35 protein-coding genes and 2 riboswitches are annotated in these 51,364 nt (G+C 61.7%); of the genes, 20 read left to right on the top strand and 15 right to left on the bottom strand.

Annotated features, from left to right (window positions below):
* Positions 1-79: 79 nt before the first annotated feature.
* From ORL50_RS24180 to ORL50_RS24135, 10 genes are all read left to right on the top strand, one after another.
* Entirely contained in the window at positions 80-961 is an 882-nt protein-coding gene (locus tag ORL50_RS24180) for an esterase/lipase family protein (protein WP_266018676.1), read from the top strand.
* An 82-nt stretch (positions 962-1,043) separates the two neighbouring features.
* Positions 1,044-1,325 carry a peptidylprolyl isomerase gene (locus ORL50_RS24175; RefSeq protein ID WP_266018674.1) on the top strand — a complete coding sequence of 94 codons (282 nt, stop codon included), beginning with the start codon at positions 1,044-1,046 and terminating at the stop codon, positions 1,323-1,325.
* Between the two features lie 135 nt (positions 1,326-1,460).
* Positions 1,461-3,329, top strand: a complete 1,869-nt coding sequence (locus ORL50_RS24170) for an extracellular solute-binding protein (RefSeq protein ID WP_266018673.1) — start codon at positions 1,461-1,463, stop codon at positions 3,327-3,329.
* Positions 3,329-4,390, top strand: a complete 1,062-nt coding sequence (locus ORL50_RS24165; RefSeq protein ID WP_266018671.1) for a microcin C ABC transporter permease YejB — start codon at positions 3,329-3,331, stop codon at positions 4,388-4,390. The genes ORL50_RS24170 and ORL50_RS24165 overlap by 1 nt, the downstream gene beginning before the upstream one ends.
* The gene (locus ORL50_RS24160) at positions 4,390-5,412 is read left to right on the top strand and encodes an ABC transporter permease (RefSeq protein ID WP_266018670.1); all 1,023 of its coding nucleotides are present in this window, start codon (positions 4,390-4,392) and stop codon (positions 5,410-5,412) included. Before ORL50_RS24165 ends, ORL50_RS24160 begins: the two co-directional genes overlap by 1 nt.
* Positions 5,413-5,454: 42 nt before the next feature.
* A complete protein-coding gene (locus tag ORL50_RS24155) occupies positions 5,455-7,032 on the top strand; it encodes an ABC transporter ATP-binding protein (RefSeq protein WP_266018668.1) in 1,578 nt (525 codons plus the stop codon).
* A 132-nt stretch (positions 7,033-7,164) separates the two neighbouring features.
* The gene (locus ORL50_RS24150; protein WP_266018667.1) at positions 7,165-8,583 is read left to right on the top strand and encodes a sigma-54 interaction domain-containing protein; all 1,419 of its coding nucleotides are present in this window, start codon (positions 7,165-7,167) and stop codon (positions 8,581-8,583) included.
* A 297-nt stretch (positions 8,584-8,880) separates the two neighbouring features.
* Positions 8,881-10,272: a GntP family permease gene (locus ORL50_RS24145; protein ID WP_266018666.1), complete on the top strand. Its 1,392-nt coding sequence runs from the start codon at positions 8,881-8,883 to the stop codon at positions 10,270-10,272.
* 7 nt (positions 10,273-10,279) lie between these two features.
* A complete protein-coding gene (gene hbdH / locus ORL50_RS24140) occupies positions 10,280-11,053 on the top strand; it encodes a 3-hydroxybutyrate dehydrogenase (protein ID WP_266018664.1) in 774 nt (257 codons plus the stop codon).
* Between the two features lie 201 nt (positions 11,054-11,254).
* Positions 11,255-13,210, top strand: a complete 1,956-nt coding sequence (locus ORL50_RS24135; protein ID WP_266018663.1) for an acetoacetate--CoA ligase — start codon at positions 11,255-11,257, stop codon at positions 13,208-13,210.
* 99 nt (positions 13,211-13,309) lie between these two features.
* Here the strand turns inward: ORL50_RS24135 and ORL50_RS24130 are convergent, their stop codons facing one another.
* Positions 13,310-14,419: a PilT/PilU family type 4a pilus ATPase gene (locus ORL50_RS24130; RefSeq protein ID WP_266018661.1), complete on the bottom strand. Its 1,110-nt coding sequence runs from the start codon at positions 14,417-14,419 to the stop codon at positions 13,310-13,312.
* Positions 14,420-14,537: 118 nt separating this feature from the next.
* Here ORL50_RS24130 and ORL50_RS24125 point away from each other — a divergent pair, with 118 nt between their 5' ends.
* Together ORL50_RS24125 and ORL50_RS24120 are read left to right on the top strand one after the other, a co-directional pair.
* The gene (locus ORL50_RS24125) at positions 14,538-17,075 is read left to right on the top strand and encodes a PAS domain-containing hybrid sensor histidine kinase/response regulator (RefSeq protein WP_266018659.1); all 2,538 of its coding nucleotides are present in this window, start codon (positions 14,538-14,540) and stop codon (positions 17,073-17,075) included.
* Positions 17,076-17,132: 57 nt separating this feature from the next.
* A complete protein-coding gene (locus ORL50_RS24120) occupies positions 17,133-17,408 on the top strand; it encodes a peptidylprolyl isomerase (protein ID WP_266018657.1) in 276 nt (91 codons plus the stop codon).
* A gap of 350 nt (positions 17,409-17,758) precedes the next feature.
* On the opposite strand, the gene ORL50_RS24115 is transcribed toward ORL50_RS24120, so the two are convergent.
* The 4 genes from ORL50_RS24115 to ORL50_RS24100 form a co-directional block, all read right to left on the bottom strand.
* Positions 17,759-18,976: an amino acid deaminase gene (locus ORL50_RS24115; RefSeq protein WP_266018655.1), complete on the bottom strand. Its 1,218-nt coding sequence runs from the start codon at positions 18,974-18,976 to the stop codon at positions 17,759-17,761.
* A 60-nt stretch (positions 18,977-19,036) separates the two neighbouring features.
* Positions 19,037-19,426: a RidA family protein gene (locus ORL50_RS24110; protein WP_266018653.1), complete on the bottom strand. Its 390-nt coding sequence runs from the start codon at positions 19,424-19,426 to the stop codon at positions 19,037-19,039.
* Positions 19,427-19,485: 59 nt separating this feature from the next.
* Positions 19,486-21,045, bottom strand: coding sequence for a TerC family protein (locus tag ORL50_RS24105; RefSeq protein WP_266018651.1), 1,560 nt, complete (start codon positions 21,043-21,045; stop codon positions 19,486-19,488).
* 389 nt (positions 21,046-21,434) lie between these two features.
* Positions 21,435-22,337: a LysR family transcriptional regulator gene (locus ORL50_RS24100; RefSeq protein ID WP_266018649.1), complete on the bottom strand. Its 903-nt coding sequence runs from the start codon at positions 22,335-22,337 to the stop codon at positions 21,435-21,437.
* 103 nt (positions 22,338-22,440) lie between these two features.
* On the opposite strand from ORL50_RS24100, the gene ORL50_RS24095 reads away from it, so the two are divergent.
* Positions 22,441-23,994, top strand: coding sequence for an MFS transporter (locus tag ORL50_RS24095; RefSeq protein WP_266018647.1), 1,554 nt, complete (start codon positions 22,441-22,443; stop codon positions 23,992-23,994).
* Positions 23,995-24,061: 67 nt separating this feature from the next.
* Positions 24,062-25,786 carry a ubiquinone-dependent pyruvate dehydrogenase gene (gene poxB / locus ORL50_RS24090; protein WP_266018646.1) on the top strand — a complete coding sequence of 575 codons (1,725 nt, stop codon included), beginning with the start codon at positions 24,062-24,064 and terminating at the stop codon, positions 25,784-25,786.
* Between the two features lie 53 nt (positions 25,787-25,839).
* Here poxB and ORL50_RS24085 read toward each other — a convergent pair whose 3' ends face one another.
* The 4 genes from ORL50_RS24085 to cobW are packed head-to-tail and all read right to left on the bottom strand — an operon-like array spanning position 25,840 to position 32,419.
* A complete protein-coding gene (locus tag ORL50_RS24085; RefSeq protein ID WP_266018644.1) occupies positions 25,840-26,580 on the bottom strand; it encodes a vWA domain-containing protein in 741 nt (246 codons plus the stop codon).
* Positions 26,505-27,503, bottom strand: a complete 999-nt coding sequence (locus ORL50_RS24080; RefSeq protein ID WP_266018684.1) for a magnesium chelatase ATPase subunit I — start codon at positions 27,501-27,503, stop codon at positions 26,505-26,507. Before ORL50_RS24080 ends, ORL50_RS24085 begins: the two co-directional genes overlap by 76 nt.
* A 2-nt stretch (positions 27,504-27,505) precedes the next feature.
* Positions 27,506-31,354 (bottom strand): cobaltochelatase subunit CobN, encoded by a 3,849-nt coding sequence (cobN, locus tag ORL50_RS24075; protein ID WP_266018643.1) that lies wholly within the window; start codon positions 31,352-31,354, stop codon positions 27,506-27,508.
* Between the two features lie 3 nt (positions 31,355-31,357).
* Positions 31,358-32,419, bottom strand: coding sequence for a cobalamin biosynthesis protein CobW (gene cobW / locus ORL50_RS24070; protein ID WP_323055255.1), 1,062 nt, complete (start codon positions 32,417-32,419; stop codon positions 31,358-31,360).
* A 100-nt stretch (positions 32,420-32,519) separates the two neighbouring features.
* Positions 32,520-32,732: riboswitch (cobalamin riboswitch) on the bottom strand.
* 186 nt (positions 32,733-32,918) lie between these two features.
* A riboswitch (cobalamin riboswitch) is annotated at positions 32,919-33,147 on the top strand.
* A gap of 120 nt (positions 33,148-33,267) precedes the next feature.
* Here cobW and ORL50_RS24065 point away from each other — a divergent pair.
* From ORL50_RS24065 to cobM, 4 genes are all read left to right on the top strand, one after another.
* Positions 33,268-33,459 carry a CbtB domain-containing protein gene (locus ORL50_RS24065; protein ID WP_266018641.1) on the top strand — a complete coding sequence of 64 codons (192 nt, stop codon included), beginning with the start codon at positions 33,268-33,270 and terminating at the stop codon, positions 33,457-33,459.
* 11 nt (positions 33,460-33,470) lie between these two features.
* Complete coding sequence (locus ORL50_RS24060; RefSeq protein WP_266018639.1) at positions 33,471-34,178, top strand: CbtA family protein; 708 nt, start codon at positions 33,471-33,473, stop codon at positions 34,176-34,178.
* Positions 34,175-34,588: a cobalamin biosynthesis protein gene (locus ORL50_RS24055; RefSeq protein ID WP_266018638.1), complete on the top strand. Its 414-nt coding sequence runs from the start codon at positions 34,175-34,177 to the stop codon at positions 34,586-34,588. Before ORL50_RS24060 ends, ORL50_RS24055 begins: the two co-directional genes overlap by 4 nt.
* Before the next feature lie 82 nt (positions 34,589-34,670).
* Positions 34,671-35,417: a precorrin-4 C(11)-methyltransferase gene (gene cobM, locus ORL50_RS24050; protein ID WP_266018637.1), complete on the top strand. Its 747-nt coding sequence runs from the start codon at positions 34,671-34,673 to the stop codon at positions 35,415-35,417.
* A gap of 143 nt (positions 35,418-35,560) precedes the next feature.
* Here the strand turns inward: cobM and nfuA are convergent, their stop codons facing one another.
* The 3 genes from nfuA to ORL50_RS24035 all read right to left on the bottom strand — a co-directional run bounded on the left by nfuA (position 35,561) and on the right by ORL50_RS24035 (position 39,692).
* On the bottom strand, positions 35,561-36,145 hold the full coding sequence (nfuA, locus tag ORL50_RS24045) for a Fe-S biogenesis protein NfuA (RefSeq protein ID WP_045057579.1): 585 nt from the start codon (positions 36,143-36,145) through the stop codon (positions 35,561-35,563).
* 57 nt (positions 36,146-36,202) lie between these two features.
* A complete protein-coding gene (locus ORL50_RS24040) occupies positions 36,203-37,237 on the bottom strand; it encodes an acyltransferase family protein (protein WP_266018635.1) in 1,035 nt (344 codons plus the stop codon).
* Positions 37,238-37,394: 157 nt separating this feature from the next.
* Positions 37,395-39,692 carry a fatty acid cis/trans isomerase gene (locus ORL50_RS24035; protein ID WP_266018633.1) on the bottom strand — a complete coding sequence of 766 codons (2,298 nt, stop codon included), beginning with the start codon at positions 39,690-39,692 and terminating at the stop codon, positions 37,395-37,397.
* Between the two features lie 155 nt (positions 39,693-39,847).
* Between ORL50_RS24035 and metH the strand changes: the two genes are divergently transcribed.
* Positions 39,848-43,558, top strand: a complete 3,711-nt coding sequence (gene metH / locus ORL50_RS24030) for a methionine synthase (RefSeq protein WP_266018632.1) — start codon at positions 39,848-39,850, stop codon at positions 43,556-43,558.
* Between the two features lie 57 nt (positions 43,559-43,615).
* On the opposite strand, the gene ORL50_RS24025 is transcribed toward metH, so the two are convergent.
* On the bottom strand, positions 43,616-45,955 hold the full coding sequence (locus ORL50_RS24025) for an NEL-type E3 ubiquitin ligase domain-containing protein (protein WP_266018631.1): 2,340 nt from the start codon (positions 45,953-45,955) through the stop codon (positions 43,616-43,618).
* Complete coding sequence (locus ORL50_RS24020; RefSeq protein ID WP_266018629.1) at positions 45,952-49,488, bottom strand: dermonecrotic toxin domain-containing protein; 3,537 nt, start codon at positions 49,486-49,488, stop codon at positions 45,952-45,954. Before ORL50_RS24020 ends, ORL50_RS24025 begins: the two co-directional genes overlap by 4 nt.
* Positions 49,489-49,636: 148 nt before the next feature.
* On the opposite strand from ORL50_RS24020, the gene ORL50_RS24015 reads away from it, so the two are divergent.
* Complete coding sequence (locus ORL50_RS24015) at positions 49,637-49,855, top strand: DUF2970 domain-containing protein (RefSeq protein ID WP_266018627.1); 219 nt, start codon at positions 49,637-49,639, stop codon at positions 49,853-49,855.
* A gap of 7 nt (positions 49,856-49,862) precedes the next feature.
* Here the strand turns inward: ORL50_RS24015 and ORL50_RS24010 are convergent, their stop codons facing one another.
* Positions 49,863-50,936, bottom strand: a complete 1,074-nt coding sequence (locus ORL50_RS24010) for an ABC transporter substrate-binding protein (RefSeq protein WP_266018626.1) — start codon at positions 50,934-50,936, stop codon at positions 49,863-49,865.
* Positions 50,937-51,364 lie beyond the last annotated feature (428 nt).

Genomic DNA, 51,364 nt, shown 5'->3' with positions numbered 1-51,364 from the left:
GACAGCCCACGTGGCAGGAGTGGATTAGAGTGGGCCGCAGAACACGCCCCGCAATGGCTGCACTAAAAGGAACGACCCCATGCAACGGAATGCACAAACCCACTACCCGATCCTGCTGGTCCATGGGCTTTTCGGCTTCGATCGAATCGGCCCGTTCGAACACTTCCACGATATTCGCCCCGCACTCATAGGCGCTGGCGCCAGAGTGTTCGTCCCGCACCTGTCTGCCACCCACTGCAATGAAACGCGAGGCGAACAGCTGTTGGCGCAAATTCAAAGGGTGCTCGATGGCACTGGCGCGCAAAAGGTCAACCTCATCGGCCACAGCCAAGGCGCACTTGCCGCGCGCTACGCCGGTGCAGTCAACCCTCAGGTCGTCGCGTCGGTTACATCGGTCAGTGGCCCCAATCACGGTTCCGAACTGGCGGACTGCCTGCGCCAGGCGCTGACGCCCGGGCGCCTGCCGGAGCAGGTGGCCGAAACTGTCGCAACCTTGTTCGCCGACTTCCTGTCAGTGCTGAGTGGCAAATCAGAGATGCCCCAGAACGCCGTCGCTGCGCTGAAGGCGCTCACCACCGAAGGCGTTGCTGCGTTCAACCGCAAATTCCCCCAGGGTTTACCTGATACCTGGGGCGGGATGGGCCGCGAAGTAGTGGCGGGGATTCGCTACTACTCCTGGAGCGGCACCGTGCAGGGCAATCTGGTCGACGAAGGCGGCAATGCGCTGGACCCGTTGCACATCTTTTCCCGGGCGTTCTCCCGCTACTTCGTCAAGGAAGTCGATCAAAACGACGGCATGGTCGGTCGCTACAGCTCCCACCTGGGCAAAGTGATACGTTCGGACTATCCGATGGATCACCTGGACGCCATCAACCAGACCGCCGGACGAGTGCGCAAAGGTCTCGACCCGGTCGACCTGTATGTGCAACATGCACAAAGGCTGTCCGAGGCCGGCTTGTAGGACCGATGGAACTTTGAGAAGAAATGGGCCACTGAATCCGGTAGGCTCACCACTTTACTGAACATTGATTGGAGTTTTACCCATGCCTAAAGCCACTGCCCGTCACATCCTCGTTGCCAGCGAAGCCAAGTGCAACGAACTGAAAACCCAGATCGAGGGCGGCGCAGACTTCGCCGAAGTCGCCAAAGCCAACTCCACCTGCCCTTCCAGCCGCCAGGGCGGCGACCTGGGTTCGTTCGGCCCGGGCCAGATGGTCAAGGAGTTCGACACCGTAGTATTCAGCGCACCGATCAACGTGGTGCAAGGCCCGGTCAAGACCCAGTTTGGCTACCACCTGCTGGAAGTGACCAGCCGCCAGGACTGATCAGTCCGCGCAGCTTTCGCCACGACGGCCCGCCTTTTGGTGGGCCGTTGTGTTTGGGACATTAATTCGGGTGGCGAGGGATGCGCCGCTAGCGTACAAATTGCGGTTATCGACCGCCCGGCTTTAAGGCTGACAATGCGACTGGTTTTCCCTACTGTGTTATTCACCGCCGTAGCCCTGTTGATCGGCGCTGCAGGTGTGAATGCAGCACCGCAACATGCGCTGACCGTGTACGGCGAACCGGCCAAATATCCTTCCGGCTTCAGTCATTTTGCCTACGCCAATCCCCAAGCCCCCAAAGGCGGCACCTTGCGGCGCTCGGCGATCGAGATCGGGCACTTCGATCACATATTGCCGTACATCGACAAAGGCATTGGCGTCTCGCAGATCGACGGCATGCTCTACTCGCCCTTGGCCCAGCGCTCGATGGACGAACCCTACACCGTGTATGGCCTGGTGGCGCAGCAGATGGAACGCTCCGATGACGGCCTGTTCCTGCGCTTCTACCTGAACCCCAAGGCGCGTTTCGCCGATGGCACACCCATCACCGCCGAAGACGTGCGCTACTCCTTCGATCTGCTGATGACCCAGGGCAGCCTGCGTTATCGCACCCAGTTTGCCGACGTCAAAAGCGTTGAGATCGAGTCGCCGCTGACGGTTCGGTTCGATTTCAAGAATAACGAGAACCGCACCCTGCCCCTGGACGTCGCCACCCTGCCGGTGTTTCCCGAGCACTGGTGGAAGACCCGGGATTTCGCCGGTGGCGGCGGCTACGAGGCACCACTGGGCAGCGGCCCGTACAAAGTCGGCAAGGTCGACTCCGGGCGCAGCATCACCTTCGAACGCAACCCTGACTGGTGGGGCAAGGATTTGCCGGTAAGTCGCGGCCTGTACAATTTCGACCATTTCAGCATCGAATACTTTGGTGATATCGACGTCGCGCGCCAGGTCTTGCGTGGCGGTGCCTATGACTACAACCGCGAATTTTCCGCCACGGGTTACTCCATCGGCTACGACAGCCCTGCCCTGCGCGACGGTCGCCTGCAAAAAGCGCACCTGGCCACCCAGGCTCCGCAACCGAGCCAGGGTTTCGTGTTCAATCTGCAAAACCCGATGTTCCAGGATCGGCGCACCCGCCAGGCGCTGGCCATGCTCTGGGATTTCGAATGGAGCAACCGGCAGATGATGCGCAACCTGTACATCCGCCAGCAGAGCTTCTTCTCCAATACCGAACTGGCCGCACGGCATCTGCCGGACGCTGCCGAACTGGCGATCCTCGAACCGTTGCGCGGGCAGATCCCCGACGAAGTGTTCACCCAGGTGTTCGAAGCGCCGAAAACCGATGGCAGCGGCGTGATCCGCGACAAACAGTTGCAGGCCCTGGAGCTGCTGGAACAGGCCGGCTGGAAACCCGAGGGCGATCAACTGGTGAACGCCGAAGGCAAGGCGCTTAGTTTCACCTTCCTGGTCAGCCAGAACGGCATGGACCGCCTGCTGCTGCCGTACAAGCGCACGCTGAAACAAATCGGCATCGACCTGAATATCCGTCGCATCGACGCCTCCCAGTACGTCAACCGCCTGATGAGCCGCGACTACGACATGATCGTCACCGGCTACCCGGTCACTACCGCGCCAGGTGGCGAGCTGCTGAATTATTTCGGCTCGACCTCGGCCAACGATCCGGGTGCCAACAACTACATGGTGCTGAAGAACCCGGCGGTCGACAGCCTGATCAACGGCCTGCTCCGCGCCTCGACCCAGGCGGACATGCTGCGCTACGCCCACGCGCTGGATCGGGTGCTGCAATGGAATTACTACTGGATTCCCAATTATTACCCGCCGGGGACTTCCACCGTGTGGTGGAATCGCTTCGGCATGCCTAACGAACAGGCGAGTAATGACGAAGCCATTGAAAGCTGGTGGGAGGTGAGCACCACGCCCCTGACCAACCAGCAGATGACCGCCGAGCGCATCAGTCGCAGCAAACCCGGAGGGCCGCATTGATGTGGGCTTATACGTTAAGGCGTTTGCTGCTGATCATTCCGACGCTGGTGATCATTCTTTTGGTCAACTTCGTCATCGTTCAGGCCGCTCCAGGGGGGCCGGTAGAACAGGCCATCGCGCACCTGCAAGGGATCGGCGGAGCCAGTGTCGGCGGCGGTTCCGGCGAGGCGCCTGCCGCCAGTTCGCGGGCCAGTCGCGGGCTAGATCCGCAACTGATCAAGGAGATCGAAAAACAGTACGGCTTTGACAAGCCGGCCCACGAGCGCCTGTGGCTGATGCTCACCAGTTATGCCCGCCTGGACTTCGGCAAAAGCTTTTTCCGCGGCGCCACGGTCACCGACCTGATCCTGGAAAAGATGCCGGTGACCATTTCCCTCGGCCTGTGGGCCACGCTGATCACCTACCTGGTATCGATCCCGCTGGGCATTCGCAAGGCGGTGCGCCACGGCAGTCATTTCGACATCTGGAGCAGCACCGCGATCATCATCGGCTATGCGATGCCGGCGTTCCTGTTCGCGATGTTCCTGATCGTCATGTTCGCCGGGGGCACTTCACTGAACTGGTTCCCGGTGCGTGGCCTGGTCTCGGACAACTTCGATTCGCTGTCGACCTTGGGCAAGATCGCCGACTACTTCTGGCATCTGGTGCTGCCGGTGACCTCGTTGGTCATTGGCGGGTTTGCGACCCTGACCATCCTCACCAAGAATTCCTTCCTCAATGAAATCACCCGCCAATACGTGGTCACGGCCCGCGCCAAAGGCATGAGCGAACGCCGGGTGCTGTACGGCCACGTGTTTCGCAACGCTATGCTGCTGGTGGTTTCGGGAATTCCCCAGGCGTTCATCAGCGTGTTCTTCGCCGGCTCGCTGCTGATCGAAGTGATTTTCTCCCTGGATGGCCTGGGGCGCATGAGTTACGAGGCGGCCGTCTCGCGGGACTACCCGGTAGTCTTCGGCTCACTGTTTATCTTCACCCTGTTCGGCCTGCTGATTAAGCTGATTGGCGACCTCTGCTACACCCTGGTCGACCCGCGTATCGACTTCGCCGCGAGGAACGCCTGATGTTCACGCTCTCGCCGCTGGGTCGCCGGCGCTTCGAACGTTTCCGCAAAAACCGTCGTGGCTGGTGGTCCTTGTGGCTGTTCATCGGCCTGTTCCTGCTGACCCTGGGGGGCGAACTCATCGCCAACGACAAGCCGCTGCTGGTCAGTTACCAGGGCGATCTGTATTTCCCCGCCTTCAAGCGCCACACCGAGCAGGAGTTCGGTGGACAGCTGCCGTTCCAGGCGGATTACCGCAGCGAATATGTGCAGAAGCTGATCGAGAAAGACGGCGGCTGGATGCTGTTCCCGCCCATCCCTTTCAGTGCTGACACGCCAAATTATGACCTGAGCAAACCCGCCCCCAGCCCGCCTTCGAGCGTGAACTGGCTGGGCACTGACGACCAGGCCCGCGATGTGCTGGCCCGGGTGATTTTCGGCGCGCGGGTGTCGATCCTGTTTGCACTGATGCTGACGGTGGTCAGCGCGTTGATCGGCATTGCCGCTGGCGCACTACAGGGCTATTACGGCGGCTGGGTGGACTTGCTTGGTCAACGCCTGCTGGAGGTGTGGTCGGGTTTGCCGGTGCTGTACCTGTTGATCATTCTCTCGGGTTTCGTCGAGCCGAACTTCTGGTGGCTGCTGGGGATCATGGCGCTGTTCTCCTGGCTCGCCCTGGTGGACGTGGTGCGTGCCGAGTTCCTGCGTGGGCGCAACCTGGAATACGTCAAGGCGGCGCGGGCACTCGGGCTGACGGATCGCAAGGTCATCGTGCGGCACATCCTGCCCAACGCCATGAATGCGACTTTGAGCTACCTTCCTTTTATTCTGACCGGGGCAATTTCAACCCTGACGGCCCTGGACTTCCTCGGCTTCGGCATGCCCGCCGGCAGTGCCTCCCTGGGTGAGCTGATCGGCCAGGGCAAGCAGAACCTGCAGGCGCCCTGGCTCGGGTTGACGGCATTTTTCACCCTGGCGCTGATTCTTTCCTTGCTGGTGTTTATCGGTGAGGCCTTGCGCGATGCGTTTGATCCGCGATCTTGATCCGCGATCTTGATCCCCGATCATCAGAGACGACCCGTTGATATGAGTAACCTGATCGAAATCCGTGACCTCAGCGTGGCCTTCAGTGGCCAGACCGTAGTGCGCAACCTGAGCCTGGACATCCGTCCCGGCGAATGCCTGGCACTGGTGGGCGAATCCGGCTCCGGCAAATCGGTGACTGCGCATTCAATCCTGCAGCTGCTGCCGGAGACCGGCACCGAGACCCGCGGCAGCATCCGTTATCACGGCAAGGAACTGGTCGGCGCCGACCCCAAGGTACTGCGTCAATTGCGCGGCAACCGGATCGCGATGATCTTCCAGGAGCCGATGACTTCGCTTAACCCACTGCACAGCATCGAGAAGCAGATCGGCGAAACCCTTCTGCTGCACAAGGGCCTGACCGGTAAACCGGCCCAGGCGCGCATCCTCGAATTGCTGCACCTGGTGGGCATTCAAAAACCCGCGGAGCGACTCAAGGCCTACCCGCACCAGCTGTCCGGCGGCCAACGGCAACGGGTGATGATCGCCATGGCCCTGGCCTGCGAACCGCAGCTGCTGATCGCCGACGAACCCACCACCGCGCTCGACGTCACGGTACAGCGCAAGATCCTGTTGCTGCTCAAATCCCTGCAGCAGCGCCTGGGCATGTCTCTGTTGCTGATCAGCCATGACCTGAACCTGGTGCGCAGCATCGCCCAGCGCGTGTGCGTGATGAAGGCCGGGGAAATCGTTGAACAGGCACCCTGCGAAACCCTCTTCACCGAACCCAAGCACCCTTACAGCTGCGTGCTGCTGAACGCCGAGCCGGAAGGCGAAGCCTTGCCCCGGGATGAACGCGAGAATGTGCTGGAAGTCGACAACCTGAGCGTCAAGTTCGTGCTCGGTGGCGGGCTGTTCCAGCGCAAGACCTACCTGCACGCTGTCGATGGCATCAGCCTGGACATTCAGCGTGGCAAGACCCTGGGCATCGTCGGCGAGTCCGGTTCGGGCAAGTCGACCTTGGGCCAGGCGATCCTGCGCCTGCTCGATTCCGAAGGCAGCATCCGCTTTCAGGGAGAGGCGCTGGACGGCCTCACGCAAAAACAGCTACGCCCGTGGCGCAAGAAAATGCAGGTGGTGTTCCAGGACCCCTTCGGTAGCCTGAGCCCACGAATGTCGGTGGCGCAGATCATCAGCGAAGGCCTCGAAGTGCACAGCCAGCTCACCGCCGATCAATGCCAGGCCGAGGTGATCCGGGCGCTGGAGGAAGTCGGCCTGGACCCGCAAAGTCGCCATCGTTATCCCCATGAGTTCTCGGGCGGCCAACGCCAACGCATCGCAATTGCCCGAGCCCTGGTGTTGAAACCGGCGCTGATCCTGCTGGACGAACCGACTTCGGCACTGGATCGTACCGTGCAAAAACAAGTGGTCGCCCTGCTGCGACAGCTCCAGGAAAAACATGGCCTGACGTACCTGTTCATCAGCCATGACCTGGCCGTGGTTCGCGCGCTGGCACACGATATGATCGTGATCAAGGACGGCCAGGTGGTGGAGCGCGGAGCGAGCCATGCCGTGTTCGATGCGCCGCAGCATCCTTACACCAAGGAGTTACTGGCGGCGGCGTTGCTGAGCAAGGCTTGAAACCGCGTGGCGGCCATCGCCGGCAAGCCGGCTCCTACAGGGGTTTGGTGAGCAACTCAGACCCTTTGTAGGAGTGAGCCTGCTCGCGATGAGGCCCTAACTGGCACTAAACAATCAGGATCAGCCCCTTCCATGAACACCACCGAAAGCCTCAAGGACTACCAGCGCGTGCGCCTGCTGGCGATTCGCTCGCTGTTTGAGATCATCGAGCAATCCAGCGAAGGCACGGTCATCGTCGACCGTGATGCCAACATCGTCTGGATGAACGAGCGCTACGCCCGACGCTTCGGCCTGGACTTGGCTGAAGTGGCAATCGGCAAGCCGTGCGAAAGCGTGATCCCCGGCAGCCTGCTGCGCGAGGTGGTGCGCACTGGCCGGCCGATTCTGCTCGACATGCAGGACACGCCCAAGGAACCGCTGGTGGTCATGCGCCTGCCGATCCACGACGACACCGGCATGGTGATCGGCGCCATCGGTTTTGCGCTGTTCGACGAATTGCGCAGCCTGTCGCCAATGCTCAAGCGCTACATGAGCATGCAGGAGGAACTGGCCTCGACCCGCTCGCTGCTGCGGGCACGCCAGAGCAAATACAATTTTGCCCACTTCATCGGTACCAGCTCCGCGACCCTCGAAGTCAAACGCCGCGCCCGTCGTGGCGCCAGCGCCGACTCACCGGTGCTGCTGCTGGGTGAGACCGGCACCGGCAAGGAATTGCTCGCCCAGGCGATCCATGGCGCGTCACCCCGGGCACACAAGGCCTTTGTCAGCATCAACAGCGCGGCGATTCCCGAAGCTCTGCTGGAAGCCGAGTTCTTCGGCACCGCACCGGGCGCGTTCACCGGTGCCGATCGCAAGGGCCGCATCGGCAAGCTGCAGCTGGCCCAAGGCGGCACCCTGTTTCTTGACGAGATCGGCGACATGCCCCTGCCCCTGCAGAGCAAATTGCTGCGAGTGTTGCAGGAGAAGGAGTTCGAGCCCGTAGGCTCCAACGAAATGATCCAGAGCGACGTTCGCGTCATCGCCGCGACTTCCACGGACCTGGAAGCAGCGATCAAGCGCGGCGAGTTTCGCGCCGACCTGTATTACCGCCTCAATGTCCTGCCGATTCATGTGCCGCCTTTGCGTGATCGCCTCGACGACTTGCCGGCGCTCAGCGAGGCAATTTTGGAGGAGCTGCGCAGCCAGCATGAACTCAACCACGAAGCCCTGGCACTGTTAGCGCAACACGCCTGGCCGGGGAACATCCGTGAACTGCGCAATGTGCTGGAACGCGCGGCATTGCTCAGTGATGATTTGATCCTGGACGCTGCTGAAATCCGTGCGGCGATTGGCACCATGACACCGGTAGCGCGTGTGGCGCCGGTGGTGATCGAGGCGGTTGAGCATGAGACCTTCAGCCAGGCGCGGGAGCGGTTTGATCGGCAGCTGATCGAGTCGGCGCTGGCAAAGTGTGCGGGCAAGGTGGTCGATGCGGCGGCGCTGTTAGGGTTGGGGCGGTCGACGTTGTACAAGAAGATGGTGGCGTTGGGAATTGTTGAGTCTCCGATATGAGACCTTAATCTCTATTGGTAGACAGGACGCCATCGCGGGCAAGCCTTGCTCCCACAGAGTGCATGGCAAAAGTAAATTATCGCTGTCGAGAGCTCTCCTTGTGGGAGCCAGGCTTGCCCGCGATGACGCCCTTACATGCAACACAAGTCTCAAATAAGAGACATTTTTCGCAAGCAGCCGCCGAAAAAAAACAGAAAATCTTTGTATTTCAATGTGTTAACCACCTGGCACAGATCTAGCTATATCCCTCTGCTACAAGCCACACCCCAAAAAAAATAACAATCCAGGAGACACACCATGAGTGTGATCATCGCCTTGGCAGCCCTGGCGCTGCTAATGCTGGCCGCCTATCGCGGCTACAGCGTCATCCTCTTTGCCCCGATTGCCGCCCTCGGCGCCGTCCTGCTCACCGACCCTTCCGCCGTCGCACCCGCCTTCACCGGCGTGTTCATGGAAAAAATGGTCGGTTTCATCAAACTGTACTTTCCGGTGTTCCTGCTCGGCGCGGTGTTCGGCAAGCTGATCGAGCTGTCCGGTTTCTCCCGCTCCATCGTTGCGGCAGCGATCAGCCTGCTGGGCACCCGCCAGGCGATGCTGGTGATCGTGCTGGTGTGCGGGCTGCTGACCTATGGCGGCGTGTCGCTGTTTGTCGTGGTGTTCGCGGTCTACCCGTTCGCTGCCGAAATGTTCCGCCAGAGCAATATCCCCAAGCGCCTGATCCCGGCGACCATCGCCCTGGGTGCCTTTTCGTTCACCATGGACGCCCTGCCCGGCACTCCGCAAATCCAGAACATCATTCCCAGCACCTTCTTCAATACCACCGCATGGGCAGCGCCCTGGCTGGGATTGATCGGCTCCATTTTTGTCGTCTGCGCTGGCATGCTGTTCCTGCAGCGCCAGCGCAACAAGGCCCAGCGTGCGGGCGAAGGGTATGGCAGCGACCTGCGTAACGAGCCGGAAACCGCCGAAGACATCCGCCTGCCCAACCCCTGGATTGCCCTGTCGCCGCTGCTGGCCGTAGGCATCATGAACCTGCTGTTCACCCACTGGATTCCCCAATGGTACGGCAAGACCCATAGCCTCGCGCTGCCGGGCATGAGCGTGCCGGTCACCACCGAGATCGCCAAGCTCACCGCCATCTGGGCCGTCCAGGCCGCCCTGCTGATCGGCATCCTCATGGTCCTGGCGTTTGGCTTCACGGCGATTCGCAGCAAGCTTGCCGAGGGCAGTAAAAGTGCGGTCAGCGGCGCGCTACTGGCGGCCATGAACACCGCCTCGGAGTATGGTTTTGGCGCGGTGATCGCCTCGTTGCCGGGCTTCCTGGTGCTGGCCGACTGGCTCAAGAACATTCCCAACCCACTGGTCAACGAAGCGGTTACCGTGACGTTGCTGGCGGGGATTACCGGCTCGGCTTCCGGAGGCATGAGCATTGCCCTGGCGGCGATGTCCGAGCAGTTCATCAGCGCTGCCAATGCCGCCAACATCCCCTTGGAAGTGCTGCACCGGGTGGCTGCAATGGCCAGCGGCGGCATGGACACCCTGCCGCACAACGGCGCGGTGATCACCCTGCTGGCCGTGACTGGCCTGACTCACCGGGAAGCCTACAAAGACATTTTCTGTATTACGCTGATCAAGACCCTGGCGGTTTTTGTGGTGATCGGCACTTTCTACGCCACTGGCATTGTGTGAGGTATTCATGACCACTCTTTCGGGCAAGACCGCACTGGTTACCGGTTCCACCAGCGGCATCGGCCTGGGCATCGCCCTGAGCTTGGCCAAGGCCGGCGCGAACGTGGTGCTCAACGGCTTCGGTGATGCCGCGGCCGTGATCACCGAGGTCGGGCAATTTGGCGGCAAGGTCGGCCATCACCCAGCGGATGTGAGTGATCCGGCGCAGATTGCCGAGATGCTTGCCTATGCCGAGCGCGAGTTCGGCGGCATCGACATCCTGGTCAACAACGCCGGGATCCAGCATGTCGCGGCCGTGGAAGATTTTCCCGTGGAGCGCTGGGACGCGATCATCGCGATCAATCTCTCGTCGGTGTTCCACAGCACTCGCCTGAGCCTGCCGGGCATGCGCGCGAAGAACTGGGGACGGATCATCAACATCGCCTCGGTGCACGGCCAGGTCGGTTCCACTGGCAAGGCCGCGTATGTGGCGGCCAAGCATGGGGTCATCGGCTTGACCAAGGTGGTAGGCCTGGAAACGGCCACCACCGGCGTCACCTGTAATGCAATCTGCCCGGGCTGGGTACTGACGCCGCTGGTGCAAAAACAGATCGATGACCGGATTGCCAAAGGCGTTGACCCGCAGCAGGCGCAGCATGATTTGCTGGCGGAGAAGCAGCCGTCCCTGGAGTTCGTTACGCCGCCGCAGTTGGGTGAGCTGGTGCTGTTCCTGTGCAGCGAGGCGGGAAGCCAGGTGCGGGGGGCGGCGTGGAATATTGATGGTGGGTGGCTGGCGCAGTAGTCAGGCTGTAGACCGCGTTATCGTTGATCGCGGGCAAGCCTTGCTCCCACAGGGTGTGGGTCTCCATAGGTTTGCGCATAACCTTTGGCAAAACACTACTGTGTTCCCATTTGGTTTTGCACATAGCCTGTGGCAACACATCCCCCTGTGGGAGCAAGGCTTGCCCGCGATTGGATCTCAAGATCAGTAAGAGGCCAAGCCATGTCCAACATCCTCTGGCAACCCGACGCCCAACGCATCGGCAAGACGCGCATGGAAGCGTTTCGGCGGTTCATCAACCGACGCCATCACCTGCATGTCGATGACTACCCTGCCCTGCACCAATGGTCCATCGACCAGCGTGAAGACTTCTGGCAAGCCATTGTCGATTTTTTCGACATCCGCTTTCACGCGCAACCGGACGCCGTACTGCTCGAAGGTGCGCAGATGCCCAGCGCCCAGTGGTTTCCCGGCGCCACCCTGAATTTCGCCGAACACCTGCTGCGGCGTCGCGACGATGCGGTCGCAGTGGTGGCCATTGGCGAAAATGGCCAGCGCGAACAATTGACCTGGGCGCAGCTCGCCGAACACGTGGCCGGCCTGCAATACAGCCTGCAGGCCGCCGGCGTCGGCCTCGGCGACCGAGTGGCGGCGTGCATGCCCAACACTTGGCAAACCCTGGTGGCGATGCTCGCTACCACCAGCCTGGGGGCCATCTGGTCCTGCTCGTCGCCGGATTTCGGCACCCAGGGCGTGATCGATCGCTTTGGCCAGATCGAGCCCAAAGTGCTGCTCACCTGCGCCGGTTATCGTTATGCCGGAAAAGAGCTTGACCAGAGCGCCAAGGTCAACGAAATCCTCGAACGGCTGCCGTCCCTGCAACAGCTGATTGTTGTGCCTTACGCCCGACCACAGGCCCGTATCGAAGACTTCCGCACCCAAGCCAATGTCAGCCTGTGGGAGGACTTCTACGAAGTCGGTGGCGAGCCGGACTTCATCGCCGTGCCGTTCGCGCACCCGCTGTACATCCTCTATTCCAGCGGCACCACCGGCGTGCCCAAATGCATCATCCACAGCACTGGCGGCGTGCTGCTGCAGCACGTCAAGGAGCACGGCCTGCACGCCGATCTTGGCGCCGGCGACCGGCTGTTCTACTACACCACCTGCGGCTGGATGATGTGGAACTGGCTGGTGTCGGCCCTGGCGGTGGGCAGCGCAGTGGTGCTCTACGACGGCTCGCCGTTTCAGCCTGGCCCGGAACGCTTGATCGACCTGATCGACGACGAGCGCATCAGCGTCTTCGGCACCAGCCCGAAGTTTCTCGCGACCCTGGAAAGCAGCGGCCTGAAACCGCGGCTAAGCCATGATCTGCACAGCCTGAAAACCCTCCTGTGCACCGGCTCGGCGTTATCGCCCCAGAGCTATGACTACGTGTACCGGGACATCAAGCGCGACCTGTGCCTGGCGTCGATGTCCGGTGGCACCGACATCGTCTCGTGCTTCGTCATCGGCAACCCGCTATTGCCGGTGCGCCGTGGCGAAATGCAGGGCAAGAGCCTGGGCATGGCGATTGAAGTGTGGGACGACAACGGCCAGCCGGTCATCGGCGAGAAAGGCGAACTGGTGTGCACCCGGCACTTTCCGGCGATGCCGATCGGCCTGTGGAATGACCCTGACGGCGAAAAGCTGCGAGCGTCTTACTTCAGCCAGTTTCCCGGGGTCTGGGCCCAAGGCGACTACGCCGAACAACTGATACATGGCGGCATGATGATTCACGGCCGCTCGGATGCGGTGCTCAATCCGGGTGGCGTGCGCATCGGCACTGCGGAGATCTATCGCCAGGTCGAGAAGGTGCCGCAGGTGGTGGACAGCGTGGCCATCGGGCAGCAGTGGCAGGACGATGTGCGAGTGGTGCTGTTCGTGCAACTGCGCGACGCAGTGCCGCTCGACGATGAGCTTGAACAGCAGATCCGCCAGGTCATCCGCGCCAATACCACGCCGCGCCATGTGCCGGCGAAGATTGTCGCGGTCAGCGAAATTCCTCGAACCATCAGTGGCAAGGTGGTGGAGCTGGCGGTGAGGAATGTGGTGCATGGGCAGCAGGTGAAGAACACCGACGCCCTGGCCAATCCTGAAGCACTGGAGCAATACCGCAACCGCCCCGAACTGCAAACCTGAGAACCCAATCACGTAGGAGCTGCCGCAGGCTGCGATCTTTTGATCTTGATGTTTAAAAGATCGCAGCCTGCGGCAGCTCCTACAGAAGACAGGACGGTGTCAGTCCATCAGCCCCCATTCCCCCGACGCCGGCGCAACCCCCGGCGTCGCATCCGCATGCAGCTTCAAGCGCAAGCGCAGATTGTTCACCGAATCCGCATGCTTCAGCGCTTCCTCCTCATCGATCGCCCCTTCGACCACCAGCCCGAACAACGCGCCGTCAAACGTCTGCATCCCCCGTTCGGTGGATTTCTCCATGATGCCCTTGAGCTCATCCAGCTCATTGCGCCGGATCAGGTCGGCGATGGTTGGCGTGCCGAGCATCACCTCCACCGCCGCCCGACGCTGGCCGTCACGACTGCGCACCAGGCGCTGAGAGACAAACGCCTTGAGGTTGTTGCCCAGGTCATGCAGCAACTGGGTGCGGCGTTCATCCGGAAAGAAATTGACGATGCGATCCAGTGCCTGATTGGCGTTGTGGGCATGCAGCGTGGAAATCACCAGGTGCCCGGTGTCGGCAAAAGCCAGGGCGTGTTCCATGGTTTCACGGTCGCGAATCTCGCCGATCAGCACCACGTCCGGAGCCTGGCGCAAGGTGTTCTTCAGCGCCGCGTGGAAACTGCGGGTATCGACCCCCACCTCGCGCTGGTTAATGATCGAGCGCTTGTGTCGATGGATATACTCGACCGGGTCTTCGATGGTGATGATGTGCCCGCTGCTATGGCGATTGCGATAGTCGATCAACGCCGCCAGGGAGGTCGACTTGCCTGACCCGGTGGCCCCGACAAACAGCATCAGGCCTTGCTTGAGCATAATGCTTTCGAGCAGCACCGCGGGCAGGTTGAGGTCTTCGAAGCGCGGAATGTCGAGCTTGATATTGCGCGCCACAATGGACACGTCGTTGCGTTGCTTGAAGATGTTCACGCGAAAGCGCCCGACGCCCGGCAAAGAGATTGCCAGGTTCATCTCCAATTCCCGATCGAACTCCAGGCGCTGTTCGGCGTCCATGATGGACGCGGCAATGGCGGCGATCTCTCCTGCCTTGAACGGTTGCTCGGCCAGCGTCTTCAGCACTCCATCGAACCGGGCGCTGGGCGGCGCTCCGGTAGAGAGGTAAAGATCGGAGCCATTGTGGCTGGCAAGAAGCGTTAGCAGTGCAGCGATTTCCATGGCAAAAAACACCCGCGAAGCATTCAATTGAACAATATGACCTCAACAGGCCATCCAGCGTCTACCGCCATGCAAGCATAGTAGACGCCGCCACACCGACTTAGTGCAGGACAACTTGATGAATGCATCACCGACCGGCAGCGATGCCCAGGCCCTGATCGCCCGCACCGACTGGAGCCGCAGCCCGCTGGGCGCCGCAAGTGCCTGGCCGCAAAGCCTGAAAACCGCCGTGGACATCGTGATTCATTCGCCGATGCCGATGCTGCTGCTGTGGGGGCCGCAACTCACGCAGATCTACAACGACGGGTTCGCCCTGCTGGCCGGCAGCAAACATCCCCACGCCTTCGGCCAGCCGGCGCACCAAATCTGGCCGGAGCTTCGCGACTTCACCGACCCGATCTACCGCGCCGTGCTGCAAGGCCAGGTGCGCACCTACAGTGAACAGCGCTTCACCTTGCAGCGCGACGGGGTTGAATCCGACTTCTGGCTGGACCTGACCTACAGCCCGATCCGCGACGAAGCCGCGCAGGTCACCGGCATCCTGGTGACTGCGATTGAAACCAACGAACGCCGGCGCATCGCCGTGGAGCTCGAGCAACGCTCCGCCGCCAGCCTCAAGGCCCAACGCGAAACCGAGGAGCGCCTGCAACTGGCCCTCGCCGCGACTGACGCAGTCGGCACCTGGGACTGGGACATCAACGAAGACCACTTCATCGCCGACACCCACTTTGCCCAGTTGCACGGGGTCGACCCGTTGCTGTCCAGCCAGCTGCCCGTCAGCGCCTATCTGCACGGAGTGCATCCCGAAGATCGGGCCACGGTGGCTCGCGGCATCAAGCACGCCATTACCAACGGCACTGAATACGCCGAGGAATACCGCCTGCTGCAGGCGGACGGCCAGGTGCGCTGGGTGTTCGCCCGTGGGCGTTGCTACAAGGATCACCACGGCCGGCCGATCCGCTTCCTCGGCGCCGCGCTGGACCTGACCGAACGCAAACACACTGAGCAGGCCCTGCGCCAGAGCCAGACCGAATTGCAGTTGATCATCAACGCGATGCCGATCCTGATCAGCTACGTCGATCACGAGGAACGCTTTCGCCTGAACAATGCCGCTTACCTCGACTGGTACGGCCGCACGCCCCAGGAACTGTACGGACGCACCATCCGCGAAGTGCTGGGCGAGGAAGCCTACGCGTTGCGCGCCGCGCATATTGCCGAGGCGCTGAGCGGCAAGACTTGCTGCTTCGGCATCGACACCCGCCATCGTGACGGCAGCTACCGGCATGCCTTGATGAACTACTTGCCACGCCATGGAGCGGACGGAGCAGTCAACGGTTTCTACATTTTTGTGATCGACGAGACCGAGCGCAAAAAAACCGAAGAGGCCCTGCGCAATCTCAACGAAACCCTGGAAGAGCGCGTTGCCGCCCGCACCCAGCAACTGGCCGAAGCCAACCAGCGCCTGCAGAGTGAGATGCTCGAGCGCGAGCGCGCCGAAGATGCCTTGCGCCACGCGCAAAAGATGGAGGCGGTGGGGCAACTCACCGGGGGCATCGCCCATGACTTCAACAACATGTTGACCGGGATCATCGGCAGCCTCGACCTCATGCAACGCTACATCGCCGACGGACGCGCCGCCGAGATCGGCCGATTCACCGAAGCCGCGGTGTCGTCCGCCAATCGCGCCGCCGCCCTGACCCATCGCCTGCTGGCCTTCTCCCGCCGCCAGTCGCTGGACCGCAAGCCATTGAACGCCAATGATCTGGTCCACTCTTTGGAAGACCTGCTGCGCCGAACCAAGGGCGACCACATCGAACTGCGCTTGCAGCTGGTGGCAGATGTCTGGCCGGTCAGCACCGATGTCAGCCAGTTGGAGAATGCCCTGCTCAACCTGGTGATCAATGCGCGCGATGCCATGCCCGACGGCGGCGAGCTGCTGATCGAGACTGCCAACGTCTACCTGGAAGACAGCGATATCACCACCCTGGAACCGGTCAAGGCTGGGGATTACCTGATGATTGCCGTCAGCGACAATGGCACCGGCATGACGCCATCGGTCCTGGCCAAGGCCTTCGATCCGTTCTTCACCACCAAACCGATCGGCCAGGGCACAGGCCTGGGTCTGTCGATGATTTATGGTTTTGCGCAACAGTCCGGCGGTCATGTGCACATCGACAGCGTACCGGGCCAAGGCACCAGTGTGCGCCTGTACCTGCCGCGTTTGCAGGAGCTGGAAGCGCAAGCCACGTTGTTGCCCTTCGCTGGCCAGGCACCGGCGGCGAATGCCGGTGAGACCGTGGTGCTGGTGGAGGATGATCCGGCGGTGCGCATGCTGGTGCTGAACCTGCTCAAGGAGCTGGGTTACCAGGCCTATGAAGCCCAGGATGCGATGACGGCCCTGCCCTTGCTGGAGTCGGCCACGCGGGTTGACCTGCTGGTGACTGACGTCGGCTTGCCGGGCATGAACGGGCGGCAACTGGCGGAAATCGCCCGTCAGCGCCGGCCCGACCTCAAGGTGCTGTTCATGACCGGCTACGCGGAAAAAGCCGCCGAGCGCCAGGGCTTTCTTGACCAAGGCATGGACATGGTCGCCAAGCCATTCTCGATCGACCTGCTGGCCAACAAGATTCGCGCGATGCTCGGTGAACCGGGGTAAGTTGAGGCATAATCGCGCGCCTCAACACCGCCACCCCAGTTGTAAGGTACCTGCCTCATGAAAGCTCAAGCCCGCCATATCCTGGTGAAAACCGCCGAAGAAGCCGAGCAGCTCAAACAGCGCATCGCCAAGGGCGAAGCTTTTGATGTGCTGGCCAAGAAGTACTCCACCTGCCCTTCCGGTAAACGCGGAGGCGACCTGGGCGAAGTGCGGCCCGGGCAGATGGTCGGGGTGATTGACTCAGTGATTTTCAAGAAGCCGTTGCGGGTGGTGCACGGGCCGATCAAAAGCAAGTTCGGTTATCACCTGGTGCAGGTGTTTTATCGCGATTGATCTCGCCCAGTCCTCTCCTGCCCATGCCCTTCCTTGGCCGCCCGGGCCTCATCGCGAGCAAGCTTTGCTCCCACAGGACTGTGTTGTGCCCACTGTGAAATCAAGCTTGCTCCCACAGGACTGTGGTGTGCCCACTGTAAAATCAAGCTTGCTCCCACAGGACTGTGTTGTGCCCACTGTAAAATCAAGCTTGCTCCCACAGGACTGTGGTGTGCCCACTGTGAAATCAAGCTTGCTCCCACAGGACTGTGTTGTGCCCACTGTGAAATCAAGCTTGCTCCCACAGGACTGAGGTGTTTCCACTGTGGGAGCAAAGCTTGCTCGCGATGGCAGCACCTCGGTCTTGACTGTTAAAAACAGGTTTCCATGGTCTCGATGACATTCAACTGTTCATCCACCAGGCAGCCCACCCGCCACTTGTCGAACGTCAGGCAAGGATGCGAGGCGCCGAAGGAAATGATGTCCCCCACCCGCAACTCGACCCCGGGCGCCACGGTCATGAACGCATGCTGGTCCATGACCGCCGTCACTTTGCAGGCACCGACGTCGTCGCTGACGGCAGGCACGACCCCGGCCTGGTAGCGCCGCAGCGGCACCGGCAGCCCGGCGTCATAAGCCACGTCGCGCTTGCCCAGGGCAACCACCGCAAAGCCTGGCTCCGGCAGCGACTGCACATGGGCCCAGACTTCCAGTGCCGGGCGCAGGCCTTCGTGCAGGTCACTGCGGCGCTCAAGCACACAGCATTGCGCCTCCTTGTAGATGCCGTGGTCGTGGGCCACATAACTGCCCGGGCGCAATACGCTGAGAAAGCGTCCCGAGGCATCCTGCGCTTCGAAGGATTCGGCAATCAGGTCATACCAGGCGGATCCTGAAGCAGTGATGATCGGCTTGGCGATGGCGAATGCGCCACTGTCCTGCAGCTCCACTGCCAGACGTACCAGGGACGAAGCAAACGCGCGAATCCCGCTCTCGGCGTGATCACCATGGATCACCCCTTCGTAGCCTTCGATGCCGGTCAGCGCCAACGCCGGTTGCGCACTGATGACGTTGGCCAGTTCGAGCACTTGCTGTTCGGTGCGACAGCCGCAGCGGCCGCCTACCACGCCGTATTCGATCATCACGTTCAGCCGCAAACCCCGCGAGGCAAAGTAGGCGCCGAGGTCAGCGACGTTGTCCGGATGATCGACCATGCAGTAAAAATCAAAATCCGGGTCCGCCAGCAAATCGGCGATCAATGCCATGTTCGGTGTGCCGACCAGCTGGTTAGCCATCAATATCCGGCGCACCCCATGGGCGTAGCCGGCCCGGACCTGGGTTGCGCTGGCCAGGGTAATGCCCCAGGCGCCGGCGTCCAGCTGGCGGCGAAACAACGCCGGCATCATGCTGGTTTTACCATGGGGGGCAAGCTCGGCGCCGCTGTTGCTGGCGAAGTCCTGCATCCAGCGAATGTTGTGTTCCAGCGCTTCGCGATGCAGCACCAATGCCGGCAGGCTGACGTCGCGCAGCAGATTTGCGCCGATCGGGGCCGCGCCCTTGTCCACAGCAGAGTTAATCAGCGCATTAGTCATGCTCAAACTCCTTGGCTGTCGCGACTGCACTCAGCCGCTGACATGTCTTCTTTGTTGATATCAGGCCTTTTTCCGGTAGGCCACGCAATCAATCTCAACCTTGCAGTCGACCATCATGTTCGCCTGCACACAGGCCCGCGCCGGGGCGTGCTGCGGGCTGAAGTACTCGGCAAACACCTTGTTGAAACTCCAGAAATCCCGCGGGTCTTCCAGCCACACACCGGTACGCACCACGTCCTCCAGACCATAACCGGCCTCTTCGAGGATGGCGATCAGGTTCTTCATGGTCTGGTGAGTCTGCTCGACAATGCCGCCGACAATGATCTCGCCATCCAGCGCCGGAACCTGGCCAGACACGTACAGCCAGCCATCGGCTTCCACGGCGCGAGCGAACGGCCGCGCCTGGCCGCCTCCTGCGGTGCTGCCGGTGCCGTAACGGGTGATGCTCATGGATGTTTCTCCTGATTGGGATTTTCTGCAATTAGCGTCAGCTGAGAGATTAGAACGGATTACTCGCTGCGAGGCATCAGCAACACCCGAGTCACCCGGCGCTCCTCAACCGCCATCACCGTCAACCGCCAACCTTGCCACTCATGGCTGTCACCGATGACCGGCAGACGATCCAGCAGGCTCACTACCAGGCCGGCCAGGGTCTGGTAATCCTCGGTGGGTTCTGCCGCGAAGCCGGTGCGCTGGCGAACCCGCATCAGGTTCAAGGCACCGCTGACGATGAACCCGCCGTTATCCTCAAGCACATCCGGGCCTTCGATTTCGCTGGCGTCGGGTAATTCACCGGCGATCGATTCGAGGATGTCGGTCATCGTCAGCACGCCGACGAAGTCACCGAATTCATTGACCACGAAGGCGATGTGAGTCGAGGCCTGGCGCATCTGTTCCAGGGCATTGAGGATCGAATAGCTGTCCAGCAGGTTGATGGTCTTGCGCGCCAGATGTTCGAGGTCCGGCTCGTTGCCGGCCAGGTATTCCTTGAGCAATTCCTTCTTGTGCACGAAGCCCAGGGGCTCGTCCACCGCTCCGTCGCGAATCAGCGGCAGGCGCGAATAGGACGAATGCATCAGGCGCGCCCGAATGGCTTCGGGGTCATCTGCGAGGTCGATGTGGTCGATGTCGGCACGCACCGTCATCAATGTGCGAATCGGCCGCTCGGCCAGCTGCAACACGCCGCTGATCATCACTCGCTCACGGCGGTCGAACAGCACTTCACTGGGTGCCTCGCCATTGTCGAGCAGGTCGGCGATCTCGTCATCGACTTCCTCTGCAGCCAGCTTGCGCCCACCCAGCAGGCGCATCACCGCATGCGCCGTGCGTTCGCGCATTGGCCGCACACCCTGCATCGAGCGTTTGCGTCGAGCGCGGGCGATCTGGTTGAACACCTCGATCAGGATCGAGAAGCCAATGGCCGCGTACAGGTAGCCCTTGGGAATATGGAAGCCCAGGCCTTCGGCGGTCAGCGCGAAGCCGATCATCATCAGGAAACCCAGGCACAACATGATTACGGTCGGGTGAGCATTGACGAAACGGGTCAGCGGCTTGCTGGCGACGATCATCAGGCCGATGGAAATGATCACCGCGATCATCATCACTGCCAGCTCATCGACCATGCCCACGGCGGTGATCACCGCGTCCAGGGAGAACACTGCGTCGAGGACTACGATCTGCGCAACGATCGGCCAGAACAGCGCATAAGCCGTGTTAGACGTGCGTTCGCCCACGTGGCCTTCGAGGCGCTCGTGCAGTTCCATGGTGGCCTTGAACAGCAGGAACACACCACCAAACAGCATGATCAGGTCGCGGCCGGAGAAGCTCTTGTCGAACACCTCGAACAGCGGCTGTGTCAGGGTCACCAGCCAGGAAATACTGGCCAGCAGGCCCAGGCGCATCAACAACGCTAGGGACAAACCAATGAGCCGCGCGCGGTCGCGCTGCTCAGGCGGCAGTTTGTCCGCCAGAATGGCGATAAACACCAGGTTGTCGATACCCAGTACCAGCTCCAGCACAATCAAGGTCAACAGGCCCAGCCACGCGGTGGGGTCAGCGATCCATTCCATGAAAATTTCTCTACCTCTTTAGTTGATTCAGGATGCCAGGCACGGCAAAACGCGGCGCACAGGCCGTGAAAATGTTTGGGGAGTGGATAGCGGGTGTCGCAAGACTGGGTACTGCGCGTGCATCAAGACTGCGCGAGGGCGCCGGGAGAACGGGTAACTGGGAGGCTCCGAGAGGGTGTTCATGCAAATCCTGCAGGACAAAAGGATTTCAAGCGTACAGCTGAAAGCGACTTTTCCTACACACGGAAATCATTACAAAATCTGTAGAACCATCCGGGGCGCCTGCAGGAGCGTGGGTGTATGCGCGATTGGGCTCGACACAAATCCGTAGGAGCCCGGCTTGCCGGCGATGGCGATTACGAGGACGCCATCGCTGGCAAGCCAGGCTCCTACGGGTGATCGGCGGTGGACCCGGGAATTGGCGTCAATCCGTGACGAACCTGCTCGATATACCGGCCCACCGCCGCCGACTTTTCAAACCGTCGATAAATCAAGGACAACCACGAGTTCGCTGCACAGCCCTCGATCTGGCGGTACCAGACCCCGGGCAATCCGACATGACCGACCACCGATTCCGGCACCACGGCCACGCCCTGCCCCAGGGACACCAGCGCGAGCACCGCAACCAACCCACCCGGTTGCGCCCCCAACTTCGGCGCAAAGCCGCCCTCGGCGGCCACCTGCAAAGTGCCGCTGATCTGCTCGGGCAGAATGAACGTCTCGTTCTGCAGTTGCATCGGGCTGATCTGCGCCAGCCGGCTTAGCCAGGATTCGCCCGACACCGCCAGGACAAAACCTTCGGCGTCCAGGCGCAACGCTTCCAGGCCTTCCGGCAAATTCATCGGCGAACGCACGTAACCCACGTCACAGCGTCCGTCCAGCACCATCGCCGGTAACGTCGCCATTGGGCTTTCCCGCACATTCAAACCGACACCTGGGTAAGCGCGGGTGAAGGCCTGCACCTGTTTCTGCAGGAGCCCGGAATAAACGGCCGACGCCACGTAACCCAACTCGATGTGGCCGATGTCGCCCCGTCCCGCACGCCGGGCGTTATGTTGCGCCGACTCAAACTGGCGCACGGTGGCATCCGCCTCGGGCATCAGCGCAACGCCGGCTTCGGTCAGGCTGACGTCGCGTTGCTGGCGGGTAAACAGCCGAGTGCCGAGCTCGCTTTCCATGTCCTGGATCTGCCGGCTCAGGGTCGGCGGTGCGATGCCCAACTGCTCGGCGGCACGGGTGAAGTTACGCTGGCGGGCGACGGCGAGGAAATAACGAAAATGACGGATATCCATCGATGTATTAGCTCAAAGGTAATGAAGTCATGGCATCTACCTAACACTGACAATGGTCGACGGCCATATGCTTGCACGACGCCCACAGTAGAGAACAGCCGCCATGCTCGTCAAACCCAAGGTCAGCCCACGCCTGACGTTACTCACAGCCTCAGGCGTTTGCTCACTGATCGTCCTCGACACCAATATCGTCGCCGTCACCCTGCCGACCATTGCCCGCGACCTGGGGGCCAATTTTGCCGACATCGAATGGGTCGTCAGCGCCTACATGCTGGCGTTCGCCGCCCTGTTGTTGCCGGCGGGCAGCATCGCCGACCGCTTCGGCCGTCAGAAAACCCTGTTGTGGGGCCTGGGTATTTTCATCCTGGCCTCTATCGGTTGCGGGGCTGCCCCCAGCGCGTTGTTCCTGGATATCGCGCGGGCAATCAAAGGCGTTGGCGCCGCGCTGCTGCTGACCTCTGCCTTGGCGTCCATCGGTCACACCTTCCACGATGAGGTGGAACGGGCCAAGGCCTGGGCGTTCTGGGGCGCCTGCATGGGCGTTGCAATGACGGCCGCACCGACCCTCGGGGGCCTCATCACTGAGACCATCGGCTGGCGCTGGATTTTCTACCTCAATCTGCCGGTGGGCTTGTTCCTGATGGTCATGGTGTGGCGTGCGGTTCCCGAATCCCGCGACCCGCAATCCGCGCGCCTGGACCCCTGGGGCAGCCTGGCCTTCAGTGCCAGCCTGCTGTGCCTGATCTGGGGCCTGATCGAGGCCAACCGCATTGGCTGGAGCAATCCACTGACCTACGCCCGACTGATCGGCGGTGCGTTGTTGATGGGCGCATTTGTCCTCATCGAGCGCCTGCAGCAAAGGCCCATGGTCGACCTGCAGTTGTTCCGCCACCCGCGCTTCATCGGCGCCCTGCTGGGCATGTTCGCCTACGCCGGTTGTGCCCAGGTGATGATGACGCTGCTGCCGTTTTATTTGCAGAACGGCCTGGGCTTCACTGCCATCAGCTCAGGCCTGGGAATGTTGCCGTTTGCCGCGACCATGTTGATTTTCCCGAAGATCGGCGCGCGCCTGGCGACCCGCTTCACCCCCGGCACCTTGATGGCCACCGGGCTGGCCCTGGTCGCTGGCGGCAACCTGTTGAGTGCCTTGGCAGTCACCAGCGCCAGCTACCTGCCCTTCGCCCTGGCCATCGCAGTCACCGGTGCCGGCGCCGGATTACTCAACGGCGACACGCAGAAAAACATCATGGCCTGCGTGCCTCGCGAGCGCACCGGGATGGCCTCCGGCATGAGCACGACCATGCGCTTCAGCGCCATCGTCCTGGCGATCGGAGTGTACGGCGCCCTGTTGTCGAGCCACTCCTCGCAGGTATTGCACGCCGAACTGGCGAAGCAGGCGGCGCAGTGGCTCGAACATACCCAGGACATCAGCTCGCGAGTGGTCGCCGGGGACATGCCGGCCGCCATGAGTCTGTTGCCCGAGGCTGCGCGTACCGTGGTCGAGCCGCTGGCCAGGCAAGCTTTCATCAGTGGGTTCAGCTTATTGTTGCTGGTTGCGGGGCTGCTGGCGGGGTTGGGCGCGCTGGTTGTCGGCACCTTGATGCGCCATCCGATTCCGGCGCCGAGTGGCTTTTCCCTGAGCGCGAGGGAGTCATGACCGGCATTGAGTTGTCCTCTTTTAACCCGAGGACAACTCATCGCTCGATTTCACAACGGAGTACCCCATGGCGAAGATCACCATTGCCCAGCAACTGGCAACCACCCTGGAACAGGCCGGCGTCAAGCGCATCTGGGGCCTGACGGGCGACAGCCTTAACGGCCTGACCGACGCGCTGCGCACCATGGACAGTATCGAGTGGATGCACGTGCGCCATGAAGAGGTCGCCGCCTTCGCTGCCGGTGCCGACGCTGCGGTTACTGGCGAGCTGGCGGTGTGTGCCGGCAGTTGCGGGCCGGGCAATCTGCATTTGATCAACGGGCTGTTCGATTGCCACAGGAATCACGTGCCGGTGCTGGCCATTGCCGCCCAGATCCCCTCCTCGGAGGTCGGCCTCAATTACTTTCAGGAAACCCATCCCCAGGACCTCTTCAAGGAGTGCAGTCACTTCGTCGAGCTGGTAAGCAACCCGGCGCAGATGCCGCAGGTGCTGCACCGGGCGATGCGCAGCGCGATCCTCAATCGAGGCGTGGCCGTGGTGGTGATTCCCGGCGACGTGGCTCTACAGGAAGTAGACGACACCTTCAAGCCCTGGCCTGCGCTGGCCGCACCGCGCATCTTGCCGGCCCCCCACGACCTTGATCGCCTGGTCGAACTGCTGAGCCAGAGCAAGGCCGTCACCCTGATGTGCGGGGCTGGCTGCGCCGGTGCCCATGATCAGGTGGTGGCATTGGCCGACGCCCTCGGCGCGCCGGTGGTGCACGCCTTGCGCGGCAAGGAACACGTGGAGTGGAACAATCCGTTCGACGTCGGCATGACCGGTTTGATCGGCTTCAGCTCCGGCTACCACGCGATGCTCAACTGCGACACCCTGGTGATGCTTGGCACCGACTTCCCCTATCGCCAGTTCTATCCCACCGACGCAACCATCATCCAGATCGACCATGACCCACAAGCCCTCGGCCGGCGCACCGCGCTCGACCTGGGCATCGTCGCGGACGTCAGTGAGACCCTCGCGGCGCTGTTGCCACGCCTGCCCTATCGCGCCGATCGAAGCTTTCTCGAAGCGTCGCTCAAGCATTACGAAAAAGCCCGCCAAGGCCTCGATGACCTGGCCCAGCCATCGGCACCAGGCCGCCCGATCCACCCGCAATACCTTACCCGCCTGCTCAGCGAACTGGCCGACGATGATGCGATTTTTACCGCCGATGTCGGCACGCCCACGGTGTGGGCCGCACGCTACCTGAAGATGAACGGCAAGCGGCGCCTGCTCGGTTCGTTCAACCACGGCTCAATGGCCAACGCGATGCCGCAGGCCATCGGCGCCCAGGCAGCCTTTCCCGACCGCCAGGTGATTTCCCTTTCCGGCGACGGTGGTTTCAGCATGCTGATGGGGGACTTCATCTCCCTGGCGCAGCTCAGGCTGCCGGTGAAAATCATCGTGTATGACAACGCGTCTCTCGGCTTCGTGGCCATGGAGATGAAGTCCAGCGGGCTGCTGGACACTGGCACCGATCTGCATAATCCGGATTTTGCGGCAATGGCCAACGCGATGGGGATCCTCGGGATTCGCGTCGAGGCCAGCGCCGATCTGGACGCGGCATTACGCCGGGCGCTGGCCCACGATGGTCCGGTGCTGGTCGACGTGATAACCGCGACCCAGGAGCTGGCAATGCCACCGACCATCAAGCTGGAACAGGCCAAGGGTTTCAGCCTGTATATGCTCAAGGCGGTCATGAGCGGGCGTGGGGATGAGGTGATCGAGCTGGCGCGGACCAATCTGTTTCGCTGAAACTGTGGGAGCAAAGCTTGCTCGCGATGGCGAAGCTTTACCCCCACAGGGGCCTATCGCGCAATGAGCTCATCAATGTGGCGGTAGTCGATCTTTAGATCTGCCGCCATCACCCGCGCCCGGCCCAGTCGGATCGGGCCACGCTCAATGTCGATCAGCAAGCCGGGGCAATCGAGCGCCGGCAGCATCGGCCACTCCTGCAAACGCCCATCGGTCACCAGCAACAGTCGCCGCTGCTCTGCCGGCCAATGCTTTTGCCGCGCCGCCAACCAACGCCCCGCCTCTGCCAGCGCGGCAAGCAATGGCGTTCCTCCTCCCGCGCCCAACTGATCAAGCCAGGTGCGCAAACCGCTGGACGCCTTCAACCCTTGCACCTGCCAGGTCGGCGTGGTGCCGCTGGCAGTCAGCAGCGCCAGGCGCGCACGCTGGCGATAGGCATCATCGAACAGTTGCGCCAGCAAACCCTTGGCATCGGTCAATGCCTGGTGGCGGCGAGTGGAAGCAGAGGCGTCGACGATCACCAGCCACAGTTCATGGGGCGAGCGCGTGCGCGTGTGGAACTGCAGGTCATCGTGCTGACGCGGTCGGCCATTAAGCAAAGTGCCTGGCCAATTAACCGAACCTTCGCGCGCCACCTGCCGCGCACCTTGCTTGCCGCTGTCGAGCAGTCCGGCGCGGGGTTTGGCATTCGCCCCCGCGTCGGAGCGAGGGCGAATGCCTAGGGCTTTTTTGGCCAGCTCGGCACTTCGCGACGGGCGCCAGTCGGCAATGCCTGGGCGGGCATTGCGCCCCATTGGCCTTGGCCTTCACTGGGTTTCGAGTGCTGGCTTGAGGGTGCCTGGCTGGCCTGCGGCGCCGGTGGCGTATGCTCGCGCCGGCGATGGCGCAAGGCGAACTCGGCGACTGCCTCGATATCTTCTGCGCCTATTCCCTGGGCACCGCGCCAGGCCGCATGGGCCCGGGCGGCACGCAGCCAGACGAGATCAGCGCGCAAGCCATCGACCCCGGCCGCAAAGCAGCGCTCGGTGATTTCTTCCAGGGCCTGGTCGTCGAGGGGGATGCTTGCCAGGGCGTTGCGCGCCTGTTCGCAACGCTCGCGCAAGGCGTGCTGGGCGATTTCCCATTCGGCGCAAAACGCCGCTGGATCATGATCAAACGCCAGGCGTCGACGGATGATCTCGCCACGCTCGGCCGGTACAGTGTGGCCACCTAGAACCACGTTGAGACCGAAGCGATCGAGCAGCTGCGGACGCAGTTCGCCCTCCTCCGGGTTCATGGTGCCGATCAAAACGAACTTCGCCGAATGCCGATGGGAGATGCCGTCGCGTTCGATCAGGTTGACCCCACTGGCGGCTACGTCGAGCAACAGGTCGACCAGATGATCGGGCAGCAGGTTGACCTCATCGACGTACAGTACGCCGCCATCAGCCTTGGCCAGGACCCCGGGAGAAAACCGCGCGCGGCCTTCGCTCAGTGCCGCATCGAGATCGAGGGTGCCGACCAGTCGCTCTTCCGTCGCACCCAACGGCAGCGTGACAAACAGCCCGCTGGCAAGCAGGTCCGCAAGGCCTCGGGCGAGGGTCGACTTGGCCATGCCGCGGGGGCCTTCGATCAGTACGCCGCCGATTTTCGGGTCGATGGCGGTCAGGCACAGGGCAAGCTTCAGATCGTCGGCGGCGACCACGGCGGATAAGGGGAAATGCGGGGAGTCGGTCATCATCAAGTATCTTCTTCAATGTCCAGCAGCAGATTCTCCAGCGCCTGTTGATACTCGCCGGGCTCTTTCCACATCCCCCGCTGCTGCGCTTCGAGCATCCGCTCGGTCATGTCGCGCAACGCGTGGGGATTATGCTCGCGCACAAACTCCCGGGTCGCCGGGTCCAGCAGATAGGCATCCGCGAGCAAGGCGTATTGGTGATCATCGATCAACTGCGTGGTGGCGTCGAACGCGAAAAGGTTGTCGACGGTTGCCGCCAATTCGAACGCGCCTTTATAGCCATGGCGCTTGACCCCGTCGATCCATTTTGGGTTGGCCGCGCGGGAGCGAATCACCCGGTTGAGTTCTTCCTTGAGCGTGCGGATTTTTGGCAGGTCGGGCTGGCTGTGGTCGCCGTGATAACTGGCCGCCGCTGCACCGCTCAGGCTCTCGACGGCCGCGAGCATACCGCCCTGGAACTGGTAGTAGTCATTGGAGTCAAGCAAGTCATGCTCGCGATTATCCTGGTTTTGCAGCACGGCCTGGACCTGGCTCAGGCGCTGGGCAAACTGCTCGCGGGCGGCGGTGCCTTCGTCCGAACCGCCGTAGGCGTAGCCACCCAAATTCAGGTAAACCTCGGCCAGATCCTCGCGGCTCTGCCACAACCGACCATCAATGGCGCCCTGCACCCCGGCACCATAGGCCCCAGGTTTGGCGCCGAAAATGCGCCAACCGGCCTGACGGCGCGCAGCGTCTTCGTCCAGACCTGATTGGCGCAACGCTTCGCGCTCGGCACGCACCTTGGCGGCCAGGGGGTTGAGATCGTCGGGCTCATCCAAGGCAGCCACCGCTTGCACGGCGGCATCGAACAGGCGGATCAGGTTGGCAAAGGCGTCACGGAAGAATCCCGATACCCGCAAAGTCACGTCCACCCGTGGTCGGTCCAGCAGGCTCAGCGGCAGAATTTCAAAGTCGTCAACCCGCTGGCTGCCGGTGGCCCACACCGGGCGCACGCCCATCAACCCCATGGCCTGGGCAATATCGTCGCCGCCGGTGCGCATGGTCGCGGTGCCCCATACCGACAGGCCGATCTGGCGCAGATGATCGCCATGGTCTTGCAGATGGCGTTCAAGAATCAGGTTGGCCGACTGGAAGCCGATGCGCCAGGCAGTGGTGGTTGGCAGGTTGCGCACGTCCACCGAGTAGAAGTTGCGGCCGGTCGGGAGTACGTCCAGGCGGCCGCGACTCGGTGCACCGCTGGGGCCTGCGGGGACGAAACGACCGCTGAGCGCATCGAGCAGGCCGCGCATTTCTGCGGGGCCACAGGCGTCGAGGCGCGGGGCGACAACTTCGCGCAGGTGATCGAGGATGGCGCTCACGTCACTCCACATAGAGCCCTGTGGGAGCGGGCTTGCTCGCGAAAGCGGAGTGTCAGACGACAATGAGTGGCCAGACACACCGCCTTCGCGAGCAAGCCCGCTCCCACAGGGTATCGGGGTAACTTGCTCGATCAGTTGCGTCGCGAACAATTCGAGGCGTTCGCGGGTGTCGCCTGCGGTGCGCCAGGCATCAGCATTAAGTGATTGCAGTTCAAGGGGACGCGGCCCGTTCCAAGGCTCGGCCAACGCACAATCCAGCGGATCAAACGCCAATTCGAACGCCTTCGCCAGCGCCCGCAGCAAGCTCGATTGCGCCCCACGCCCATCGCCACGAGGGATACGCAGCAACGCCAGCAAAGTGTCGATGCGCAACCGCCCCGTCGGCGATTCGCCAAAAATGTGCAGGCCGTCGCGGATCTGCGACTCCTTCAGATCACATAAGTATGTATCCAGACGCGGTAACCAGATCGCGGCATCGGCATCACTGTCCAGTCGTTCATCCAGCTGCAGCTCGCGGTCGATGTGGCTATCGCGCACCAGTTGCAGGATGTCGCGCTGCAGTTCCCGCGCTCGCCGCGGGTCCAGCAGCTGCGCTTCGTAGTACTCGTCGGCGAGCAGCTCCAGGTTGCGCAGCGGGCCGTAGGTTTCGGCGCGGGTCAGCGGTGGCATCAGGTGATCGATGATCACCGCCTGGGTGCGCCGCTTGGCCTGGGCGCCCTCGCCCGGATCATTGACGATAAAAGGATAGATATTCGGCATCGGCCCGAGCAGCACATCCGGCCAGCAGTTTTCCGACAGCCCGACACCCTTGCCCGGCAGCCATTCGAGGTTGCCGTGCTTGCCGACGTGAATCACCCCGTGGGCAGCGTAGGTGTGGCGCAGCCAGAAATAGAACGCCAGATAGCCGTGCGGCGGCACCAGGTCCGGGTCGTGATACACCGCGCTGGGGTCCACCTGATAACCCCGTGCGGGCTGGATGCCGACGAAGGTCTGGCCGAAACGCAGCCCGGCTACCATCATCCGGCCGCTGCGGAACATCGGATCGTTTTCCGGCGCGCCCCAACGTGCCTGCACCGCCTGGCGGTTGGCCTCGGGCAAGGCGTTGAACATCCGTTGGTAATCATCCAGGTCGAGGCTTTGCTGGCACGGACGCTGGTCAATCGTATCGAGGTCGTTGCTGACACCGCCGAGCAGTTGCTGGATCAGCGCGGTGCCGCTCTCGGGCAATTGCGCCGGCAACGGATAACCTTCGTGCCGCAGCGCCAGCAGGATATTCAGCGCAGCCGCCGGAGTATCCAGCCCCACTCCGTTGCCGATGCGACCGTCGCGGGTCGGGTAGTTGGCGAGTATCAGCGCAACACGTTTCTCGCCATTCGGCACGCGGGCCAGATCAGTCCAGCGTCGTGCCAGTTCGGCAACAAAATCCATACGTTCGGGTTGCGCGCGATAACACACTACGTCCGACTGGCTGCGCTCGCTGCGCCACGCCAGATCCTTGAAACTGATCGGGCGGCTGATGATTCGCCCATCCAGTTCCGGCAGCGCGATGTGCATGGCCAGGTCACGCGGGCCGAGGCCCTGTTCGCTGGCTTGCCAACCGGCTTCGTTGTCCTGGGCGCAGATCGCCTGGATAACCGCAATGTCGCGGCGAAACGGCCGGATATGCGGCGCCTCGGGGCTCGATTGAGCAAAACCGGTGGTGTTGAGAATGACCGCAGCAGCGACTTCGTCCAGCCAGTCTTCGACCACCGCCAGGCAGCCGGGCTCTTTCAGGCTGGCCACCGCGATCGGCAATGGGTTCAAGCCTGCCGTCTGCAGACGCTGGCAGAAAATATCGATGAAACCGGTGTTCGCCGCCTGCAAGTGCGAGCGGTAGAACAGCACCGCCGCCACGGGTATACCGGCCTGCCAGTCGGCTTGCCAATCTTTGAGGACAGCAGGACTTGTGCGTGGGTGGTAGATCGCGGTGCGCGGCAAAGTCTGTGGCTCGGACCAGGGGTAATCGCGGTCCAGCCAGCGACTGGCCAGGCAGTGGAAGAAGTCCACGGCATTGCCCAGTCCGCCCTGGCGTAAAAACTGCCAGAGGCGGTCACGGTCTGCGGCGCCCACGGTGCTGAGGTCGCTGAGCTCCGGGTCCGGACGATCGTCGCCAGGCACCAGAATGAGCTGGACGCCGTTTGCGGCCAGCTGCACCAGGCGCTCGACGCCGTAACGCCAATAGGCGATGCCGCCGTGCAGGGAGATCAGGATCACCTTGGCATGGCGCAGCACCTCGTCGAAGTACAGGTCGACCGAGGCATGGTTCTGCACCTGCATCGGGTTGGCCAGGCGCACGCTGGGGTAGTCGTCGGGCAACTGCTGCGCCGCTTCGGCCAGCAGCGCCAGGCTGGAGTCGCCGCTGCACAGGATCACCAGGTCGGCGGGGGTCTGGCCGAGGTCGGCAATATTGTCATCCGCAACGAAACCGCCGGGCTGGGTCCTGAGCAGGTGCATGGCTTATACGCTGAGCGCGGCGCGCAGTTGGGCTTCGAGTTGCACAGCGTCCAGTTCCTGGCCAATCAGCACCAGGCGCGTGGTGCGCGCTTCTTCGGCGCCCCACTGGCGGTCGAAGTGCTTGTCGAAACGCGTGCCCACGCCCTGGATCAGCAGGCGCATCGGCTTGTTCGGGATAGCGGCAAACCCCTTGACGCGCAGGATGCCGTGCTTGACCACCAGTTGGGTCAACGCGTCCAGCAGCAGGCTTTCATCGGCTTGCGGCAGTTCGATGGAAATCGAATCGAAGGCGTCGTGATCGTGATCGTCCTCACCTTCGTGGTGATGATCATGATGGCTGTGCCGGCTGTCGATGTGTTCTTCAGAACCGGCACCCAGGCCGATCAGCACGTCCAGGGGCACGCGACCGCTGCTGGCTTCGATGACCTTGACCGCCGGCGGCAATTCCTCGGCGACTTCCAGGCGCACCCGGGCCAGGTCTTCAGGGCTGATCAGGTCGGCCTTGTTGAGGATGACCAGGTCGGCGCTGGCCAGCTGGTCGGCGAACAGTTCGTGCAGTGGCGACTCGTGATCCAGATTCGGGTCGAGTTTACGCTGGGCATCGACCTGATCGGGGAACGCGGCAAAGGTCCCCGCCGCTACCGCCGGGCTGTCGACTACGGTGATCACCGCATCGACGGTGCAGGCGCTGCGAATTTCCGGCCATTGGAAGGCTTGCACCAGGGGCTTGGGCAAAGCCAGGCCGGAGGTTTCGATCAGGATGTGGTCGAGGTCGCCGCGACGGGCCACCAGCTCGCGCATCACCGGGAAAAATTCTTCCTGGACGGTGCAGCACAGGCAGCCGTTGGCCAATTCGTAGACGCGGCCGCTGGCTTCTTCTTCAGTGCAACCGATGGAGCACTGCTTGAGGATTTCGCCGTCGATGCCCAGCTCGCCAAACTCATTGACGATGACCGCGATGCGTCGGCCCTGGGCGTTGTCGAGCATGTGTCGCAGCAAGGTGGTCTTGCCCGAGCCGAGGAAGCCGGTAACGATGGTGACGGGGAGTTTGGCCAGTGTTTTCATCGGATGCCCTTTGGCTAGGTGGCGGGCATACGGGACGACAATCGCTGCGACGAAGGCGCGCGCGGAAGAGTTCGCCACCGGATCACCCCGCCCGGTTGTAGTGAGAATCTGTTGCGAGGCAGGTCTCCTGGCTGACGGCGTGCCAGGCCTGGGGGCCTGGCATTCGCTGCGCCTTCCCGCTAACCCTGTGCAGGGTTTGCAGTGGCGTGGCAGCGAACATCACCGTTCACAGTTGCGGGGGCAGCCGCGGCTTTGACCGCGTTCCCTTCTTAGCTTCGGCCAATGCCGGAGAACCTCGAAAGCGCAAGGCTACGCATGGTATCGGGGCGGGTCAATGTCTTGTGGCGACCTGGACGCCGCCATCGCGGGCAAGCCTTGCTCCCACAGAATCGGCACCCTGCCATGGGGGGAGCTGCGCTGGCCTCTGTGGGAGCAAGGCTTGCCCGCGATGGGAACGCCTCGGTCCCGCCAATTGACGCCAAACCCCCGCCCATGCTCTCCTACGCAACTTGTTACGGGTGCCCTTCACAGGGTGAAACGGGAAACCGGTGAATCATGTGCTTTACTAAAAGCCCATGTCAGTCCGGTGCTGCCCCCGCAACGGTAAGCGAGCGAAGAGTCAGATCCACTGTGCCAGCAGTACGGCATGGGAAGGCGACTCTTGCAGGTAACGGCGCAAGCCCGCCCCCCTCGTGAGCCCGGAGACCGGCCCGCAACACATGGCGAACATCAGGTTCGCTGACTAACAAACCCGCGGTGGGCGGGCGCTGTTTGAGCTTCTGCGTGCCCGTCTCGCAGGAGTTTGCCATGCGCTCCATAACCCCGCTGACAGACCAGAGGGAAGCGCCATGTCGACCATCAGCACTACCGGTAGCCGTACCGCCAGCAGCACCACGACCCTGACCCAACGCCTGACCGCCGCCGTGTTTGCGTCGATCCTGGGCGCCGGCCTGGTGTATTTCGCCGGCTTCTCGCACATCGAGGCGGTGCACAACGCCGCGCACGATACCCGTCACAGCTCCGCGTTCCCGTGCCACTGAGACCTGCCCAGATGATCAAGCGTATCGCGCAAACCGCAGGTTTCACCGGGCTGCTGGCCGCCCTGCTGTTGACCCTCTTGCAAAGCTTGTGGGTCTCCCCGTTGATCCTGCAGGCGGAAACCTATGAAAAATCCGAACCTGCCGCCGTCGAAGTCCACGAACACGCCGCCGGCGCTGTCGCCGCGCACAGTCACGACACTGAAGCCTGGGAGCCGGAAGACGGCTGGCAGCGCGTGCTGTCGACTACCGGCGGCAACCTGGTGGTCGCCGTGGGTTTCGCCCTGATGCTCGCAGGCCTCTACACCCTGCGCGAGCCGACCCGCACTTCCCAGGGCCTGCTCTGGGGCCTGGCCGGCTACGCGACCTTCGTCCTGGCGCCCACCCTTGGCCTGCCGCCGGAATTGCCGGGCACTGCTGCGGCTGACCTGGCGCAACGGCAGCTTTGGTGGATCGGCACCGCGGCGTCCACCGCTGTGGGCATCGCGCTGATTGTATTCAGCCGTCACTGGCTGATGAAAATCCTCGGCGTGGCGATCCTGGCTGTACCGCACGTTATCGGCGCACCGCAACCGGAAGTGCATTCGATGCTCGCGCCAGAGGCCCTGGAAAGCCAGTTCAAAATCGCCTCGCAGTTGACCAACGTAGCGTTCTGGCTGGCCCTGGGCCTGATCAGCGCCTGGTTGTTTCGCCGCAGCAACGCGGGTCAATACCACGCATGACGCAAGCTGGCACGGCGCCAACTCTGGTCATCGGCCTGGGCTGCCAACGTGGCTGCCCGGTCGGCACCTTGCGGGCGCTGCTGGATCAGGCGCTGCAAGCCCATCAGATCGAGCTGGCGCAAGTCCAGGCCTTGGCCAGCATCGACCTCAAGCGTGAAGAACCTGGCTTGATCGAACTCGGCGAACAGCTTGGGCTCGAGGTGAGGTTTTTCAGCAGTGAAGAGCTGGCCAGGTATCACGGCCAGCTCAGTCATCACTCGGACATCGCCTTCGAACGAACCGGCTGCTATGGCATTGCTGAAAGCGCCGCCCTGGCCCTGGCCGAACAGCTGGCCCGAACGCCGGCAACGCTGTTGATTTCGCGACAAAAATACGCCCAGGCGACCCTCGCATTGGCCTGCGCCGTTTAAAATCCCCGATAATTGCCTATCTGATCATGAGCATTCTTCATCTGAAGCTGCCCAGGTCGCTTCTTTTTCACAGGATACGACGATGACCGTCTACTTCATCGGCGCCGGCCCCGGCGACCCGGAACTGATCACCGTCAAGGGCCAGCGCCTGATTCGCAGCTGCGCGGTCATCATCTATGCCGGCTCGCTGGTGCCCGCCGCCGTGCTGGAGGGGCATCAGGCGCAATGGGTGGTAAACAGCGCCGAGCTGCACCTTGAACAGATCATCGAACTGATCAAGACCGCCCATGCCAAAGGCCAGGACGTGGCACGGGTGCATTCCGGCGACCCAAGCCTGTATGGCGCCATCGGCGAACAGATTCGCCATCTGCGCGAGCTGGGCATTGCCTTTGAAATCATTCCCGGGGTGACAGCCACGGCCGCCTGCGCTGCGCTGCTGGGCGCCGAACTGACCCTGCCAGACGTTTCCCAGAGCGTGATCCTGACCCGCTACGCCGACAAAACGGCCATGCCGGTCGGAGAGGAACTGGCCAGTCTGGCGCAACATGGGGCGACCATGGCGATTCATCTGGGGGTCAAGCATCTGCACAAGATCCTGGTTGAACTGCTGCCGCACTACGGCGCGGACTGCCCGATTGCGGTGATACACCGCGCGACCTGGCCGGATCAGGACTGGGTGGTGGGCACGTTGGCGGATATTGCCGATAAGGTTGAAGCGAAGGGGTTTCGGCGTACGGCGTTGATTTTGGTGGGTCGGGTGTTGGGCAGTGATCAGTTCAGCGATTCGTCGCTGTACCGTGCCGGGCATGCGCATTTGTACAGGCCGTAAGGGCCCTTTCGCGAGCAAGCCCGCTCCCACAGTTGAACCCATTCCCATGTGGGAGCGGGCTTGCTCGCGAAGGGGCCAGGGAATTCTACCCATAAAAAAACGGCGCTCACGGGGCGCCGTTTTTTATGTCCGCAGCGAACGCCTTAGTAGTAGGCGTTTTCTTTCTGCGTATGGTCCGTCACATCCCGCACGCCCTTGAGCTCTGGAACACGCTCGAGCAAGGTGCGCTCGATGCCTTCGCGCAAGGTCACGTCTGCCTGGCCGCAGCCCTGGCAACCGCCACCGAACTTGAGCACGGCAATGCCGTCATCGACCACATCGATCAGGCTGACCTGCCCGCCGTGGCTGGCCAGGCCCGGGTTGATCTCGGTTTGCAGGTAGTAGTTGATGCGCTCGTTGATCGGGCTGTCGGCGTTGACCATCGGCACCTTGGCGTTAGGCGCCTTGATGGTCAACTGGCCGCCCATGCGGTCGGTGGCGTAGTCGACTACCGCGTCGTCCAGGAATGCTTCGCTGAACGAATCGATATACGCGGTGAAGCTTTTGAGCCCCAGCGCGGTGTCTTCAGGTTTTTCTTCGCCCGGCTTGCAATAGGCAATGCAGGTTTCGGCGTACTGGGTGCCGGGCTGGGTGATAAAGACGCGGATACCGATGCCCGGGGTGTTCTGCTTGGAGAGCAGATCTGCCAGATAATCGTGTGCGGCGTCAGTGATGGTAATAGCGGTCATGGAAACTCCTCGCAGGCTTGGGCGCAGTTTACGCCAATCAACGCGCGGGACAAAGTCCTAGTATTTTTGTCGGGAAAGAGCCGGCACCGGTTCAGGGGTGGTTTGGCCGTCAACGCGCTGTTTAAGCCAGCGATAGCTGGATTGTTCCACCCAGTGATAGCTGGCCCAGGAGCCCACGGCGATGGCCAGCGCGCACACTGCGAACATCAGGTAGGGATTGACCCCATAGCGTTGCGCGATAAAACCGCCAGCGGACAGCACCAGCACATGCATCAGGTACACCGAATAGGAACAGTCGCCCAGCATTTTCAGCGTTCGATTGTTGGCGAAGAAGCGCTCCAGCGCCATGCACGCCATGACCAACACCGCGCTCGGCAGGCCCCACACCAGAAAGCGTGGTTGTGGCGGCGAGTGGTAGATCATCAGCAACGCGCCGGCGATGCCCGTCAGCGGTAGCCACAGCCCCGGGCGGATCCAGCCACGGCGGTAAACCATGCCGATGGCGATGCCCAACAGGAACTCATAGACGATGTCCGAGCGATAGAACTCACTGACCCAGCCATACCCGGTCCAGGCCTGGCACACCGCGAACAACAGGGCCGCGACCACCAGCAACCTGACCTGCAGGCGAAACAACAGCGCCCAGGCGAACAGCACGTAGAAGAGCATTTCGTAGTTGAGGGTCCAGCCAACGTTGAGTGTCGGATAGATCCCGTAGCCGCCGGGGTTTTCGGTGGGCACGAACAGCAAGGACAGCAGGAAGTGCGACCAGTCGACGCTCTGGTCCGGCAGCAACGGCTGGGCGAACACCACCAGCAGCGCCATCAACAGCGTGTAGAACCAGTAAGCCGGAACGATGCGGAACAGCCGATACAGCAGGAATTTACCGGGCGGCAACGATTTGCCTTCGGTGGACAGGAAGATCACCAGGCCACTGATTACAAAGAATATATCGACGCCGACCGCGCCCTTGTCGATGAACATCTGGCCGATCGGGCCACGGGCCTGGAAGTCGAAGAATATCTGCATGAAGTGGTGGCAGACCACCGTCCAGGCGGCCAGGGCGCGTAACGCCTGTACCGAAATCAACATTGATGGCCCTCCAGATCGCAAATCCACCGCAATTGCCTGTAGGAGCCTGGCTTGCCAGCGATGACGCCCGCAAGCCCGCCATCGCCGGCAAGCCGGGTTTCTACAGTTTTGTTGCGGCGCCTGAAAGATCGGACACCAGGCCACCCTTAAAGGTCGATCAAAGATTCTCGTAGCGGTTCATGTCCAGCACGCCCTCTTCCTCGGGATGGGTTTCGCGCACATAACGACTCAAGTCGTGGAAGTGCTCCCAGAATTGCGGATGGCTGCGACGGATGCCCCAGCGGTCTACGATCTTCTCCAGGCGATTGGCATCCTTGGCGTTCTCCAGTGCGTCGACGAATGCCGGTACCTGTTCAGCAGGGACATTAAACATGAAGTTTGGATAGCTGCTCAGCACGCCCGGGAAGATGGTCAGGGTATCCAGCCCGGGCTGATAACGCAGGGATTCGCCCAGGAGAAACGCGACGTTACTGTGGGCTCGATTGCGCAGCAGGCTATAGATTTCGCGGTGCCCGCTGGCGGACTGCACGCGTAGCAGGCTGGCTTCAGGCAGCTGGTCGATGACTCGCAGTCCGGCGGCGGGCCGCGAGGTCAAGCGACTCAGGGCTTGTTCGGCGCTTTGCAGGTCGGGGTCGATGTTGGGACGCGAGCAATAGGCGCCGTCACAGCGGTTGATCGGGTCGGGGCTGGCGTTGAGCTCGCCGTAGCGGGCCAGCAGCTGCAGGGCAAAGTCGCGCTTGGGGTCTTTTTCGTCGAGCTTGAGCGCGGTTTCCTTGTCGTCGTCGATGCTCTCGTAATCCAGCCACATCTTGATTTTGCCGCTGTTCTGGTACCAGTCGTCGAGGTAACCCTCCCGGGAATCGGCAGGCATCAAGCGCAGGAAATTCTGCTCGGCACCGTTGCGGATCAGGTCGAAATACAGCCGGGTCTGCGCCTGGTGCGACACGTTGCCGAACACGTCGAAGTTCACCGCCAGTTGGTAATAGGTGCGCTCCAGCAGCGGAAAATCGAACAGCCAGAGGGTCTGCGGTACCTCGCCAATCAAACCCTTGTTCACCGAGGCGCTGTCGAAATGGCGGAAGATGCTCAGCAGCGCATTGTCGTTGCCGGCCCACAGGGTCGACCAGCTTGGCGCTGGTGCGTCGGCGTAACTGTCACGGCGCAGGGCTTCATACTCATTGCGTTTATTGCGGTAGTCGTGCCACAGGTTCAGTACGCTGCCGACGTCGTCGTTCTGCCCGGGCATTGCCAGCAATGGCGTGGCCTGGCCGCGGTAGTTGGGGTCGGTGATATAGAGGTCGTGCTCTGGCGCCTGGAACAGCGCCCAGAAATTATCGCGGATCACGTCGGTAGCGATCTGGCCGCGGCACACCGGGCCGCGAATGAAGGTGCGCACGAAGTATTCGGCGTTATCGAGCATGAACTGATAACGCGCCTGGGCCGGGATCGCTTCGAAGGTGCTGAATGGGTTGGCCCGGCGTTCAGGGCCGTAGCCAGGCAAGGCGTCGACCTGCCAGTTGCCGTTGTAGAACAGGCTCTTGACCCGGGCCAGCTTCGCCGCGCTGAGCGGATAGGTGATGTGGGTCTTCTGCACGATCACCCCTTGCACTGGCCACAGGCGGTAATACACCTGGGTGCCGGGGTCGTCGTTGGGGCGCCGGGTCTGGATCAGGTCAATTGGCTGGCCGGTCGGTGTCCGCGAGCGCACCCACTGGAAGAAATGCCCGGGCTCACCGTCCTTGAAATAGATGTGCGCGAGAAACCAGTGCTCAAACAACCAGCGACCCACCAGGCTTTCCCGGGCGCCGGGGGCATTGAGCAGGTTTTCCCATTGCAGCACCTGCATGGCTTCCTTGGCGGACGGCTGCAGTGCCTGCTCATCGATAGGCGCGCCCGAGGCCAGCCAGCGTTGCAGCGTCTGGTACTGCTGGTCAGTCAGGCCGGTGACGGCCAGGGGCATGCCCTCTTTCGGGTGGGCACTGGCGTACCCGTCAAACTCGCCGGGCATGGCGCACATGTTCGCGCGGTTCAGGCCCAGCACAATTTCCGCAGGCAGCTTGGCATTGGGCTGCAACGGCGTGTTGTGGCCCAGTTCCAGCATCCGCGCCATCAGGGAAGCCTGGCTGGCCTGAGCGTCAAGCACCGGATAGAAGCCCTTCTGCTGCCAGGCCTGCTTGCCGAAGGCATCGTAATACAGCCGGGTTGGCGCCGCCGCGGTGCTGCGATCGCCGTCATAGACCGGGGTCTTGCTCGCGCCTCGTGCCGCGCCCTCCCCGCTGCCCAGGTTGAGCTGACAGGCGGCGTCATTGCAGGCGTGGCAGGCTACGCACTTTTCGGTGAAGATCGGCTGAATGTCCCGGGTGTAGGAGATCACCGGGGAAGCGGCCGGTTGTTGCGCCGCGGCGCCCCAGCTTAAACACAGCACAAGCATGCTGGTGACGACGCGATACGACATGTCCCTGGTCCCGATCATGAGAAAACGCCGCGATTCTACCGGTCCCGCCCCACCACCAACATGAGCGATATTCATGCAAAACCGGTACATGCTCTAAAAGCGCGCAGGTTTGCTATGATCCCGGCCCTTCGTTATGGTCTTTCCGAGTAGTCCACATGTCCGATCGCAGTGTTCGCCTTCAAGCTCTCAAGCACGCCCTCAAAGAGCGCATCCTGATTCTCGATGGCGGCATGGGCACGATGATCCAGAGCTACAAGCTCGAGGAGCAGGATTACCGGGGTAAACGCTTCGCCGACTGGCCGAGTGACGTCAAGGGTAACAATGACCTGCTGGTGCTGACTCGCCCGGACGTTATCGGCTCGATCGAAAAGGCCTACCTGGATGCCGGCGCCGACATTCTGGAAACCAATACCTTTAACGCTACCCAGGTGTCCCTGGCCGATTACGGCATGCAGGGCCTGGCGTACGAGTTAAACGTAGAAGGCGCACGCCTGGCGCGCAAGGTCGCCGATGCCAAGACCCTGGAAACCCCGGACAAACCGCGCTTCGTCGCGGGCGTGATCGGGCCGACCAGTCGTACCTGCTCGCTGTCGCCAGACGTGAACAACCCTGGCTACCGCAACGTGACCTTCGATGAACTGGTGGAAAACTACACCGAGGCTGCCAAAGGCCTGATCGAGGGCGGCAGTGACCTGATCCTGATCGAAACCATCTTCGACACCTTGAACGCCAAAGCCGCGATCTTTGCCGTGCAAGGGGTATTCGAGGAGCTGGGTATCGAGCTGCCGATCATGATTTCCGGGACCATTACCGACGCTTCCGGCCGCACCTTGTCGGGCCAGACCACCGAAGCGTTCTGGAACTCCGTGGCCCACGCCAAGCCAATCTCGGTCGGCCTGAACTGCGCCCTCGGTGCCAGCGAACTGCGCCCGTACCTGGAAGAGCTGTCCAACAAGGCCGGCACCCACGTCTCGGCGCACCCGAACGCCGGCCTGCCGAACGAGTTCGGCGAGTACGACGAGCTGCCGGCGCAAACTGCCAAGGTCATCGAGGAGTTCGCGCAAAGCGGCTTCCTCAACATTGTCGGTGGCTGCTGCGGCACGACTCCGGGGCACATCGAGGCCATCGCCAAGGCCGTGGCCGGTTATGCGCCGCGGCAGATCCCGGACATCCCCAAGGCGTGCCGCCTGTCCGGCCTGGAACCGTTCACCATCGATCGCAGCTCGCTGTTCGTCAACGTCGGCGAGCGCACCAACATCACCGGTTCCGCCAAATTCGCCCGGCTGATCCGTGAAGACAACTACACCGAAGCCCTGGAAGTCGCCTTGCAGCAAGTCGAAGCCGGCGCGCAGATCATCGACATCAACATGGACGAAGGGATGCTCGATTCGAAGAAGGCCATGGTGACCTTCCTCAATCTGATTGCCGGTGAACCGGACATCTCCCGCGTGCCAATCATGATCGACTCGTCGAAATGGGAAGTGATCGAGGCCGGCCTGAAATGCATCCAGGGCAAGGGCATCGTCAACTCGATCAGCATGAAGGAAGGCGTCGAGCAGTTCATTCATCACGCCAAACTGTGCAAGCGCTATGGCGCTGCCGTGGTGGTGATGGCGTTTGACGAAGCCGGCCAGGCCGACACCGAGGCGCGCAAGAAAGAGATCTGCAAGCGCTCCTACGACATCCTGGTCAACGAAGTCGGCTTCCCGCCGGAAGACATCATTTTCGACCCGAACATCTTTGCCGTGGCCACCGGCATTGAGGAACACAACAACTACGCCGTGGACTTCATCAACGCCTGTGCCTACATCCGCGACGAGCTGCCCTATGCGCTGACCTCGGGTGGCGTGTCCAACGTGTCGTTCTCGTTCCGGGGCAACAACCCGGTGCGCGAGGCGATCCACTCGGTGTTCCTGCTGTATGCGATCCGCAACGGCCTGACCATGGGCATCGTCAACGCCGGCCAGCTGGAGATCTACGACCAGATCCCGGCCGAGCTGCGTGACGCCGTCGAAGACGTGGTGCTCAACCGCACCCCGGAAGGCACCGACGCCCTGCTCGCCATCGCCGACAAGTACAAGGGCGATGGCAGCGTCAAGGAAGCGGAGACCGAAGAGTGGCGCGGCTGGGACGTCAACAAGCGCCTGGAGCATGCGCTGGTCAAGGGCATCACCACGCACATTGTCGACGACACCGAAGAGTCGCGCCAGTCGTTCGCCCGCCCGATCGAAGTGATCGAAGGCCCGCTGATGTCCGGCATGAACATCGTTGGCGACCTGTTTGGCGCCGGCAAGATGTTCCTGCCCCAGGTGGTGAAATCCGCCCGGGTGATGAAGCAGGCCGTCGCCCACCTGATTCCGTTTATCGAGCTGGAGAAAGGCGACAAACCGGAAGCCAAGGGCAAGATCCTCATGGCCACGGTGAAAGGCGACGTGCACGACATCGGCAAGAACATCGTCGGCGTGGTCCTGGGTTGCAATGGCTATGACATCGTCGACCTGGGCGTGATGGTGCCGGCGGAGAAAATCCTCCAGGTGGCGAAAGAGCAGAAGTGCGACATCATCGGCCTGTCCGGCTTGATCACCCCGTCGCTCGACGAGATGGTGCACGTGGCCCGCGAGATGCAGCGCCAGGACTTCCACCTGCCGCTGATGATCGGTGGCGCGACCACGTCCAAGGCGCACACGGCGGTGAAGATCGAACCCAAGTACAGCAATGACGCGGTGATCTACGTCACCGACGCCTCCCGCGCCGTGGGCGTGGCGACCCAGTTGTTGTCCAAGGAACTGAAGCCGGCGTTTGTCGAAAAGACCCGCCAGGAATATGTCGAGGTGCGCGAACGTACCGCCAATCGCAGCGCCCGTACCGAACGCCTGAGTTACCCGGCGGCGATCGCCAAGAAGCCGCAGTTCGACTGGAGCAGCTACACCCCGGTCAAACCAACGTTCACCGGTGCCCGGGTCCTGGACAACATCGACCTCAATGTCCTGGCCGAATACATCGACTGGACTCCGTTTTTCATCTCCTGGGACCTGGCCGGCAAATTCCCGCGAATCCTCACTGACGAAGTGGTAGGTGAAGCCGCGACCTCGCTCTACGCTGACGCCCGGGAAATGCTCAGCAAGCTGATCGACGAAAAACTCATCAGCGCTCGCGCCGTGTTCGGCTTCTGGCCAGCCAATCAGGTGCGCGACGATGACATCGAGCTGTACGGCGAAGACGGCAAGCCGATCGCCAAGCTGCACCACCTGCGCCAGCAAATCATCAAGACTGACGGCAAACCCAACTTCTCCCTGGCAGACTTCGTCGCGCCGAAGGACAGCGAACTTACCGACTACGTGGGTGGCTTCATCACCACCGCCGGCATCGGCGCTGAAGAAGTGGCCAAGGCTTATCAGGACGCCGGCGACGATTACAACTCGATCATGGTCAAGGCCCTGGCCGACCGTCTGGCAGAAGCCTGCGCCGAGTGGCTGCACCAGCAGGTGCGTAAGGATTATTGGGGTTACGCCAAGGATGAAACCCTTGATAACGAGGCGTTGATCAAGGAGCAATACAGCGGCATCCGCCCTGCTCCAGGCTACCCGGCCTGCCCGGATCACACCGAGAAAAGCACCCTGTTCACTTTGCTCGACCCTGAAGCAAGCGAAATGCGCGCGGGCCGCAGCGGCGTGTTCCTCACCGAACACTACGCGATGTTCCCGGCGGCGGCAGTCAGCGGCTGGTACTTCGCTCATCCCCAGGCGCAGTATTTCGCGGTGGGCAAGATCGACAAGGATCAGGTGCAGAGCTACACCTCGCGCAAGGGTCAGGAGTTGAGTGTGACCGAGCGCTGGCTGGCGCCGAACCTGGGTTACGACAACTGATCGTCGGCCCGGGCGCCGGAACCCGTTTGTTGCGGGTTCCGGCGCCTGCCTGATCGGTCAGGAGGCGACGTCTGGGTCGCTAATTTCACGGTTGGAGAGGGTCGTCAGCAAGGTTTGCTGGCGGGAAGTGTTGGTCCTGGTCAGCTCTGTCAGCTCCCGTTCATAGACGGGATTCATATCAGGGTACTTATCTTCCAGCAACGCATACTCGGCCTGGAACTGCTGCTGCAGGGTGACAAATTCGGCCGCGTATTTTTTCTTCAGGTATTCGATCCAGTAAGTGCGCTGGATCAATTGCTCGACGAATACGGGCGTCTTTTCCTGCGCGCGGATGGTCGAGTAAGCGCTATCCAGATCTGCCTGGGTCACTCCCGACATTCCTCGATACAGCATGCCCTTGGGCTGGCCGGGCAGCTCAAGGCGCTGTGCCAGGCCAATGCGAAATGCCAGGCGCACTTCCGCCGGGTCGATGGCGGGATTGCGCGCAATGCGCTCCTTGGCGAATTCTTCAACTTGCGCCAGGCGGAACAGCCCCCGGGACAGTTTCAACAACTCGCGGCCCTGATGCTCGGGTTCGATGGATTTCAACGCCTCGAACTCATAGACCTCCGTCTCCAGCTCGTTGAACAACAGTATTCGCCCGTCACCACAAGTGGCACGGCTTCTCAAAGCGCGGGCCAGGCCCAGCAAGCGTTCGCGTAGAGCTTCATCGCCATAGGCCGCTTCCACCACGCGCCAGACACGCCGCGTGAGGCCCAGGCGGTCCGATTGGAAATCCGCGGTATGCTGCAGTTGAGACAAGATGTACGAAAAGTCCCCGGTATCGTCCGCAGTTCTCAGGGTGTCCCACATCAGGTGTTTTTCCGAATCGGCGGCGACTCCGGCGAACCAGCGCTCTTTTTGCGCCTGGGCGGTCTCATGGTCTGGGTGAATGGCCTCATCTGAGCCTTCGGAGGACTCCTCGGGGCCGAAACCCATCAGGACTCGGTCGATTTCGTCGTCGGTAAAACCCAGTCCATTGCCGGTTCTATCCAGGTAAAACTGCAGGCGTATGAACTCTTCCTCTTCCAACATATTATCGGACAGGTCGGTGCCGGCCATCAGGTCCTCATGTTCAGGCTGTAACGCATCGTGCGGGATTGTCGAGATATGGTTGTTTGTCAGATCCAGTGTCGTCAGCGCAGGGGCCTGTAAAACCCCGGCTGGCCATTCATCCAGATTGTTGCTACCCAGGTCCAGGGTTTGCAATTGATCAAGGCCAGCAAGGTCAAACTCGAACAATCGGTTTTGGCTCAGGTTCAAACCTTGCAGACGCGGCAAGGCCCGTAACTGGCTTTGCAACGGTCCATTGGCACGAAAATCGTTGTGTCTGGCGTTCAAATGAGTGAGGTCCTGGCAATTCGCGACCGCGTCGGGCAGCCTGCCCAGGCCGTTGTGATCGAGTGTCAGGCTGCGCAGCCTTGGGAAGGCACGCAAAAATGCATCAGACTCGATCGAGAGTCCGACGCCACTGAGGTTCAATTCCACGACATGATTGAACGTGACGGGCATGGCCGGCAAATCGCCGATGATCAGGCCGTTGAAGTCCACAATAATCCCTGCCTGAGGAACTTCCCTCAAGCCGGCACGCCAGCTTTCGAGCAACTGGTCAGCGGCTCGACGGCGGTCTTGGGCAGTCACCCAAGCGTGACGCGCGCGCGTGGCCGGCGTCACCATCCAGTCGTTAAACAACCTGATCAACTGCGTCTGTTGCTGCTGCCACTGCACGAGCTGGTTTTCAATTTCGATGGCGCTCACACCTTGCGCCAGCCATGCCTCGATTCGTGCAACGGCCTCGGCGTCGCCGAGCTGAGGGTCCAGGCGTTGTAGCCGCGCGGCCGAAGTCTGCGGCACCTGACCGGCACCGGGTTCCAGATGCAGCGGCAGTACCAGATCCGGCAGTTCCCAGGCCTCGGGTGGATAAAACTGCGGATCGCCCCCGGTTCGCCCCAGTGCCAGTTGTGTACGGGGGATGCCCAGCGGATTGGCGCCGGTCGTCCGTTCAGCGTAACTACGGACTCCCTCCAGTCCTTGCCAGCTCAGGCGACAGCCTTGCAGTGAAGTCCTGGCCAAAAGCTGATCATGCCCGGTCAATGCCTGCTCGGGAACATCGGTGATTGCACTGTGATCAAGGTTCAACGTGCGCAACCGGGGCAACGACAGCACCCCTTCAGGCCAGTTGGAAACATTGGAATGACTGAGTGAGAGAGACTGCAAATCAGTCAGCGCCGTGACGTTTAGCGTACCGACACGATTGTAGGCCAGGTTTAACATCCTCAAGCGGCCCATGCGGTTCAACCGCGCCTGTGTCGACTGGGTGATGGTCAGTTCGTTGAATGAAAGATCGAGCTCAGTCAACTGCGCACGTGGGTGAAGTCGGCTGTCCAATCGGGCAACGCCGGCGCACCGCGCAAATCCAGGTCGAACGCCGGCTCCAGTCCACGATAGATGCCCATGCGCCAGTTACTCACGATCCTCTCAGCCAGCAGCCTGCGATTGAAGCGGTCCGTGCCAGCTTCGATCCAGGCATTTAATGTGCCTTTCAGGGCTTCGAATTCACGCTGACGGCTGTTCAATAGATTAAACAGCTGCTGAGAAGTCTCCCCGTCGCTCAGCCGGCTGCGCACGAATTGGCTGGCTTGGGTGTCTGAAAGATTTGGGTAAAGCTCACGGACCCTGGACACCAATCCGGCATCGGGCAAGCCAACGCCACGGCCGCTGGCCAGGTAGCCCAGGCGTCCGGATGGCCGGCGTAACGAGGGACCTGGCCGACCAATGAGGCGTTGCCCGAGGATTTGCGCCATTTCTTCACGATGGCTGCCGGCGTAACTGGCCAGTTGATTTTGTAGATCCTCGGCCGAGTCGCCTGGCAATCCTCGCCGAGCCTGGGGCGGCAATACTTCCAGCAGCGATTCAAAAAAATTGCGACCCTGGGCCGGTATGTTGTTCAGCGGCCTGCCCTGGGCGTCGTATGCGCGAAAAAAGTCGGCATGTCTGACCAGGTGATATCGAGTGGTCGCCTGGCTATTGCCGACACTGTCGAGCAATCGCCCATTGGTCGAGCCGGACCGCATTTCCACTCGCCAATCCGCCGACCAGCCAGGCAAACGTTGCACGTTGTGCAGCGCCAGACGGTCACTCGCCGCAGACGCCCTGCTCTGCAGACGCAAGCCGCAGAGCGCACGGTTCAAGGCGCCTTGCTGGACGTGCACGCGGATCTGCCGGGCCTGGCGCGAGGTAATTTTCCCGGTGCTGCGCAGTCGAGCCAGTTCCTGCTCACTGGAAAAGTCCAGCACTTGCCGGGCAGCCTCGGTCGTCAGTGTGGGAAAATCGCGTTGCAGTCTTTGGATATCCGCATCTACCGTCTGTTGGCCTGCGAGCACGCTGTCCACCAACATTGGTTTGCTGCCCAAAGCCTGATCGGCCATGCGCTCCCTGAACATCTGCGCAGGGTCGGCGCCCTCTTGTGTGCTTCGGCTGCCGAGCAACTGGACGGTCTGGGCGTCGTCGAACTGCGCCAGTACACGCTCGGGCAGCTTTCCGGCGCTCACTTGAGCACGAGTGATCTTGATGGTTGGCCTCGTCGAGTCCAACGCTGACGCCGACCCGAAACGGTGCGAGTTACCCCGGGGCTCGGGGCCTTCGAACACTTCCAGTACGGCTTCGTGTGGCCAGCCGCGCATTTCCACCACCATCGGGGTGATGAAGCTGGAGACGTTGCCGAGCGGCTTGCCGCTGCGGATGCGGTCGATCAGTCCACTGACTTGCCGGTCGGCCCGGAATGTCCTGATCGCCTCGGCCAACGGTGGGGGCGGCGGTTGATCATCGATATGCATCTGGCGCAAGGCATCATCACTGACGCCGCTGACCTCAGCCAGCTGCTGCAACTGCGCGTCCGAAAAAGCCTCCATTTGCGGTCCCATTCGCCGCAATAGCGTCAGGCGATCCCACTCCAGCGGCTTCTCGTGGATGTGCCGCCAGGCACCGAGCTGATTGTGGCGCAGGATCGGTTGATAGGCTGCAGGATCTGAAGGATGCTTGATTCGCCATACATTGCGAGTGACGTCGAAGGTTTTCTCGTAGGCGTTGCCGTCGATTTTGATGTAGGTTTTGCCCCCAACCTCATATTGCCCCAGGATATTGGGTTCAATGCCCTCAAGTGCGACGCTGTGTGCATAGGGTGCAAGATCCGGATACCAAAGTCGCGGCTGGCCAAAGGGGGTGGTAATAGGGCTCATGCCGTCGACAAACCGCGAGGACATGATCGGGGGCGCCTTGCTTGCCACCGCGCCCAGCACGGCCATGAAGGCCACGTTTTCCATGACCGATTTGAAGTGCCCCCACGCCTCCTCGGCATCTCCTTCCTTCCATGAGTGCACTCCCTGGTAGACCTCGTAGCACAACTGCACAGCGGTCACGGCCAGCATCACTTCGCCCAATCCAGGCACAAAAAACGCGGCGGCATTCAGTACACTCAGCCCCCATTCAGCAAAATGCTCGAGGCGTTCGATCCAGGCCTGGTGATCGACCTCGGCGGTTGGAATGGCCAGTAACCTGGCGTTGGACTTCATTCGTGCCAGGTGCGAATCATAACGGGCGCCAAACACCTCCTCCTCGATCCAGCTTTCGCTTAGCCCCAGGTCGACTTCATCGTTCCAGACCTCCTCATACATCCCCTCGCGAAACGCGTCGGGGTTGTAGGGCGGGCCGGGATAGACCGGATTGGGATTCCAGCGCTGAACCTTGAGTTGGGATCTGAGCCGTCGAAAAAACCGTGTCGATTCATCCTGCGGCAGTAATCCGGCGACAAAACCCTGGTAGGTTCGCGAACGCAGCCTGACGGCCAGCTCCTTGGCGAATGCGGCGAGTGACGGGTATTCCTTGACCGGATGCTGCGGATCCCCAGGCATGCAGACGATGATTCGCGCTTTTGAATCGACGGACAAACTCCAAACGGGACGCGCCAGGAGCACCTCGGCGATGTCCTCCAGGGTCGTGGTGGGTGTTCGGGATACGGGCCCGATGATCAGTAATTCATCCAGCTGCGAGCCCAGCACCTTCAATTGGCTGTACGTCACTGCTTGACCATCGAGCTGCGGCTCAGGCTTGCCATCTATGACATCCAGCAAAGTCGCATACGCGCTTTGACTGAGGTTGGACTTCATCCTGGCGATGTGTGCCTGCAACCGCAGGCGGTCGCGGGTTGCCTTGATCGTTTGCTCGCGAACGATCGCACTGGTGTCCGGCGCGTCAAACACTGAACTCAGATGGTCCTGATATTGCTGTCCGAGGTCCAGCTGCCGACAGAAACTGGCGAACTCACCAGGCTTGATCGCCAATTTGTCGCGGATTTTGTACCGAGTCTTCCCAAAAGGGTAAGTATCGCGCTGATCGTAAAGCTCTTGTTCCAATGCCCCGGCCGGCGCAATCGCGCTGGTTTCCTGCAAGGCGACCTCGTCAAATGGCTCATCGGCCTCGAAGTTGCGTAATGCAGCCTGCAACAGTGGCTGTTGTTCAGCCCGATTGGGCGCGCGCAGGTGGTACAGCTGGGTCTTGGTCACGTCAGGCGATTGGCCGAAAGTCTTGTTCATGGCCTCCGAAAGCAGCGGCTTGGCGAATTCGGTAAGGCCCTTGAAGTCCTTTAGAGTCGTGGCCAGCACCCGAGTAGATGTGTTGCTGGCTACCTGGCTGTTGTGCAACGCCAGGCGCATCGTCGGCGACGCCTCGGCGAACAGCTGCGGGTAGTTTCTGGCAAAGTCCTGGACGGGGTCGAGGGGTCGGGCCAGCCTGGCGATATGTGCGGGCGCGAGGTGTTGAGTCCAGTCGGGCAAACGGTCCTTGATGAATGGAACATGCAATCCATGATCAAGAGGTTGGGTGCGTTCGGGCATACGGGGAATCCTGATGAGTGCTGGGTGAAGCAGCAGGACACCACGACCCTCGCGGCACAGGGCGGTACATAGTTATGGCGCGAACCCGGTCCGCCGTTATCCATTGTTTGACTATGCTTAGGGTTCTCAATGGCATGACGAGGGGTATATGGACGATCCAGGCGACAACAAGCCGCCGACCTTCTGGCAGATGCTGCACAGCGTCATGGCAGCGGCATTCGGGGTGCAGAGCGGAAAAAATCGGGCGCGGGACTTCACCCATGGCAAGCCAAGTCACTTCGTGATTTTGGGAATACTGTTCACGGCGGTGTTTGCCTTGACCTTGTTCGCCATCGTCAAGCTGGTGCTGCACCTGGCGGGCATCTGATGCGCTTTTAGTGCATCAGCGCCTGCATTCCGAAGGGATAGCGGTAGGACGCGGGCCGGCCTTTCGCTGACAGGCGGCGGAAATCCACCCGATAGTCGGTCGAGGTCTGCATCGCCAGCAGACGCCGCGCCTGTGCCTGATCGACCACCTGCAACAGCCCGATCACCCGGTCCCGCCCGCCGTGTCGACTGACGTCCACGCCCAGTTCATGGTCATGCAACTCCACCAGCGCCCAGCCGCCCAGGGTAAAGTGTCCGCCCATCAGTACGCTAAGGCGCCCGTCCACCTTGGCCTGCAATGCCAGAGGCGAGGTATTGACCGCGCTGAACAGTGCGTCCTTGCCCGGCACCCCACCGGTTTCCGCAAAGGCTTGCATCGCGCCGAAGGCCATTTCGTCGTTCGCCGACCACACCAGGGACACCTTCGGATAGCGCAGGAACAACATCCGCGCTTGCTCATACGCCCGCTCGCGGGTCCAGCCGCTGTAAACCAGCTGGCGCAGACGCACTTGCGGGTGCTCGGCCAGGGCGCGGCGCATGCCTTGCTCGCGCAAATGGGCTGAGGGGGTGATCTTCAAGCCGGAAAAGGCCAACAATTCGATCACCTCGCCAGGCGCGACAGGCGGATGCTGACGGATCAGCTCCTTGAGCATCAGGTAGCCACCCTCCTCGTCATTGGGCACCAGGCTGCCCAGCAAGTCCGGACGTTCGCCCAGCAGGCTTTTCTGATTGTCCGTCAGTGACGCGTTGACCATGAACAGCTTGACTCCGCTGCCCTGGGCCAGGCGCATGATTTGTGGGGCAACGTATTGCTCGTTGACGAAGATCAGGTAATCCGGGCGCTGGGGTCCTTGCAAGGCCTGACGGGCTTGCGCCACGGTCAATTCCGGCATGCGTTCGCTGTAGAGGACCTGCAGGTCCATACCCAAGTCATCCGCCGCCGCTTGCATGAACTGCGCGTAGGTCACCCAGAATGTTTCGTTGGTGGCACCGGGACTCAGGAATAGCACCGACTCGGCGCGCGCGACCGAACCCCAGGCAGCGCAGAGTGCCAGCAGTAAAGTGAAGCAATATTTGAGCATTGGTCGTCCGGGCCCCGAGAATCCGCCGCGCATTATAGCCAGCGAACCCCGGCAAATCGGCCTTTACCGCAGATTTTGTCCGACAATCGTCGGAAGGAAGCCCGGACGAGGTCGGTTATTGATGACTGACCCAGAAAACAGCAGTGCCCACGACCAGGATGATCAGGAACAAAATGGCCCAGGCATCCACCGTACTGTCGGGTTTTGAAGCTTTGGTAGGGTTGCTCATTGCATCGCCTCTTGTCGGTTTTATCGGTGATCGCAGGAAGACTCGCTCACAGTTAAGACGATGATTGCCCACACCACAAACGTGGGTTTAGTAACAACGATTCTCGTTAGTCGTTTTGGTTCTTTACATATACTCAAACATCACTTTTGCGCATAACTACAAACTGGTATCTTGCCCCGGCTCCGTTGGGAGTGCGCGG

The organism is Pseudomonas sp. RIT-562, assembly GCF_026241895.1.
GTDB classification, from domain to species: domain Bacteria; phylum Pseudomonadota; class Gammaproteobacteria; order Pseudomonadales; family Pseudomonadaceae; genus Aquipseudomonas; species Aquipseudomonas mandelii_F.
Note: the sequence above shows the minus strand (reverse complement) of the source record. Positions and strands in the feature narration are given on the sequence as shown.

What these genes read in the sequence shown, in the direction of transcription:
- ORL50_RS24180 (WP_266018676.1), top strand. Translation starts at nt 80, where the DNA reads ATGCAACGGAATGCACAAACCCACTACCCGATCCTGCTGGTCCATGGG.
- ORL50_RS24175 (WP_266018674.1), top strand. Translation starts at nt 1,044, where the DNA reads ATGCCTAAAGCCACTGCCCGTCACATCCTCGTTGCCAGCGAAGCCAAG.
- ORL50_RS24170 (WP_266018673.1), top strand. Translation starts at nt 1,461, where the DNA reads ATGCGACTGGTTTTCCCTACTGTGTTATTCACCGCCGTAGCCCTGTTG.
- ORL50_RS24165 (WP_266018671.1), top strand. Translation starts at nt 3,329, where the DNA reads ATGTGGGCTTATACGTTAAGGCGTTTGCTGCTGATCATTCCGACGCTG.
- ORL50_RS24160 (WP_266018670.1), top strand. Translation starts at nt 4,390, where the DNA reads ATGTTCACGCTCTCGCCGCTGGGTCGCCGGCGCTTCGAACGTTTCCGC.
- ORL50_RS24155 (WP_266018668.1), top strand. Translation starts at nt 5,455, where the DNA reads ATGAGTAACCTGATCGAAATCCGTGACCTCAGCGTGGCCTTCAGTGGC.
- ORL50_RS24150 (WP_266018667.1), top strand. Translation starts at nt 7,165, where the DNA reads ATGAACACCACCGAAAGCCTCAAGGACTACCAGCGCGTGCGCCTGCTG.
- ORL50_RS24145 (WP_266018666.1), top strand. Translation starts at nt 8,881, where the DNA reads ATGAGTGTGATCATCGCCTTGGCAGCCCTGGCGCTGCTAATGCTGGCC.
- hbdH (WP_266018664.1), top strand. Translation starts at nt 10,280, where the DNA reads ATGACCACTCTTTCGGGCAAGACCGCACTGGTTACCGGTTCCACCAGC.
- ORL50_RS24135 (WP_266018663.1), top strand. Translation starts at nt 11,255, where the DNA reads ATGTCCAACATCCTCTGGCAACCCGACGCCCAACGCATCGGCAAGACG.
- ORL50_RS24130 (WP_266018661.1), bottom strand. Translation starts at nt 14,419, where the DNA reads ATGGAAATCGCTGCACTGCTAACGCTTCTTGCCAGCCACAATGGCTCC.
- ORL50_RS24125 (WP_266018659.1), top strand. Translation starts at nt 14,538, where the DNA reads ATGAATGCATCACCGACCGGCAGCGATGCCCAGGCCCTGATCGCCCGC.
- ORL50_RS24120 (WP_266018657.1), top strand. Translation starts at nt 17,133, where the DNA reads ATGAAAGCTCAAGCCCGCCATATCCTGGTGAAAACCGCCGAAGAAGCC.
- ORL50_RS24115 (WP_266018655.1), bottom strand. Translation starts at nt 18,976, where the DNA reads ATGACTAATGCGCTGATTAACTCTGCTGTGGACAAGGGCGCGGCCCCG.
- ORL50_RS24110 (WP_266018653.1), bottom strand. Translation starts at nt 19,426, where the DNA reads ATGAGCATCACCCGTTACGGCACCGGCAGCACCGCAGGAGGCGGCCAG.
- ORL50_RS24105 (WP_266018651.1), bottom strand. Translation starts at nt 21,045, where the DNA reads ATGGAATGGATCGCTGACCCCACCGCGTGGCTGGGCCTGTTGACCTTG.
- ORL50_RS24100 (WP_266018649.1), bottom strand. Translation starts at nt 22,337, where the DNA reads ATGGATATCCGTCATTTTCGTTATTTCCTCGCCGTCGCCCGCCAGCGT.
- ORL50_RS24095 (WP_266018647.1), top strand. Translation starts at nt 22,441, where the DNA reads ATGCTCGTCAAACCCAAGGTCAGCCCACGCCTGACGTTACTCACAGCC.
- poxB (WP_266018646.1), top strand. Translation starts at nt 24,062, where the DNA reads ATGGCGAAGATCACCATTGCCCAGCAACTGGCAACCACCCTGGAACAG.
- ORL50_RS24085 (WP_266018644.1), bottom strand. Translation starts at nt 26,580, where the DNA reads ATGGGGCGCAATGCCCGCCCAGGCATTGCCGACTGGCGCCCGTCGCGA.
- ORL50_RS24080 (WP_266018684.1), bottom strand. Translation starts at nt 27,503, where the DNA reads ATGACCGACTCCCCGCATTTCCCCTTATCCGCCGTGGTCGCCGCCGAC.
- cobN (WP_266018643.1), bottom strand. Translation starts at nt 31,354, where the DNA reads ATGCACCTGCTCAGGACCCAGCCCGGCGGTTTCGTTGCGGATGACAAT.
- cobW (WP_323055255.1), bottom strand. Translation starts at nt 32,419, where the DNA reads ATGAAAACACTGGCCAAACTCCCCGTCACCATCGTTACCGGCTTCCTC.
- ORL50_RS24065 (WP_266018641.1), top strand. Translation starts at nt 33,268, where the DNA reads ATGTCGACCATCAGCACTACCGGTAGCCGTACCGCCAGCAGCACCACG.
- ORL50_RS24060 (WP_266018639.1), top strand. Translation starts at nt 33,471, where the DNA reads ATGATCAAGCGTATCGCGCAAACCGCAGGTTTCACCGGGCTGCTGGCC.
- ORL50_RS24055 (WP_266018638.1), top strand. Translation starts at nt 34,175, where the DNA reads ATGACGCAAGCTGGCACGGCGCCAACTCTGGTCATCGGCCTGGGCTGC.
- cobM (WP_266018637.1), top strand. Translation starts at nt 34,671, where the DNA reads ATGACCGTCTACTTCATCGGCGCCGGCCCCGGCGACCCGGAACTGATC.
- nfuA (WP_045057579.1), bottom strand. Translation starts at nt 36,145, where the DNA reads ATGACCGCTATTACCATCACTGACGCCGCACACGATTATCTGGCAGAT.
- ORL50_RS24040 (WP_266018635.1), bottom strand. Translation starts at nt 37,237, where the DNA reads ATGTTGATTTCGGTACAGGCGTTACGCGCCCTGGCCGCCTGGACGGTG.
- ORL50_RS24035 (WP_266018633.1), bottom strand. Translation starts at nt 39,692, where the DNA reads ATGTCGTATCGCGTCGTCACCAGCATGCTTGTGCTGTGTTTAAGCTGG.
- metH (WP_266018632.1), top strand. Translation starts at nt 39,848, where the DNA reads ATGTCCGATCGCAGTGTTCGCCTTCAAGCTCTCAAGCACGCCCTCAAA.
- ORL50_RS24020 (WP_266018629.1), bottom strand. Translation starts at nt 49,488, where the DNA reads ATGCCCGAACGCACCCAACCTCTTGATCATGGATTGCATGTTCCATTC.
- ORL50_RS24015 (WP_266018627.1), top strand. Translation starts at nt 49,637, where the DNA reads ATGGACGATCCAGGCGACAACAAGCCGCCGACCTTCTGGCAGATGCTG.
- ORL50_RS24010 (WP_266018626.1), bottom strand. Translation starts at nt 50,936, where the DNA reads ATGCTCAAATATTGCTTCACTTTACTGCTGGCACTCTGCGCTGCCTGG.